73 protein-coding genes (2 of these 73 running past the window's edge) are annotated in these 51,610 nt (G+C 52.6%); 9 read left to right on the top strand and 64 right to left on the bottom strand.

The annotated features are described in order from the left end of the window. The 44 genes from PSE6802_RS0114715 to PSE6802_RS35845 form a co-directional block, all read right to left on the bottom strand. Positions 1-302: the 5' portion of a hypothetical protein gene (locus PSE6802_RS0114715; RefSeq protein WP_019500823.1), read on the bottom strand. It extends 127 nt beyond the left edge of the window; only the first 302 of its 429 coding nucleotides appear in the window; it begins with the start codon at positions 300-302; its stop codon lies off the left edge, out of view. Beyond that, positions 302-2,326 (bottom strand): hypothetical protein, encoded by a 2,025-nt coding sequence (locus PSE6802_RS0114720; RefSeq protein WP_019500824.1) that lies wholly within the window; start codon positions 2,324-2,326, stop codon positions 302-304. Before PSE6802_RS0114720 ends, PSE6802_RS0114715 begins: the two co-directional genes overlap by 1 nt. Continuing rightward, positions 2,323-7,938, bottom strand: a complete 5,616-nt coding sequence (locus PSE6802_RS31130) for a phage tail tape measure protein (RefSeq protein WP_019500825.1) — start codon at positions 7,936-7,938, stop codon at positions 2,323-2,325. Before PSE6802_RS31130 ends, PSE6802_RS0114720 begins: the two co-directional genes overlap by 4 nt. 1 nt (position 7,939) lies before the next feature. After that, entirely contained in the window at positions 7,940-8,314 is a 375-nt protein-coding gene (locus tag PSE6802_RS0114730) for a hypothetical protein (protein WP_019500826.1), read from the bottom strand. Between the two features lie 13 nt (positions 8,315-8,327). Continuing rightward, a complete protein-coding gene (locus tag PSE6802_RS0114735; protein WP_019500827.1) occupies positions 8,328-8,579 on the bottom strand; it encodes a hypothetical protein in 252 nt (83 codons plus the stop codon). Positions 8,580-8,617: 38 nt separating this feature from the next. Then, positions 8,618-9,043, bottom strand: a complete 426-nt coding sequence (locus PSE6802_RS0114740) for a hypothetical protein (protein WP_156815526.1) — start codon at positions 9,041-9,043, stop codon at positions 8,618-8,620. Next, a complete protein-coding gene (locus tag PSE6802_RS0114745) occupies positions 9,030-9,236 on the bottom strand; it encodes a hypothetical protein (protein ID WP_019500829.1) in 207 nt (68 codons plus the stop codon). The genes PSE6802_RS0114740 and PSE6802_RS0114745 overlap by 14 nt, the downstream gene beginning before the upstream one ends. After that, positions 9,236-10,249 (bottom strand): hypothetical protein, encoded by a 1,014-nt coding sequence (locus tag PSE6802_RS0114750; RefSeq protein WP_019500830.1) that lies wholly within the window; start codon positions 10,247-10,249, stop codon positions 9,236-9,238. Before PSE6802_RS0114750 ends, PSE6802_RS0114745 begins: the two co-directional genes overlap by 1 nt. Beyond that, on the bottom strand, positions 10,236-10,655 hold the full coding sequence (locus PSE6802_RS0114755; protein ID WP_019500831.1) for a Gp37 family protein: 420 nt from the start codon (positions 10,653-10,655) through the stop codon (positions 10,236-10,238). Before PSE6802_RS0114755 ends, PSE6802_RS0114750 begins: the two co-directional genes overlap by 14 nt. Beyond that, positions 10,645-11,097, bottom strand: a complete 453-nt coding sequence (locus tag PSE6802_RS0114760; RefSeq protein WP_019500832.1) for a DUF1320 domain-containing protein — start codon at positions 11,095-11,097, stop codon at positions 10,645-10,647. Before PSE6802_RS0114760 ends, PSE6802_RS0114755 begins: the two co-directional genes overlap by 11 nt. Positions 11,098-11,145: 48 nt before the next feature. Beyond that, positions 11,146-11,331 (bottom strand): hypothetical protein, encoded by a 186-nt coding sequence (locus tag PSE6802_RS0114765; RefSeq protein WP_019500833.1) that lies wholly within the window; start codon positions 11,329-11,331, stop codon positions 11,146-11,148. Positions 11,332-11,341: 10 nt separating this feature from the next. Beyond that, positions 11,342-11,533 carry a hypothetical protein gene (locus PSE6802_RS0114770; RefSeq protein ID WP_019500834.1) on the bottom strand — a complete coding sequence of 64 codons (192 nt, stop codon included), beginning with the start codon at positions 11,531-11,533 and terminating at the stop codon, positions 11,342-11,344. 9 nt (positions 11,534-11,542) lie between these two features. Further along, entirely contained in the window at positions 11,543-12,478 is a 936-nt protein-coding gene (locus PSE6802_RS0114775; protein WP_019500835.1) for a phage capsid protein, read from the bottom strand. Between the two features lie 15 nt (positions 12,479-12,493). Next, on the bottom strand, positions 12,494-12,874 hold the full coding sequence (locus tag PSE6802_RS0114780) for a DUF2190 family protein (protein WP_019500836.1): 381 nt from the start codon (positions 12,872-12,874) through the stop codon (positions 12,494-12,496). An 11-nt stretch (positions 12,875-12,885) separates the two neighbouring features. Then, on the bottom strand, positions 12,886-13,956 hold the full coding sequence (locus tag PSE6802_RS0114785) for a hypothetical protein (RefSeq protein ID WP_019500837.1): 1,071 nt from the start codon (positions 13,954-13,956) through the stop codon (positions 12,886-12,888). Positions 13,957-13,995: 39 nt separating this feature from the next. After that, entirely contained in the window at positions 13,996-14,316 is a 321-nt protein-coding gene (locus tag PSE6802_RS0114790) for a hypothetical protein (protein ID WP_156815528.1), read from the bottom strand. Beyond that, complete coding sequence (locus PSE6802_RS0114795; RefSeq protein ID WP_019500839.1) at positions 14,309-15,544, bottom strand: hypothetical protein; 1,236 nt, start codon at positions 15,542-15,544, stop codon at positions 14,309-14,311. Before PSE6802_RS0114795 ends, PSE6802_RS0114790 begins: the two co-directional genes overlap by 8 nt. Then, positions 15,544-16,350 carry a hypothetical protein gene (locus PSE6802_RS0114800; RefSeq protein WP_019500840.1) on the bottom strand — a complete coding sequence of 269 codons (807 nt, stop codon included), beginning with the start codon at positions 16,348-16,350 and terminating at the stop codon, positions 15,544-15,546. The genes PSE6802_RS0114795 and PSE6802_RS0114800 overlap by 1 nt, the downstream gene beginning before the upstream one ends. Next, positions 16,350-16,676, bottom strand: coding sequence for a hypothetical protein (locus PSE6802_RS33460; protein WP_156815529.1), 327 nt, complete (start codon positions 16,674-16,676; stop codon positions 16,350-16,352). The genes PSE6802_RS0114800 and PSE6802_RS33460 overlap by 1 nt, the downstream gene beginning before the upstream one ends. A 242-nt stretch (positions 16,677-16,918) precedes the next feature. Next, on the bottom strand, positions 16,919-17,371 hold the full coding sequence (locus PSE6802_RS0114810; protein ID WP_019500842.1) for a phage virion morphogenesis protein: 453 nt from the start codon (positions 17,369-17,371) through the stop codon (positions 16,919-16,921). Positions 17,372-17,374: 3 nt separating this feature from the next. Then, complete coding sequence (locus tag PSE6802_RS31140; RefSeq protein WP_019500843.1) at positions 17,375-20,305, bottom strand: phage head morphogenesis protein; 2,931 nt, start codon at positions 20,303-20,305, stop codon at positions 17,375-17,377. Continuing rightward, on the bottom strand, positions 20,292-21,734 hold the full coding sequence (locus PSE6802_RS29060; RefSeq protein WP_019500844.1) for a phage portal protein family protein: 1,443 nt from the start codon (positions 21,732-21,734) through the stop codon (positions 20,292-20,294). The genes PSE6802_RS31140 and PSE6802_RS29060 overlap by 14 nt, the downstream gene beginning before the upstream one ends. Next, positions 21,735-23,045 (bottom strand): terminase large subunit domain-containing protein, encoded by a 1,311-nt coding sequence (locus PSE6802_RS0114825; protein WP_019500845.1) that lies wholly within the window; start codon positions 23,043-23,045, stop codon positions 21,735-21,737. After that, positions 23,032-23,529 (bottom strand): DUF3486 family protein, encoded by a 498-nt coding sequence (locus tag PSE6802_RS29065; RefSeq protein ID WP_019500846.1) that lies wholly within the window; start codon positions 23,527-23,529, stop codon positions 23,032-23,034. The genes PSE6802_RS0114825 and PSE6802_RS29065 overlap by 14 nt, the downstream gene beginning before the upstream one ends. Beyond that, positions 23,529-23,846, bottom strand: coding sequence for a hypothetical protein (locus tag PSE6802_RS0114835; protein ID WP_019500847.1), 318 nt, complete (start codon positions 23,844-23,846; stop codon positions 23,529-23,531). Before PSE6802_RS0114835 ends, PSE6802_RS29065 begins: the two co-directional genes overlap by 1 nt. Next, a complete protein-coding gene (locus tag PSE6802_RS0114840) occupies positions 23,839-24,258 on the bottom strand; it encodes a hypothetical protein (RefSeq protein ID WP_019500848.1) in 420 nt (139 codons plus the stop codon). The genes PSE6802_RS0114835 and PSE6802_RS0114840 overlap by 8 nt, the downstream gene beginning before the upstream one ends. Continuing rightward, on the bottom strand, positions 24,200-24,472 hold the full coding sequence (locus PSE6802_RS33465) for a hypothetical protein (protein WP_156815531.1): 273 nt from the start codon (positions 24,470-24,472) through the stop codon (positions 24,200-24,202). Before PSE6802_RS33465 ends, PSE6802_RS0114840 begins: the two co-directional genes overlap by 59 nt. 63 nt (positions 24,473-24,535) lie before the next feature. Beyond that, complete coding sequence (locus PSE6802_RS0114845) at positions 24,536-24,865, bottom strand: hypothetical protein (RefSeq protein WP_019500849.1); 330 nt, start codon at positions 24,863-24,865, stop codon at positions 24,536-24,538. Between the two features lie 28 nt (positions 24,866-24,893). Then, positions 24,894-25,091: a hypothetical protein gene (locus tag PSE6802_RS0114850; protein ID WP_019500850.1), complete on the bottom strand. Its 198-nt coding sequence runs from the start codon at positions 25,089-25,091 to the stop codon at positions 24,894-24,896. Continuing rightward, positions 25,084-25,530: a regulatory protein GemA gene (locus PSE6802_RS0114855; RefSeq protein WP_019500851.1), complete on the bottom strand. Its 447-nt coding sequence runs from the start codon at positions 25,528-25,530 to the stop codon at positions 25,084-25,086. Before PSE6802_RS0114855 ends, PSE6802_RS0114850 begins: the two co-directional genes overlap by 8 nt. Continuing rightward, positions 25,523-25,756, bottom strand: a complete 234-nt coding sequence (locus PSE6802_RS0114860) for a hypothetical protein (RefSeq protein WP_019500852.1) — start codon at positions 25,754-25,756, stop codon at positions 25,523-25,525. Before PSE6802_RS0114860 ends, PSE6802_RS0114855 begins: the two co-directional genes overlap by 8 nt. Continuing rightward, the gene (locus tag PSE6802_RS0114865; RefSeq protein WP_156815532.1) at positions 25,740-25,889 is read right to left on the bottom strand and encodes a hypothetical protein; all 150 of its coding nucleotides are present in this window, start codon (positions 25,887-25,889) and stop codon (positions 25,740-25,742) included. Before PSE6802_RS0114865 ends, PSE6802_RS0114860 begins: the two co-directional genes overlap by 17 nt. Before the next feature lie 28 nt (positions 25,890-25,917). Further along, a complete protein-coding gene (locus PSE6802_RS0114870; RefSeq protein ID WP_019500854.1) occupies positions 25,918-26,118 on the bottom strand; it encodes a hypothetical protein in 201 nt (66 codons plus the stop codon). After that, on the bottom strand, positions 26,106-27,098 hold the full coding sequence (locus tag PSE6802_RS31145; protein WP_019500855.1) for a DUF3102 domain-containing protein: 993 nt from the start codon (positions 27,096-27,098) through the stop codon (positions 26,106-26,108). The genes PSE6802_RS0114870 and PSE6802_RS31145 overlap by 13 nt, the downstream gene beginning before the upstream one ends. A gap of 3 nt (positions 27,099-27,101) precedes the next feature. After that, positions 27,102-27,518, bottom strand: a complete 417-nt coding sequence (locus tag PSE6802_RS0114880; RefSeq protein ID WP_019500856.1) for a hypothetical protein — start codon at positions 27,516-27,518, stop codon at positions 27,102-27,104. Next, positions 27,515-28,030, bottom strand: coding sequence for a DUF2811 domain-containing protein (locus PSE6802_RS34845; protein ID WP_019500857.1), 516 nt, complete (start codon positions 28,028-28,030; stop codon positions 27,515-27,517). Before PSE6802_RS34845 ends, PSE6802_RS0114880 begins: the two co-directional genes overlap by 4 nt. A 2-nt stretch (positions 28,031-28,032) precedes the next feature. After that, positions 28,033-28,317 (bottom strand): hypothetical protein, encoded by a 285-nt coding sequence (locus PSE6802_RS0114895; protein ID WP_156815533.1) that lies wholly within the window; start codon positions 28,315-28,317, stop codon positions 28,033-28,035. Then, positions 28,293-29,204 (bottom strand): hypothetical protein, encoded by a 912-nt coding sequence (locus tag PSE6802_RS0114900; protein ID WP_019500859.1) that lies wholly within the window; start codon positions 29,202-29,204, stop codon positions 28,293-28,295. Before PSE6802_RS0114900 ends, PSE6802_RS0114895 begins: the two co-directional genes overlap by 25 nt. Further along, the gene (locus PSE6802_RS0114905) at positions 29,197-29,457 is read right to left on the bottom strand and encodes a hypothetical protein (RefSeq protein ID WP_019500860.1); all 261 of its coding nucleotides are present in this window, start codon (positions 29,455-29,457) and stop codon (positions 29,197-29,199) included. Before PSE6802_RS0114905 ends, PSE6802_RS0114900 begins: the two co-directional genes overlap by 8 nt. Continuing rightward, entirely contained in the window at positions 29,454-29,885 is a 432-nt protein-coding gene (locus tag PSE6802_RS0114910) for a hypothetical protein (protein WP_156815536.1), read from the bottom strand. Before PSE6802_RS0114910 ends, PSE6802_RS0114905 begins: the two co-directional genes overlap by 4 nt. Further along, positions 29,854-30,417, bottom strand: coding sequence for a helix-turn-helix domain-containing protein (locus PSE6802_RS0114915; protein ID WP_019500862.1), 564 nt, complete (start codon positions 30,415-30,417; stop codon positions 29,854-29,856). The genes PSE6802_RS0114910 and PSE6802_RS0114915 overlap by 32 nt, the downstream gene beginning before the upstream one ends. Beyond that, positions 30,417-31,121 carry an AAA family ATPase gene (locus PSE6802_RS0114920; protein WP_019500863.1) on the bottom strand — a complete coding sequence of 235 codons (705 nt, stop codon included), beginning with the start codon at positions 31,119-31,121 and terminating at the stop codon, positions 30,417-30,419. The genes PSE6802_RS0114915 and PSE6802_RS0114920 overlap by 1 nt, the downstream gene beginning before the upstream one ends. Positions 31,122-31,181: 60 nt before the next feature. Next, the gene (locus PSE6802_RS31155) at positions 31,182-33,407 is read right to left on the bottom strand and encodes a DDE-type integrase/transposase/recombinase (RefSeq protein WP_019500864.1); all 2,226 of its coding nucleotides are present in this window, start codon (positions 33,405-33,407) and stop codon (positions 31,182-31,184) included. Continuing rightward, entirely contained in the window at positions 33,404-33,568 is a 165-nt protein-coding gene (locus PSE6802_RS35845; protein WP_019500865.1) for a type II toxin -antitoxin system TacA 1-like antitoxin, read from the bottom strand. The genes PSE6802_RS31155 and PSE6802_RS35845 overlap by 4 nt, the downstream gene beginning before the upstream one ends. A 129-nt stretch (positions 33,569-33,697) precedes the next feature. Between PSE6802_RS35845 and PSE6802_RS0114935 the strand changes: the two genes are divergently transcribed. The 4 genes from PSE6802_RS0114935 to PSE6802_RS31165 all read left to right on the top strand — a co-directional run bounded on the left by PSE6802_RS0114935 (position 33,698) and on the right by PSE6802_RS31165 (position 35,732). Then, positions 33,698-34,024, top strand: a complete 327-nt coding sequence (locus PSE6802_RS0114935; protein WP_019500866.1) for a helix-turn-helix domain-containing protein — start codon at positions 33,698-33,700, stop codon at positions 34,022-34,024. Between the two features lie 230 nt (positions 34,025-34,254). Further along, entirely contained in the window at positions 34,255-34,647 is a 393-nt protein-coding gene (locus PSE6802_RS31160; RefSeq protein ID WP_019500867.1) for a hypothetical protein, read from the top strand. Beyond that, positions 34,647-34,985: an HNH endonuclease gene (locus PSE6802_RS32665; RefSeq protein WP_083901707.1), complete on the top strand. Its 339-nt coding sequence runs from the start codon at positions 34,647-34,649 to the stop codon at positions 34,983-34,985. The genes PSE6802_RS31160 and PSE6802_RS32665 overlap by 1 nt, the downstream gene beginning before the upstream one ends. A 213-nt stretch (positions 34,986-35,198) precedes the next feature. Next, the gene (locus PSE6802_RS31165) at positions 35,199-35,732 is read left to right on the top strand and encodes a KilA-N domain-containing protein (protein ID WP_019500869.1); all 534 of its coding nucleotides are present in this window, start codon (positions 35,199-35,201) and stop codon (positions 35,730-35,732) included. Positions 35,733-35,798: 66 nt separating this feature from the next. Here PSE6802_RS31165 and PSE6802_RS34850 read toward each other — a convergent pair whose 3' ends face one another. The 5 genes from PSE6802_RS34850 to PSE6802_RS33485 are packed head-to-tail and all read right to left on the bottom strand — an operon-like array spanning position 35,799 to position 38,586. Next, positions 35,799-36,566 carry a DNA cytosine methyltransferase gene (locus PSE6802_RS34850; protein ID WP_019500870.1) on the bottom strand — a complete coding sequence of 256 codons (768 nt, stop codon included), beginning with the start codon at positions 36,564-36,566 and terminating at the stop codon, positions 35,799-35,801. Further along, positions 36,563-37,027: a hypothetical protein gene (locus PSE6802_RS0114960; RefSeq protein WP_019500871.1), complete on the bottom strand. Its 465-nt coding sequence runs from the start codon at positions 37,025-37,027 to the stop codon at positions 36,563-36,565. Before PSE6802_RS0114960 ends, PSE6802_RS34850 begins: the two co-directional genes overlap by 4 nt. A 2-nt stretch (positions 37,028-37,029) precedes the next feature. After that, positions 37,030-37,935 carry a hypothetical protein gene (locus tag PSE6802_RS31170; protein ID WP_019500872.1) on the bottom strand — a complete coding sequence of 302 codons (906 nt, stop codon included), beginning with the start codon at positions 37,933-37,935 and terminating at the stop codon, positions 37,030-37,032. A 43-nt stretch (positions 37,936-37,978) separates the two neighbouring features. After that, the gene (locus tag PSE6802_RS0114970; RefSeq protein ID WP_019500873.1) at positions 37,979-38,431 is read right to left on the bottom strand and encodes a hypothetical protein; all 453 of its coding nucleotides are present in this window, start codon (positions 38,429-38,431) and stop codon (positions 37,979-37,981) included. Then, positions 38,428-38,586, bottom strand: coding sequence for a hypothetical protein (locus tag PSE6802_RS33485; RefSeq protein WP_019500874.1), 159 nt, complete (start codon positions 38,584-38,586; stop codon positions 38,428-38,430). Before PSE6802_RS33485 ends, PSE6802_RS0114970 begins: the two co-directional genes overlap by 4 nt. Positions 38,587-38,679: 93 nt before the next feature. Here PSE6802_RS33485 and PSE6802_RS0114980 point away from each other — a divergent pair, with 93 nt between their 5' ends. Next, complete coding sequence (locus PSE6802_RS0114980; RefSeq protein WP_019500875.1) at positions 38,680-39,090, top strand: sigma-70 family RNA polymerase sigma factor; 411 nt, start codon at positions 38,680-38,682, stop codon at positions 39,088-39,090. 12 nt (positions 39,091-39,102) lie between these two features. On the opposite strand, the gene PSE6802_RS33490 is transcribed toward PSE6802_RS0114980, so the two are convergent. From PSE6802_RS33490 to PSE6802_RS0115015, 7 genes are all read right to left on the bottom strand, one after another. Then, positions 39,103-39,255 (bottom strand): hypothetical protein, encoded by a 153-nt coding sequence (locus tag PSE6802_RS33490; protein WP_156815538.1) that lies wholly within the window; start codon positions 39,253-39,255, stop codon positions 39,103-39,105. A 1-nt stretch (position 39,256) separates the two neighbouring features. Then, a protein-coding gene (locus PSE6802_RS0114985) for an ISKra4 family transposase (protein WP_156815358.1) occupies positions 39,257-40,332 on the bottom strand; the annotation gives its coding sequence in 2 pieces (ribosomal slippage) (positions 39,257-40,174 and positions 40,177-40,332; 1,074 coding nt in all). A 74-nt stretch (positions 40,333-40,406) separates the two neighbouring features. Then, the gene (locus PSE6802_RS0114995; protein WP_019500876.1) at positions 40,407-40,616 is read right to left on the bottom strand and encodes a hypothetical protein; all 210 of its coding nucleotides are present in this window, start codon (positions 40,614-40,616) and stop codon (positions 40,407-40,409) included. Between the two features lie 52 nt (positions 40,617-40,668). Then, positions 40,669-41,313 (bottom strand): hypothetical protein, encoded by a 645-nt coding sequence (locus PSE6802_RS0115000; protein ID WP_019500877.1) that lies wholly within the window; start codon positions 41,311-41,313, stop codon positions 40,669-40,671. A 103-nt stretch (positions 41,314-41,416) separates the two neighbouring features. After that, positions 41,417-42,346, bottom strand: a complete 930-nt coding sequence (locus PSE6802_RS0115005) for a DUF932 domain-containing protein (RefSeq protein ID WP_019500878.1) — start codon at positions 42,344-42,346, stop codon at positions 41,417-41,419. An 83-nt stretch (positions 42,347-42,429) separates the two neighbouring features. After that, entirely contained in the window at positions 42,430-42,729 is a 300-nt protein-coding gene (locus PSE6802_RS0115010) for a hypothetical protein (RefSeq protein ID WP_019500879.1), read from the bottom strand. Positions 42,730-42,804: 75 nt separating this feature from the next. Then, on the bottom strand, positions 42,805-43,227 hold the full coding sequence (locus PSE6802_RS0115015; RefSeq protein ID WP_019500880.1) for a hypothetical protein: 423 nt from the start codon (positions 43,225-43,227) through the stop codon (positions 42,805-42,807). Between the two features lie 178 nt (positions 43,228-43,405). Here PSE6802_RS0115015 and PSE6802_RS0115020 point away from each other — a divergent pair, with 178 nt between their 5' ends. Then, a complete protein-coding gene (locus PSE6802_RS0115020; protein WP_019500881.1) occupies positions 43,406-43,846 on the top strand; it encodes a hypothetical protein in 441 nt (146 codons plus the stop codon). 765 nt (positions 43,847-44,611) lie between these two features. On the opposite strand, the gene PSE6802_RS0115025 is transcribed toward PSE6802_RS0115020, so the two are convergent. From PSE6802_RS0115025 to PSE6802_RS29105, 4 genes are read right to left on the bottom strand one after another with little or no spacing between them, the layout of a single operon-like run. After that, entirely contained in the window at positions 44,612-45,679 is a 1,068-nt protein-coding gene (locus tag PSE6802_RS0115025) for a PDDEXK nuclease domain-containing protein (RefSeq protein WP_019500882.1), read from the bottom strand. A gap of 3 nt (positions 45,680-45,682) precedes the next feature. Further along, positions 45,683-45,814: a hypothetical protein gene (locus PSE6802_RS35375; protein WP_019500883.1), complete on the bottom strand. Its 132-nt coding sequence runs from the start codon at positions 45,812-45,814 to the stop codon at positions 45,683-45,685. Next, the gene (locus PSE6802_RS0115035; protein ID WP_019500884.1) at positions 45,807-46,277 is read right to left on the bottom strand and encodes a hypothetical protein; all 471 of its coding nucleotides are present in this window, start codon (positions 46,275-46,277) and stop codon (positions 45,807-45,809) included. Before PSE6802_RS0115035 ends, PSE6802_RS35375 begins: the two co-directional genes overlap by 8 nt. Before the next feature lie 22 nt (positions 46,278-46,299). Then, entirely contained in the window at positions 46,300-46,932 is a 633-nt protein-coding gene (locus PSE6802_RS29105) for a C39 family peptidase (protein WP_019500885.1), read from the bottom strand. A 58-nt stretch (positions 46,933-46,990) separates the two neighbouring features. On the opposite strand from PSE6802_RS29105, the gene PSE6802_RS0115045 reads away from it, so the two are divergent. Further along, a complete protein-coding gene (locus PSE6802_RS0115045; RefSeq protein WP_019498766.1) occupies positions 46,991-48,292 on the top strand; it encodes an NF041680 family putative transposase in 1,302 nt (433 codons plus the stop codon). Between the two features lie 67 nt (positions 48,293-48,359). On the opposite strand, the gene PSE6802_RS33495 is transcribed toward PSE6802_RS0115045, so the two are convergent. The 4 genes from PSE6802_RS33495 to PSE6802_RS31175 all read right to left on the bottom strand — a co-directional run bounded on the left by PSE6802_RS33495 (position 48,360) and on the right by PSE6802_RS31175 (position 49,942). Then, positions 48,360-48,503 (bottom strand): hypothetical protein, encoded by a 144-nt coding sequence (locus PSE6802_RS33495; protein WP_019500886.1) that lies wholly within the window; start codon positions 48,501-48,503, stop codon positions 48,360-48,362. Between the two features lie 185 nt (positions 48,504-48,688). After that, positions 48,689-48,877, bottom strand: coding sequence for a hypothetical protein (locus tag PSE6802_RS0115060; protein WP_019500888.1), 189 nt, complete (start codon positions 48,875-48,877; stop codon positions 48,689-48,691). Positions 48,878-48,887: 10 nt separating this feature from the next. Beyond that, positions 48,888-49,253, bottom strand: a complete 366-nt coding sequence (locus PSE6802_RS0115065) for a hypothetical protein (RefSeq protein WP_019500889.1) — start codon at positions 49,251-49,253, stop codon at positions 48,888-48,890. Continuing rightward, on the bottom strand, positions 49,253-49,942 hold the full coding sequence (locus tag PSE6802_RS31175) for an HU family DNA-binding protein (protein WP_019500890.1): 690 nt from the start codon (positions 49,940-49,942) through the stop codon (positions 49,253-49,255). Before PSE6802_RS31175 ends, PSE6802_RS0115065 begins: the two co-directional genes overlap by 1 nt. A 217-nt stretch (positions 49,943-50,159) precedes the next feature. Between PSE6802_RS31175 and PSE6802_RS0115075 the strand changes: the two genes are divergently transcribed. Next, positions 50,160-51,356: a DNA cytosine methyltransferase gene (locus PSE6802_RS0115075; RefSeq protein ID WP_156815539.1), complete on the top strand. Its 1,197-nt coding sequence runs from the start codon at positions 50,160-50,162 to the stop codon at positions 51,354-51,356. Then, a protein-coding gene (locus PSE6802_RS0115080) for an HNH endonuclease (RefSeq protein WP_026103320.1) crosses the window boundary here: on the top strand, positions 51,349-51,610 show its 5' end (the start). Its footprint extends 545 nt past the window's final position; the window shows 262 of its 807 coding nt (coding positions 1-262); it begins with the start codon at positions 51,349-51,351; the stop codon falls past the right edge of the window. The genes PSE6802_RS0115075 and PSE6802_RS0115080 overlap by 8 nt, the downstream gene beginning before the upstream one ends.

Genomic DNA, 51,610 nt, shown 5'->3' on the forward strand with positions numbered 1-51,610 from the left:
GTTACGTTTATGTCAGCGCCGATCTTCGCCCAATTTGCGCCATCGGGGCTAATCTCGACATTCAAATCGACCGAGGTATTAATCGAATCGACCTTGTAGTAAATCCCGATTTTGTTGTGCCCATAGCACGGGAAGTCGGCTGTGAAGCCCGGATCGACAAGCTGATAGGTATTTACGACCTGTCGAATTCCGATCAAACTCGTCAAGCTATTCGGCGCGTAAGGATCGACGTTACTGCCAGCTCCTTCCGCTTTGAGATAAACCTCTGCGCCGTCTGCGTTTCTCGCCTTAATATTTGCCACTACAGTACTCCTAAAGTAAGCGAATTTTCGCGCAAGTCGATCCTGAAATCTATTGCGCCAGGGTCGGTATAAGCGTATGCGGTCGCCGCCAGTTCGCAGATGCCGCAAGTCGCCAACAGGACGTTGCCGGACACCTCGCCTTCTGCCGCCACAGAGCAGGCACCTACATTTGCCGCCAGTTGTGCGCGTAACAGAGGATTTACCAACTGCACGCCGTTGGCCTCGATCAGGATGCCATTGGCGACGATGTAGGACTCGGTTTGGGTGTGGCTGTAGGTAAGGCCGTCCAATAGCAGTTTATAGGTGGCACCCTTATAGACTGCATCCACGCGCATGAGGGGCTTTACAGAGCTAGACAGCCAGGCATCCGACACGCGGAAGCCTATTCTGCGCCCGAATCGCCTGCCTACGATCAGGCGATTAAAAATCAGTCCATACTGGTATAGCTGCTCGTTTGAGGTGCAGCCTTCGACTGAGATAGGCCGCTTGCGCTGCACAAAGCCACCTCCCGCCAAAGGCTGGGTAAGCACCGCCGCTTTGATTTGGCGTTCCTTTTGCGAGCGATCTGGATTGCGGTATTCGACGGCGGGCGGTTGTAGATCCGGGGTATTGCCGCGCTGTACGATGTCATCCCTACTCGGATCGCTGGCGGGAGCGTAGGGCTGCACCACATCGGGGTTTACCCTCACCCAGGCCACGCGATAGCGCTCCGTAGCGACCCAAATCCCGGATTTAGGCGGATCTTCCCGCCAATTTTTCTGGTAGCTTTCGCTAAAGCGCATCGACTTAAAGACCCCATCATTGGGGCTGACGCGGATGCCCACTTCCCTCGTTTCGGAGTCGATCGATTCGACCAGATTATCGGACGAGTATTTCCAGGTAATAATCTCTTCCTTAGTCTGGATAGGTGCGGTACTTGGATTCTCTGTGTAAACCAGCGTAATTGGCTCGGAGACCCGGATCTCCCGCCTGAAAATTCGCCCGAGATTATCGAACCACGATAGGTCGTCGGTCGTGGTGACGGTTATTAGCCGCAGAGGATCGGCAATAATTCCGCCCCCAAGATTACTTACGTTGCCGCCAGATTCGGAGGGCTTGGGAGGCTTTGCAGCAACGAAAGGCTTCTCGATAGTCGTGACTACTCTTTGCCGCCGAGTGACCGGATCGTAGCCGTAATCAATTATGGTCTTGCGCTCTTTGATTACCGATCGGTAGGGCTGGTTATTGCCCGGCAGAAACTCGCCCACCGTCCCGTACTCCACCAAAGTGGTAGTGCTACCAAGATTCGGATTAATCAAATCGTAAGCCACGCCGCTGACGATCAGTTCCTCAACGGGGATTTCGTTGCCTTTGCTCGGCTCCCAGATCGTTTCGTCTTTGCCTACTTCAAGGCTGAGATAAGCTGCCTGCGCAAAGTCGATCGCCGTATTCCGCGCCGTGCCAGAGCTATCGCAGTAGAGAAATTGATTCACTGCGCGAGCCAGGGTGCCTGCTTGCTCGGCGTACCCACCGCCGCGTTTGGGCAGCGGGTAGTCAAAGGAGCCGCTAATCGAGGTCAGCGAGTGGGGGATTTGGGCAGCGTCAAGGATTCTGCCGATTACAGTGTGGCGCGGGGTGCTCACGCCGATCTGTACGCCAGACACGTCGCTGTCTGGCTCGCGGAAATTGTTGAGCGAAATAGCACAGCCAAGCTGGATAGCGAAGTCGCTGTTAATCTCCGCGTCGGTTGGCTCGTCAAGGATATAAAGCTTGCCGCATGGGTGGTTCGCGAACGTGCCGGAATCGTTGCGTACCTGCACCTGTACGCTCTGTCCCCGCGCCCACTGAGTGGGGTTGAGTTCGTAGCGCGGATCGCTAGGCAGTGCGTTGAAATTGGCTGGCAGCGATAGCGTGAGTTTAGCCTCAATTTCGATCAAGCCATCGTCAAGCTCGGTGTACCCCGTCGTAAACTCGGTCACCCAGTCACTCCAGTCCTGGGTGCCGATAATTACGGATAAAGCCTTGGCGGCGATGATGGTCGTCATAGGCGGGCGAGCCTCATCTGCTGGCGACTATTCTCGTGGAGGAACCTGACGGCCTCGCCTGTGGGGTCGGGGGCGCTGATATTGAGACTTTGGATCGTGGTACTGGAGGAACTATTCGTCGAGGTCGGTGATTGTACGCGGAAGTTGGGGGCGCTGCGGCCAAGGTTGCCGAGATCGCTCTGGTAGATTTGCGAGCTAAACAGTCCTGCCAGCAGCGTTTTGGCATCCACCACCAGATTGCGGTAGATGCCCTGATCGCCTTTTTCTGCGGATTTCTGGGCTTTGTTCGCCAGGGCGCGAGCTGTCTCCAAATTGCCCTGCGATAGTTCTTGGGCGATTTCACCGACTGCATTGCGGATGAGTTCTACGCCCAGTTTGGCGTTAGAGATTTGATTAGCGGCGTTGAAGCTAAGCCCAGAACCTTTGCCGAATTCCTTGGACAGGATTTCATTGAGGCCACTCATTGTGTTAATCAGCGAGGCTTGCACGAAATCTTTGAGGCCGCCTGTACCCTGCGCGAAAGCGCCAACAAATTTGGCGGATTCGGGATTAGAAAGGACGTGAGTACCCCGATCCGTAACGTTGATAAGCTCGGGGCCGCGCTCGCCTACTAGGGCGATGCCGGATTTGATCGGCTTACCGCGAGTGCCGGAGGCAAAGCCCCCTACCAATTTCTGGCGCTTCAGTTCCTCGGTATTCTTGAGGATCTCTTCTAGCGTACTGCCTGCAACTGTTTGTCCGGTCTGGGCTACCGCAATCCGCTGGCCAAGCACTGATTTGGCAAATTCCGCGACCTGTCCGTTGAGGGCGGTAGAAGCCGCTTCGCCGAAGAGTTGGGCGGCTTCTTTATAGTCAAACTCTGCGCCCCCAATATTGATTTTTTCGGTACTGGATAGCCCTGCCTTGGAAAGCTCTTCGGCACGAGCTTTAAAGATAAAGGCTGCTTTCTCGAATTCGTTGGTGAGTCCTTGCGAGGCGGCAACTGCCTGCTGTTGAGCGACTGTTTGTCCAGGCGAGCTACCGATAATGCCATCTGCAGCTTTAGCCTCTGTCTGAATATTGCCGCCAAGTCCAGTGGCAGAACCCTGAAAACGGGTTGCGCCGTTGGCAAACGCCGCTTTGACCGCCAACGCTTGGGAGAGAAGCGCCTTTGTGTTCTCGACCATGCCAGCGATCGCCTGATTTAAGAGGTCGGCAGCGGTTACTGCTTTCTCAAATCCAGTGGCGATATTGTCCCCTGTTGCTTTGCCTAGCATTGCAGCTAGGTCGAGTTCCTTATTGAGTTCCTCGCTAAAATCGGAGCTTTTATCGAGTTGGGCGTTGAGATTGGTAATCGTGCCGTCACTGAGCTTGATTACTTCGGAAGTTGCGCCAAACTTCTTATTGAGATCGTCAACCGTCCTAATCGAATCACCTAGCTTTTGATTGACGGAAACGATACTGCCATCAGTTAACCTTACGACTTCGGGCGTGGACTTAAGGCTATCGTTCAGCGTCGAAGCACTGACAGAAGCGTTGGTTAATCCGGTGTTGAGGATTGGGATTTGGGCGTTGACATTACCAAAGGATTGGGCGATCGCCCCGATATTAGTCGTGGTTTGATTTGCGTTTGCATTGATGCCGCCAAACACTTCTTTTAGCACGTCCGCTGCCGTAGCAGTCTGGCGTGTCTCGCGGGTTTGCTGCTGCTGGGTCAATACCGTCTGTTTTTGCAGCTCGTTAAGCTGATTGGTACGGGCGATGCTCTCGTCATCGAGCCTGAGCTTCTCTTCAGCCGCCGATACCACCTGCTTTTGCAAGTCCAGCTCGCCAGCCGTCACGCCTGGCTTTTGTTGGAGTTTGAGCAGGTTCAGGCGCTCCTGTTTCAGCGCGATATCATCCTGAATCTTTTGCCTTTCCAACTCTGCTACTTTGAGTTGCTGAGTAATATCCAGCTCTTTGAGCTTGGCAGCAAAAACTCGTTCTTCGTTGATGGCCTCCTGCTGCTGGATTTGCAGTTTGAGCTGCTGGGACTCGCGTTGAAGTCCCAGTGCTTCGGTAATTTTGAGTTGATTTTCCAGGCGGGATTTGGCGAGGTTGCCCTGCGCTTCTTCCAGTCCCGATTGAGCGCTCAGAAGTTCGGCGCTACTCCTCAAACTCGTGAGAATTTTGTCCTGCGCGGCGATACGAGCATCGCCTTGCAGCTTGGCAACGCGCCCTTGTTCCTCTAATCCCGCGACTACCTGCGCTCTCAGCGCGTCTTCAGCAGCTCGCACTTTTTCAATGCGTTGGAGGTTAGCGGTGGCCAGTTCGTCGTTTAGCGAGATTAGCTTTTTCTGCCCTTCCTCAGGCGATAGCTTGCCTGCCGCTTGGGCTGCCTGGACTGCGGCAATCTCGTCTTTGATTGCCTGAACGCGAGCGATCGAGGCATTTTTTTCGATCTCTGTAATGCGCTTCGCCTCGACTTCACGCGCTAGGCCCTGCTCTTTAATCGCGGCAATCTGATTCGCGGCTGTAATTTTTACTATCGCCTCAGCCCTATTATTAGCCTCCTCAACTGCGGCTAAAGCTTTCTTTTCACCTTCTTCCCTTTGCTTGATTTGAGACTCAGCCAGGGATTTGCGGGCATCAAAACCCGCCTTTTCAACCGCCAAAATTTCGTCGTTGACCTTTTTGATTTTCTCCTTATCGGTTTCACCTACCAGCTTGGCACGCAGTACTGGTATTTGAAGTTCCGCTAGCTTGATGCGATCGCGGAATCCCTCTTCCTCAATCCTGAGTAACTCTGCCTGTGCTTCCTTGGCTGAGGTCGCGCCTTTAGCTTGCGATTCCTTAATCAGTACGGATTGCTCGGTAATGCGCCGCGTAATCCCATCCGTATTTTTTTTGTAGGCTTCGGTAAGCTCTTCGAGAGTTTTAGTCGCCTGCTTTTGCGCAGTTGCGGCCTGTGCGGTCTTTTTCGCGTCTTCCTCCAGGAAAACAATGCGGCCTTGGAAAGTCGCCTTTTGCCCTTCCAGTAAGCGAATCGTTGCATCTATCTGCGCCTGTAGTTCGGCATCGGCGGTTTTGACTTTGCGAAGGGATTCTATTTGAGCGTTGAGGCTGGCTATCTGGGTTTCGGCCTCCTTGCGGAACGCGGCGATGCCATTAGCTCCCAGCTTGGCGGCCTCTCCTGCCTCCAGGGTCACCAGTCCATATTTGCCCAGGATTGCCTGTCCGCGATTAAGGGAGATACTGAGCGCATCGAATGTTTCCGAGAATTTAATTTGCTGCGCTTGTGCTTCCGCTTGCGCTTTAGTAATCTGCGCGGTCTTACCAGTATTTTTGGCAATCTGATCGCCGAAGCGATCGCTAGCATCGGCAGCACCCTCGGCAAGATTTTTCCAGTTAATAAATGCTGTAGCAATTTGATCTATCGGGTTCTTGGCACGATTCATGCCCTTAGCCAGGGCATCAACCGAATCATTAAATAAATCTACGGCGCTGCCATTTTCGTAAATCGTAATACCAAAAAGCTTGAACGATTCTCTTCCCTTTTCGACACTTACCCCCGTCGCCGCGATCGCCGCATCTAAGCTTTTACTGAATTCGTCGAAGATCTTGATACCTACAAGTTGGTCTAGCCCTTGCAGGAACGTGTCGATGATGCTGCGACCTGCTTCAAAGGAGCCGTAGAAGATCGCGACCGTGGCCGCAGATTGAAGCAAAGCTGGAACAAATGTCTTGAGATGCTTAACCACCGCAGCCAAAACATTAGAAAGGACGGGCAGCACTTCCTTTGCCAGAAATGCGGCAGTTGCGGTAAATGCCTTGGCAATCAGGCCAGCAATTCCCAAGCCTTCACCAAATAGCTTGACAGACCCTACCGCGGTCAGCATTTTTTGAGCAATAACCGCAACAATCGAAGCTGTTTCAGCTATTCCCGTTACAAAGATTCCAATGCTTTTGATTTGATAAACGAGAATTGTATTTAGGAAAGTCATTGCCGCGCCCAGAGCCGCCTGCGCACCCGCCAGAACGCCAGCCTTTATAGCAGCCAGATCCAGACTCAAGCTGTATGCCGTAGTCGTGCCCGTCAATAGACCCATGACCGCACTTAACGCTTGCACTGCAACCGCCTGCGCTGTTTGCAATCCGGTAAGAATTGCTGTCCTGGCGCTGGTTAGATCGAGCGTAACGTTTAGCACCTTAAACGTCGCGTCATAGCCAGCGATCAGTTTTTCGGCTATAAATACTCCAGCTACCCCCGCCGCCAGCCTGACCACTGTGGCAATCAATTCCTTAATGGTATTAATTACGCCGCCAATCGCGCCATCAAGGCCCTGGAAAGCAGCAACTTGTTGAACGGGATTCAAAATCTCGAAAACGCCTAAAACCTGCTTGCCCGCAAAAAGCAGCGTCTTCACCCATTCTGAGGCATCTCGGCCAATTCCAATAAAAGTCTCCCTAAAGCGATTTTGAAAAGACTGGAGCTGGTTGTCGACACTCCCGGTAACCGAATTAAAAGCCTTATCCAGCGCTCCTGTTTCCGTTTTGAGCGACACGATCGCCTTTTGGAAATCCGCCATATTGTTGGCGGTGGCTGGCAGGATAGCGGAAACCGCCTCGACCGAACCAAATAATTTATTGAGGACTTCCGGGGTTGCACCACCCTTATCGGCGATATCCCTTAACACGCCAGCCAGCCCCTTGGATTTGAGAGCGGCGGAGTCGAATTGGATACCTAAAGCTTTCGCTTGCTCTACCGCCTGCGACGAAGGGGTAAGGATTGCCGAGATTGCCTGACGAAGACCCGTGATCGTTTCGCTAGCGCCAAGCCCCTTGGTTGTGGCAACCGAAATTACGGCATTGAGTTCGGTGAGTCCCACGCCCGCCTGCGCGGCAATCGTGGCAACCTGCCCGATCGAGCGCCCGTACTGATCGACCGTAATCTTCCCTAAATTTTGGGTTTGGATCAGTTCGTTGGCGATCGCCGCCGCTTCGCTGGCATCTTTGCCGTAGGCGTTCAGGATTGTGGTTACAGCATCGGACGCAACTCCCAGGTCGGTAAACCCAGCTTTGGCTAGCTTTACGGAGCTAGCGAGGATCGCCGAAACATCTGCAGTTTTACTGAAACCCGCAGAAAGTACGTCATAAGAACTATTTAGTAAGATGGTCGAGGAATACTGATTTTTTGTCTCGCCTGCCAGTCGCTGCATCTGACTGGCTAACGCATCTGCTTCGTTGGTCAGCGTCCCCACCTTGGCGCGAGCGTTGTCAAATTCCTTGAAAGCGCCAAACGCCTCTTTTCTGATCGTCTCAAAGGTCGGGATAGTAATCCCGCCAAATTCTTCTAATCCTTGTTTTACTGTATTGACGCTATCGTTTAGGTTGGTAAATACAGTAGCTGCCGTAGTGACGACTTCGTAGATATCCAAGAATATGCCGGGCAATTTGGCGTAACCAACTGTTAAAGCAGCGGTTTCTACCAGAACCGCATTGAAACTCTTTAACTGCTCGTCTGCAAATCCAACGCTTTCCTGGAAAGCCTTGCTATTGGCAACCAATTCAAACAAAGCGCCGCTAGTCTGCCGAAAAGTCTTTAGCGCTTGATCGGCTTTAGCGGTTATGAGGATTTGCAGATCCTGAGCCATGTTATGCCGCCTCTACAATTTCCACGGCAGCTTTAGGCGATTCAACGCCAAGCTCTTTTGCTAATGCCTCAGCTTCAGGAACCTTCTGCATTTCCGCAGCGCAAAAGGCAAATGCCCTCACGAGAATATTGAGCGGCAATCTACGAACGTTTTCGACTGTCCATTCGGGATCGACGCGGGAACGCATAAATATACCGACAATCTCCGTCACGATGTCCGCATTAGCTAAAGGGTTTGCCTTCAGCTCCTCTTCCGATAAATACCGTACTTCTTTGAGCTGCAGCATCTCGTCAACGGTAACGGTTTCGTAACTAGGGATTTTGACTGATGGCGACAATTCGCATCCTCCAGTCCCAAACTCAGAAAAATTAATCACGCTTTGCGCTCCTTTAATCTGTCGCTAACCTAATCAGTTCAAGATCCAATTCATTTAAAGCCAACTGCGGAATCTTGCCTTCCGCCTCCAACTCCAACACGATCCGCGCCGATCGCCTATCCACCAATTCCCTTGCCTCCTGCCGAGCTTGCAGCCGCGCAACTGGATTAAACCACTCGTGTTTGGGATTTTTCTCCCCAGCAATCTGACAAATCGCAGTACCCAGATTGGCGATCGCCGCGACTACCAGATTCGATCGCCCCATCTCGATTTCATCAATTGCTCTGAGGGCTTGATTGATAATTACGATTGGGGTGTGCTGGAATCTTCCTGCGGCGAAGCGCCGCTCGTTGGGGTAGTAGTACTGGAGCCGGAAGAAGACTGCTCCCCAATCGGTTTTTTTTCGTCGCCTCCAGCCTCCTCCAGCTCTTCTACGGGCTCCCATTGCCGCATTTCGCCGATCATGAAGTTCTTGGCAGCTTCGATCAGGTGCATGGGCAGGCGATCTAAATCCAGAGCGTCGATCAGCTCTGGCCTGAAGTGATTCTCGGGACGCTTCAACCCCATGCGAATTAGATCGAAATATGTCACCCCTTCTTTGCTGATGGACTCCTGTTCGGCAACAGTCAGACTGCCGTATTTCGGTATGCGCAAATCGAGCGTTTCACTGTCCATGCGGACGGCACAAACATTGCACCACTCCTTAATCTCCAACTCAAACGCTTGCAAGAGACACCTCTAAATCGTAAATAATCCCTGGCTCTATGCCAGTCAAATCCACTTCCAATCGCTCCTCACTATCCACGTCTTTGAGGGATACCCGCCCCTGAGGCTCACTCAGCACGAGAATCCCGATCGCTACGCAACCATCGCGAACGCGCAGATTAATCGCGTAAACGCCCTTAGCCTGCGCCGCTCGCATTAGGTGGGCTGAGCGTCGATTGTGGTCACCTTGCCAAGGAAAGCGAATTCGCGATCGCGGGTGATGAAGCCTTCGTTTTCGGCGGTATCGTTATCGCCAGTCACCACGCCCGCTCCCCAGATGATTTCGCCAGACTTGTAAGCGGCACTGGGAGGATCGAAGCGGCGCTCCAGGATAACCTCGTTACCCGCTTCGCCTGCCCAAGCAAGCGTGAGGCCGCCAGCATTTTTGTATGCGAAGTTGCCCGGCAAGGCGATGCTTTTTTCGCCGCCAGTGATCACCCCATCTCTGTCCGAGCCACTGTTGTAGTCGGTTGCCGCCGCCAGGTTGTAGCTCCGACTGATGCCCGAGTTGGTCAGGTCAAAGACGTAGACTGGGAACTCGGCAGTGGAGCCAGCGGGGATCTTCTCTGGCAAAGACTCGACAGCCAGGGAGGTGGAGCCAACCGGGGCATTAGCGCTCAGCTTCGCAATAAACTCGAAATCGTCCGAGTCGTTGAACATCAGGTACTGATTTGCCTGCATCTCGGTCGTGGTCGGACGGAGAAGGCTGATCGAGACTGCACCTTTCGCCCCTGTGGCAGCGCCGGATACGGCGGTATTAGCCAGGGTGCCAGGAGCGGGTGCCACGGTCGTACCGATAGCGAAAGTGGTGTCGCTAACTAGGTAGAAAGTGCGATCGCCCCCACTACCGACACCTGGCGCGGTCGCCTTGACCGCGACACCAGCCTTCATAATCACCGCAATCAAGCCGTCGCGAATCGTTTCGTTCGTGTCCGCGCCCGTGGCGACGTAGGTGTAGTTGATGGAGGCAATCGGAATCGTATAGCTACCTGCGGTGGCAGTACCGCCAATAGTAATTAGCGAGTTAAACCCGCTCGTATATAAAATTTGATCGGCCAGTCGTGCTCGGGAATTCACGGGCGGAATCCCAACGTACACCTTCGCCTCGCGCCCCCGAATCTTCTTGCGATTCAGGTCGATAGTTCCTCGTTTCCCTTTAGTAAGCGGCATCTACAATCACCTCAAAAATCAATGAATAAACCCAAATCCCAGACTCATTGAGAGCCTGGGTGACAAACTTTTGCCCGCGCCACTGCATTTCGTTGCAGTATTCGAGCGGTGCCCATCTCGCCAGCTTCGCTCGAATCGCTTCGAGCAACGGATAGGCTTTCGAGTGCTGTCGCAGATCTTCGTACTTCACCAGCACCTCAAAGATCACCGATTCCATTTCCGAGTTGTAGTCAGGGCGCAGGCTTTGAGAGGATTGGTAGTTCACGAATACCGCGCCCTTGCTGATCGGTCTGGCCAGCTCGCTAGCGTCTAACGCACCGATCCGCACGTTATGCGCGGAGGCTAGCGGGGCAAGGCGCTCCAGGATAGCCCGTTCGATTTCTGCTAGGCGTGATTCAGAAGCCACGCAAAAAATCCTCCGCAAATATTCCCCTGCCCTCGGAAACCTGGATATCGCCCTTGGCGGTCTCGATCGCCACAGGTGGTGTCGCGCCACTCAAGCCGAGCGACATTTTGCAAGCGCCGATTAGCTTTAGCTGAGCGATCGCTTCGTCAGCCCTGCGAATCACGTCTTCGCGAGCGGAGATCGAATCCATGCGCCGTCTAGCGAGATCCAAAACATAGCCCTTTAACAAAGGTGGCTTGGGGTCGGCAAACGGCATTTGCTCTGCGACGGCGGGACAAGTGGCGATCATGCCATCGACGATTGCTTCCGCGTCGGCAATATTGCGATTGAGGTTGGCGCTATTGATCTCGGTTGCCGAAGCATCCCAAAGATTGGATAGCTGCACGACCTCCTCGTAACCGAAGGCATCGACAAAATCCTGTTGAGTGGCGTATCTACCCATACTTTTGTTCCTTAGATCAAATCCGACAACGTTGTCGGATTTGATTTTTTATTTACTCTCGACAGGTGCTGGTTCCTTGGACTTGACAGAAGGCTTAGTGTCAGGCTTTTCAGGCGGCACATCGAGCGTTCCAGACATGGTCATCGCTAATTCCTCAGGCATCTCGACTTTGTCGCCTGGTTGGTAGGTGCGTCCGTCGTAGCTCAGCCATCCCAATACCTTAAATTCTTTCAAGCTTCACCTCCTATTTCGCTACAGGCTTATCTTCACTCGACGGCTTTTCGGCGGGCTTCGCCGGAGCCTTTTCGGGGATCTGGTCGCCCAGTACGTCCCGTGGCAATCCTTCAGCCAGGTCGGCGACCATCTCAACTATCCCACCCGGCTCGTACCGCTTCCCATCGTGATACAGGGGTGAATTTACTTTGTATTTCGGCATTTCGGCCTCCTAAGCAACAGCATTTTGGATAAAGTAACCAGCCAGATTAGCAACAACCACCTCTTTAACGGACTCGCCCACGCGGACGCGAATGCCGCCGTAGAGGCCGATATCTGGATCTTCGCGGGTACCAGCCACTTTTTTGCCGAACTGAGCCGTCATCATAAATGACAGTCCCTTGCGGAAATTTGCCAAAGGATCGACTCGAAGCAGCCAAACATGCTTGCCCCAAATATAGCTGCGTGCAGCGGCTTGACCTTCTTTCGATGAGTCGTACCAGCCTTTACCAATCACGCAGCCCTTCAAGCCAAAGAAATCGGCTACCGCCTGCTGAGAAGCCATGCCATTTGTTACACCAGCATTGCCGAATAAGGCGTTGATGATTTTGGGATGGGTGCGCAGCTTTGTCCAGGCTAGCTGTCCGGCTACCAAATGCGTAAAGGTTACTGGCGCAGAATCAAGCGCCGTGGTGATCGTGCCAACCGGGTCGCTATTGGTAAAATCCGAAAACTGTGAAGTGCCCGAAAGCGTGACGCGGTTGGTAGTCGGGAAAGTGGCAAGCGTTGACATGGTTGTGGCAACGCGCAACTCTCGATCGCGCATCACATCGTCGGTCAAGGCTTCTACTGCGTCGCTCGCCAAATCCACGCCCGGAACCTGATTCATCACATCCTTGTAAGGAATTGGATCTTCAAGCCCGTAATCTTCTGTAGAAACGGTTTTCAGAGTACTGGTGTACTCGACCTCGTTTGGCCTGGATGTGCGGCCCACCTTCGTATCTGGAATCCTGAATGCCTGGTCGATACTGTACTCGCGATAATCAAACTGGCTCTGTGGCACGATGATGCGCGGCGAAATTATATCGGCGATATAGTCGTCGTTGCGATACGCGATCGCAATGCCGGACTCCCTTGGCTTAAACTCAAATGGCGCTTGTGGTGCCATACTTCCTCCCTATAATTAACCCTGAACAGATCCTTTGGCCACATCGACAAATCCAATGTCGCCCAACACGCCGGAAACAAAAGCCGTGCCGATGATGCGATTGTTTGCGCCCGCAGCGGGCGCGGCGGCAACTGCTCGCCCCTGAGCGTCCGAGGTCAGCAGAGCGCCCCTGGTTATCGTGCCGCCATACTCAACCTTTTGCAGCCCGTTGAGATAGCCATCCACCCGATCGCCGACCGCATCCGCGCCCAGGATTCCGGTAACGCCGATCAGGGCATCGGTAGCTGCCGTGGCCAAAACTACGGAGCCGTCAGCCGAGCCAAATTTAAAGATCCGATATCTGGGAATCGCGCCCTCGGCGGTGAAATTCTTGGCCAAACCCATTGATTGCGACATAGTTCCTCGCCCTAAATTTTCAATTCTCTAGCGGCTTCGGCAAACGAGATTTCGATGCCTTCGGCTTTGCGCTTGTTTCTGTGCTCGGTGATTTTGCGGGCGATCGCTTCGGCATCGCTCGCATCCACCTGCTCCTGACCCGCACTGGATTCTTTGAACTCCACAATCGCCGCGCGGTTTTCCAAGGATTTCTTGAACAGATCCAGTGGCGACTCGGATTTACGATCGCCGCCTTCGCCGAATTCCACGGGCTGCGAATCCGCCAGCGCCTGCATCGTCGCTAGCAGCGCTGGCTTTTCGCCAGGCGTAACCTTGCCTGCATTGCTTAGCTTGTCAAAGAATTCCGAGAATTCTATGGTTTTCAAGTCTTTCTCGCGTTTGGCGAGCGCCGCCGCCCACGCTTCAAGTTCTTGTTTTCTCGCGTCAAGCTCTTGTTTTCTTGCTTCTTCTTCGGCGGTCATTGTCACCTCGCTATAACTTTGCTCCATCACTCCTGTCATTGCCGCCTTCTCCTGTATGGGAGCGGCAATCATCGCCTCGATTAGATGTCGAGGCAAAAACTTCTCGGCGACTTCAACGCCCTTTTCTTCGATCATGAAGTCGCGCACGCCCGACATCGCCTGGGCGATCGCGCTATCCATCCAGCCACTAAAACTTATTTCCCCAAACTCAATGCAAACTTCCTCTTCCTCGCCCTCAGTAAAACTGGGCGACTCCATACCCTTGACTCCAGGAATCTGGACGGCAGCAAGGTGCCTGATTCCCCACTTACCTGGAACTGGGTTTGCTTTATCACTGGGGGCGTACAACCTGGCACTCAGCTTGGGATACCTACCTGCGTTTACAGCTTCGGCAAACTCGGTCACTACCCTGTGAGGCAGCGCGTAGAGCTTCTCACCGACCGCGAACACGGCTTTAACCAAACCCTGGTTGGGCTTGCTTTCGTCGTGCCCGATCAGGATAGGCGCTTCGTGGCGATTGCGATCGTAGGTCGCCGCCATTTCCTGGATATCGGCGGCGGTGAACGTGCGTTCAACGCCCCGAGAATCTACGTGTTTTCCCGCCCTGATAATCTCCAGCATTTCTAGTCAGCAAAATCGGCGTAAATTATATATCGCTAACTACCTTTCGGCTTTGACAGTGAAGTAGGCCTCCAGCAGACTTCCATTGCACTCGAACTTTAGCTCCACGCGATAGACCGCGCGATCCTGTAAATCCCTCAACAGCGGTAGCCTAGCCTTGGTTCCACTGAATTCAACCGTACCGCTCGGCATCACCGATGCGGTCATGTCGGCGTAAGCACCGCCATCTTCGCCGACCAGAAAAACCTTTACCTGCGGGTTTTGCGGAGCGCTGCACCAATTCGCGCAATCCACCTCGTAGGCGATCGCCTCGTCAACCCCCTGCCTCTGCTGCCCCTCTCGCACTGTTCTGCTAGCCACCGCGTTCCTCCAGATTTAAGTTAAAATCTCGCTTCTCTAGCGATAGATCGAACAGGCGCTCGTCCAGCGTCAAGCCCTGCGACCTTGCATACAAGCTCAAAGCCACCACGGCGGCTATCTGCGTCCCGATCGAGCTATCGCTGACCAGCGCCAGGGCTTTGGCGAGCGATACTGCCGTCTCGTAACTGATGCCGCCCATAACACCAAACGCCAGCGCTTTCGCGACCTCGGTTACCGCACTTAAATCTGCTTGGGCTTCAGCGCCAAAGCCCGCCGCCATCGCCAGGTTTAGCGCTTCTTCCTGCGCGATCGTCACGCCCACCGACAACGCCAGTGTCACAGCTAGTGCCGTCCCCGCCTCCAGAGAGGTACTGGCGACAGAAGTAAGTGCCAAGCTGCGTGCCAGGGCGGCAGCGCAAACCAGTGTGGCGGTATTGTCGAGGGTTATCCCCTCGGTACGCGCCAGGGCAAGCGTGGCATTTATGATGCCTGCAACCGAGAAATCGGTTGCAAACCCTTCGGTGCGCGAAAAGGCTTGCAATGCCCCCAGGTCGGCATTTGCGCTAGGCGCGACTGCGTTTGACTGCGCCAAATCCAATGCCGCCACAAAATCGATCGCCGCCGCCTCCGACATCCCCGCCGATCGCGCCAAACTCACCGCGCTATCAAGAACGCTTGCCGCACTAGCCGTTAAACCTTCGGTACGGGCTAGAGCGAGCAGCGTTACTAACGAGGCGATCGCCACAGTCCCGAAACCCTCGGTACGCGCCAGAGCCGCATCTACGCTTAAGTCGCTATTCACGATCCAGGTCGCTGCCAGCACCCTAGCCAGCGGCAGCGCACCATCAATCGTCATCCCCGCCGCGAAGCTTAAGCCAAGGGATTTGGCGATCGTCACGGAGCTATCGATCGCGCCACCAGCAACAGTGGCGAGCTGCAGCGTTCTAGCAAAAATCTGAGAGGCCGCATTCAGATCGGCAATATTGCCGCCGTCAAATCCCGCAGTTTTGCCAAACGCCATGCCTGCGTCCAGGACGGCATTGTTGAGAGTAGCAAAATTTTCGATCCTCTCAAACGCGGCAGCAACCTCGTAAATATTGGAATTGGAATCGTAGTACTGATCGGCCAGGATCGCCCCGATTCCAGGAAAAGGTGTACCTCGAAGCGGTGGTGCAAACAAATTGTTTGCACCCGGTTTTCGGAATCTCAACTGCTTGTATACACCCATCAGCCTTGCACCAAATTCCAGGAACCCGTAAACGTGCCAGACGTGGCGTTACTCAGCAGCGCCGCAAACCAGAGGCAGGCATCGTCGTAGATACGCGGCAAGCCCGTTCCCGCGAAATCCAGGTTCGCGCCAATGTTGACCTGGCCCATTGCAGCAGTCAAGATGCGCCTGGCGCAGGTCACGCCGAAGTTGCCCGCCGTGCCAGTACTCCCGGAAAGTGTGACATTTGTCACGGTCTTGATTGGTTGTCCTGCGTTCGGAATAATCCTGAAAAGCCTACTCGGTTGGTTGGCGGGTGAAGCCCCTCCCATAACAATTGCAGGAGCATTTCTAGCAACGTCATTTTGATCGGTGTAAGCGACAGTAGCGTTGGCAGCGGTAGTGCCGATCGCCGTATAAATCTCAAAAAACCACTCGACATCGCTGCCGTCAACAGCCGCGCCTCTATTGGCGGGAATCACGCCATTAATAGCTTGCGCCGATCCCGCCACCGTACCGCTCAATCCGCCCATATGACCCAGGCGATCGTACAGCGTCAGGTAGTGCGAAGCGCTGCCCGCACAATTAAAATTACTCAAATACGAAAGCGCGGGCGCAGTCGGATTGGCAAACGGCCACCCGCCTGCCGTAGCGTCTGTGCAAGTAGCCCATACCCCGGGCGCACTGCCTGCAGCAGGGAAGCCAGCACTCAGCCACAGCGACGATAGCGCTCCGGCCAGTTGCGTGCTGGGGCCAGTCTTGGACAGTAGGCCCAGTTGGGCGGTGGGCAGCGCCGCGACCAACTGGTCGTAGTTGGAGATAGTCATTAGCTTGCGGTGAGGGTAATTGTGACGTTTAAGGTATCGCCATTAACAACGGAGCGATTGCCGCCCGTGAAGTTACCTTCGCCGTACAGTATCCCCGATGTGCCCGTGGCAGCGGTGCAGATAAAAGCGCCCGCCACGGTATTGTTAGCGAGGATCGGGAATACCGCTTTACTGGCGGAGTTATCCACGGAGCCAGCAGCTACGGTACCTAGAGTCAGTGCCTGACGGTTGCCAGTGTAGGCCGTGCCCGGCGCTAGCTCAGTCCAGCCCGCGTGGCTTGCGAGTGTATCGCCTGCGGCGTAGGTGGGAGCGGAGGCACCGTTCACCAGGCCTACAAACCACGAAGCGGTATAAGCAGAAGCTTTAAAGTGCTTGTTGAGCGAATCGTTCAGGCCTTCTGTAGTGACGAGGTTGTCAAACTCCTCAGCCCACTTGAGGTTGCCGTCTTTGTCGAAGCATTCGACAACGTAATGGTTTTCGAGCGTGCGCGTACCCAGTTCTACTACCTGCATGTGTTTTCCGTGTAAAGCGGGTAGATTTTATACGCTGCCCGGCGATGCGGCTCTCGCTACTCGCCAATAAAGTCTTCAATAATCGCTACTATCTCTTCTACGTCAGCATCGCTTACCCCCAAGAAAGGTCGAGCGGGAATATTTCGCCTCGGAGCGCCTAGCTGATGGATAGCACCCAGACTGTACGCGCCGATGGCGACGTTCGTGCCGATCGCTACGCCATCTTTGCCCTGGAGCTGATAGGCGATCGACGCTCGCAAATCGCCTTTGAATTGCAGGATCTTGTCAATGCCCCGCCGCTTCTGCTTTTGCGCTGCGTATTTGGGGCTTAACGCTCTCCACGCCGATCCGTCAGGACTGGATTCGTTGGCGAAGTTTTCTTCCGCGCGCATGCGCATGTATTCGCCGATGTTTCGCATGGCAGGCGAAAGGTCGCTCGTCTTTTCTGCCAGCCTTTGCAGGGCTTCGTTAATCTCGCGATCGTCTACCGTGATTTCCAAGAATGCCATAGGTCAATCGATCTCCCGTACAACAAACTTGCCGTCCTCCTCAACCACCTGGTACCGATCGCCCAACTTCTTCTGCAAAGTTTCGGCCTGCTTGCGATTGGCATAGGGCTTGCCTACTTTGGACAGCCAGCGATCGGCTTGCTTGGCGGTAAGCCCTGGAGGCAATTCCTTAGGCGGCGCAGGCAGCAAAGTCGGATCTTCCCCGTCTAGCTCCAAGCGAAATCCGCCTCTTGCCGGTTTAAGCTTAAAACCAGGCAACTGATTGACAGCTTTTTCCGCTTCTTCTCTTTCCAAAAAAAGATAGCTTTGAATAGTTCTGATCGTGCGTCGAATATCCTCCCCACCTTTTCTCAGGATATTGCGCAGTGCAAACGGTGAAGCGCTTGACAGTTTACGCTTATCCAAGTATTCGTCCGCCGCGTCAACAGGCATTGCCTGAGATTTGTTGGGTTTTGGTTTACCAAGCTTGGAGGCAAATTTCTGGAATGCCGCGATCGCATCCTTGAGGTTGTTCTGCCCTTCTGGGGGTAGCACCTCTGGCGTAATCGCTTTAGGCTCCAGCTCAATCGCACTATAGCGATCGGTTCCACTCTTGGTTGGAGAGACAGGCACGATCTCTGCCCAGTCCTGACGTTTTAGCGCCCCTGGCGGAGTGATGGGGCCAATGAGCCGATCGGTTATTACCGCATTTTTATCCAGCTTGAGGTAATTAAAACCTTCCCGCCAGGCAACATTATCGGGATCGAAGCTGTCGGGGAATACTACCCCCTGCTTTTCTAGAAGCTCTTTCACCGCCTTGCACTGTTCTGGAGTCCAGAGATACCCATCCGCCCTGGTAGGCTGGACGTTGAAAGTCCCAGCCGTCGCCCCTGTATTTTTGTTGATCCGAACGCGGTAATCGCCCAACCCTCGGCGAACGTTTATCCCAAGCTGCGTGTACTCTTCTGGAGTAATCAGCCGCGTTTCTATCGGCTTTTTGACTGGCTTAGAGGGCTTTGTCCGTTTAGGCGCAGGAGCCTCAGGCTCCGACTTGCGAACCTCTTTAAGCAATTCTTCAGCATTTTCCACCTTAGGTTCTGACGGAACCCGCATAACGTTTGGCACTGGCTCAAGTTTTCCAGCCGCCTGAGTAGCGGGAACGCCATTAAAATCTTCTACTATCGCTCGGAAGACCTCCTTATTCGCCAGCCAGCTTTTGAGCAGGCCGCGATTGCCAAGCGCCGCTATCGAATCGTAGCGTCCGTGATAGATGCCCTTAAACAGCCGATCTTTATTGGCGCGCCTGGCAACTTTATGCAGGAGTTGATATTGGTCAATATCCGAAATATACCTACGATATTGCGTCTGTCCTAAATCGACTGGCGCAGAAATCCCGCCCAGCGTAATCACATTGTCAACTTCAATCTCCAGCGCTCGCAGTATGCCTGCGATATCTTCTACCACCACCGCGCCTGCCGAGTGCCCCAAAAGGTTAACCTTGTTCGCGCCACGATCCAGGATCAGCCCGATTAGAGCCTTTGTCGATTCCGAGCTGAGTCCTAACGATTTTACGTGGACCTCAAGAATCCTTGACAGAAAGTTAGGCCCATCTTCAGTGACAATACTGTTAGCAGCCGCAACAATCTCACCCTCTAGCCCTTGCTTCCGCAATCCCTCTGCCATTGAGGCAGAAGCCACAGCCCCTTCATCGCCAGCCCCACTCAAAACAACCGTTAAGGGCTTGTCTTTGACTTCAGTCGCCAGCAAGTCTCTGACCCTCTGCAATTTCTCCTCAGAAATTTCCGCGCGTATTTCGTCGGCAATTTTTTTATGTATCCCAGCCCGCCATGCCGCAGAAACCCTGGTAACCTCAGTTCCTATAATTTCTGGTGCTAGTGTCGCCGCTTTTATCCCAACCAAAACCGCGATCGCGCCAAACCCCACCTTGCCCGCCAAATCGATAATGCCTTCCCTTTGCAGGTCGGACTGCATCCTGGACAGGATTTTCCGCCTTTTAAGGGCGCGATCGTCTTCTCTTTCTGTATCGGTTTGGGGGACACAGCTATTCTCAAAATTATTGTCCGGCGCGATCCTGAATCTCTTGCCATCCACCTCAATCGTATCGCCCGGCCTGTAGCCCGTTTCCACCCGCAAGCCCCGTCGCTGCAAATCGCGATCGCTCAAACTAACCACGCCACAGTTGCACCCAAAGCCACAGGGCGGAAACATGCTATTCCACAAAGGATGGTCGGCGGGGAAGACCTTGCCGTCGAGCGCCAGGTGGACGGGACGGGGACTGCGGCTATTGCCGTGCCTCCACATCCATTTGTCGCGCTTCTCCAGTACCGCAGGGTCGGTCATTTGCTGGCAGCGGCCATCGGAGTAAGCACCCCTCAGGTTGGCTTGAAAGATAATGCCAGCCCGCCAATCGCGATCGCCTTTATAGTTCCAGCCATACCTCGTGGCGATCGCGTCGAAATTTTTAGTAAATTCGGCGCGGCTCGTCCCTTCGGTCAGCGCCCGATCCACCTCTGCCCTGATGTCCCCCAAAACCGCAGCCTTGGCTCCAGCGACCGTAAAGTAGGCATCGTGTTCCGTTGCGGTCAAACTATCCCAGCGCCTGGTGGGGCGATTCTGCTTTTCGGAGAAATAATCGATCGCCTCCTGAAATGGCAGTAGCGCGTACTCCGCTTCGGCAAATTCGACTGTTTCACCATTAAGTACTAGCTGCTCGGATTCGTACCAGCCAGCTAAAGCGCTAGCCGCCAGCGCGCTGGCAACCGAGCGATCCAGATCTTCAGAGTCCAGCTCGGGATAAATCTCAGCCAGGCGATCGTAGTATTCCTCCAGGTCGGCGCTTTCCCCCAGTAACTCCTTGCACTGCTCGAACCACCGCGCAAAGTAGGGTGCGGCAATTTCCCGCAGGCGATCGCTATAGCTATCAACTATATCCATTCAGTTTGCCCACCCGACTGGCGGCGATCGCGGCCTTGTCCATCAAGCCCTTAAACCGCTCCGTTGGCAGATCTGGGAACAGGCAATCCACCTTCTCCGCAAATTCCACTAAATCCTTAGACCCCGCCAATAGCTTCAGCGCATCGTTTTCCGCAAACTGAGGCGCGGTCGGAATTGCGCGATTGTCTGCGTTCGGCGGCAAATCCGACAACGTTGTCGGATTTGGAGCGGGCGGCTCGGGCTTAGGAATCTCCTCAAAATCCTCACCATAAATCTCGCGCACCGATTCCAAGCTGCGGCGAAAGCCCATGTCGAACAGGAGTTTGTCCGTAGCAGCGATAGAGGCCACGTCTTCCTCTTCCTCCGTTTTCCGCCACACCTGCGGCGGTTTCGCGTTAGGGAAATTCCAGAAGCACAGCCTTTTTGCCAGCACCTCGGTGTTGAAAGAGCCGCAGATCAGATCGGCATCGCCCTTCACCACCCGATCGCCCACATCCTGGTGTACCTGCGCCTGCGATAGTGAGGAGCCAGAGTCCGTGGTCATGGTTTGCGACAAGATAATCTTGCTAATCGCTTCGTTGCACTTGTCGTAGAGCGCGGCGTAGTCGGCGGTACCAGAACGACTCGCCTCGACCAACTCGATCAGGTAGCCCTGAGTCTTGGTGAAAGCAGCGCCAGCTCGGATTGACTGCGCCAACTTCATGCCTTTCGCTTTCTCCTCCGGCCCCGCACCCACGGGCAGCTCCACCCCCGGTGTGGGTTGAGCGAATCTTTCTAGATAGGTGAGCCAATGCTGCAAATCTCCACGCTTAATCGCTACTGGCAGAGCCAGCCAATGCGCTAGCCCCAGGCCGTGCGGTTCGTCCGAGTTGTCCGCGCCCGTACAAAAGTGCCAACGGCGCGACCAGTGCAGTTCTTCGCCGTCGAACGCGTTCTCAAAAGTAATCAGGCGTGGCTCGAAATCTTGATTAAAGCCAAATCGACTGCGGTTGCGCACCCGAATACCACCTTTGAGCGGATCGAGAGTCCAGTAGCTGCCATCTGCCCGCAACATCAACTCGCCAAACGAGAATCCGTAAAAAGTGCCCCACAGCATTTCTTCCGTGATGCGATCGAAATCGATCGACGGCAACAGTTCGTCGCGCACCCAATCCGCCGCCTTGAGATCCTCGCTACTTTCGCCGCCAGCCACCACCTCGATCTCGCAGGACTTTACCGCCGAGATGCGCGACTGCATGCAGGCGTAGACCTGATCGTCGCGCTTGATCTCTTCGTAGTACTTCAGATCGCCGCCGCCCTTGATATTCAGGATCTCATCCTGACTTGGCAGCAATCCTGGATTCAAATAACCGCGCGTGATGTCCTTCGCGATCGGCGCAATCTCGACATCGGCAAGCGGCTTCTTTTCAGCTTCGGTTAGATCCGCCATCTAGAAAAACCCCGCTAGCAATGGTTCGGTTTGTCGCTCCCAAGCAATCTCGAAGTCCAGTGGCCCCGGATTACCGCTGGCAGCGTAGATAGCCAAAAAACAAGCCCATGCGCGATCGGCGTGACCCGCGCTATCGGAGTCGGCTTCAAAGCGAATACTGCCCATCGCGGTCGTCACTTTCCGCAGCTTGTGCAGGTCATTGCGGATCTCGGGGTCGCCCATAGGATTGCGAATCTTGCGATCCTCAAAAGCCTGTTTGCCGAGCGTGGCAAGATTCTGCTTGTTCGTCGCCGTAAAGAGTACGCCTTCTACGCGGCTTTCACCGTGGCGGCGTTGCGCGTCCTCGGTTGGCTTCTCGCCCATGCCCGTTTGATCCATCGCCCACCGCACGATTTTGTAGTGCTTGAATAGCTCGTCCATCACCGCATCCTGCTCGGCAAACGTAGCGCGTTTCAGTGCCACAATCTCCCGCGTCCACAGCACGTCGCCCACTTGCTCCAGCACCCACGCTACCCACAGGTCGTTGCGGCGGGCGATGTCGTTGCCCACAAAGCAAGGACCGCCCTGATAGAGATCGCTAAAACCTGCGCCCTCGTGTTCGCACGCGCTAATCAAGTCGTAACTGAGCCAGGCACTGGCTTCGTCCAGCCACTGAAGTTCAAATTCCTGCGCCCAACCGTCAGGGTCGTTGAGGGCACGGCGCAAGCCTTCCACATCGCGCGGCAAGCCCTGGCGCACCGCTTCGTAAATATCGACGACATGCTTGCTCCAGGCATCGTCGCTGGCGGTCATCAGATCGTAAAACTTATTGCCCTTGCCGTTGGGTGTGGAAACGACGCGCAGCCGATGTCCGGCGCTAATCACCGGGAACAGGGCTTGCCAAATCTTCCTGGAGTCCTGATGGAAAGCAAATTCATCCAGGAACACACTGGCACTAAAACCGCGTGCCGTATCGGGATTAGCGGGCAATGCCGTAATCCTGCTACCGCCTGGCATCGTTACTTCCAGCGCCTTAAAACTGCCCTCATATTCATATTCCAGCGCCTCGAATCCCATCTGAAACGCCTTCAGGTGGCGCTTCACGCCCTCGTCCATCGCTTCCTTCGCCTGGCGCTCGCCGCGACTGAGGATTACCCAGCGCTCCTTTCTGCCGATCGCTTCCGCTTCCATACACCGCATCACGATTTCCAGCGTACTGGTGAAAGTCTTTCCGGTTTGGCGAGCGAACATGCCAATCTTAAAGCGACTCTCATCTTGCAGCCACTTTTGCTGGTAAGGGTAAAGGGTAATCGCCGGGCTAGAAGAGGCCATAGATTTCCTCCTTCACCCGCTTCAGCGTCGCCGCGTCAATGCTTTTGGCACTGGATTCAAGCTGGGTAAATTTTGCTTCGATCTTCGCCTTCACCTCAGCTTTATATCTCAGCACCGAGATGTCGGCGCGGTTGATGTCCGCTACAGCTCGCGCCAGCTTCACCGGATCGGCCTCAGATTCCGCATCCATCAGCAGGTCGTAAAGTTTGTTTTGCACCAGGGCAGATAAAGCCCTGCCCATTACAGGCGTGTCTCCTGCCGCCTCTGCGATCGCGACCGCCTGGTCAGTCGCCACCGAAATTGCGTCCAGGTGCTTCTGCAACTTCTGTCCGTGTCGGTGTACCGCGCTGCGGCTGATCTGAAAGCCTTGCGCTTGCAGCCAGTCGGTTAGCTCGGTGTAGTTAGAGAAGCGGCTTTCGCGCAGTCGCTTCTCAAGCTCCGACTTAACTTCTTCCGGCAGCATCGCCACGCTGGATCGATCCACTACACCAGCCCCCAGTTCTTCGCAGGTCGAGCGATTGAGGGCGGCGCTTCGCAGTTGTATTCCACTAGATCGGTGAGCTTATTGGTGCGTACTGCCAGCACGCTTTCGTCAATTAAAGTCTCCAGGGTGCAATATCCCGCACTAGCGAGATATTGCACCATCTCGCGTACTTCGTTGTCACTCAAGCCGCTCTTCATGTCGCGGGCGATCGCCCTAAACACCTTTTCGGATACGCCGATGTCGCGCCCGTTCCTAAGCGCCAAGCAAAAAGTCCATCGCAGTTCTCTCTTCCGGATATCGTCCAGAGCGCTACTCATGTTGTTTTGTTCTCGTCAGTATAAAAAAAACTTCATCCATCCTGCGATGCACTGCGTCAACTTTCCCCTCCAGTACCGCTGCGTTGCGGACGTAGTCCTCTTGCGGCACGTAGCGGTTGGCTTCCGCCCGCAGCTCCACCACTTGCTCCTTGACTTCCTCAATGCGATCGTCAAAATCGCGGCTCATATACTTCAGGCTTCCTTCCAGGGCTTTCCGGTGCTCTTCCGCTTTATCGAACTGGGAATCGATCTGCCCGATCGCTCGACCGAGAAACCACCTGATCAGCCCATAGGAAATCCCGGTAATCCCAGTCACTGCGCCGATCAAAATCCAGTCCCAGGTCAGGCCGCTGCTAGTCGGCGACGCTGGGGGCGCTGTCGGAATCTGCACTATCGTCGCGGAAGTTTTCACAAAGCCACTCTGCTCCTATTTCTACTGCCAGCGATCGCGCCAGCATCCGCCAGTACCTGCACGGAATATAGTGCGTAGATTGTATACTGCGCCCCTCCCTTCGGCTCACGGCGGCAAGCCAAGCTTGCACCCGTTCGCCGCGCCAGGTAAGGCCGAGTTGCTCCAGCGCTACTTCCACGAAAGCGCGAGCGTCCGATATATCTTCTGCTAACAAAAAAATAAGGGGGCGAATCGCCCCCAGTCCGTGTCACAAACCAACCAACTGCAAACCGCAAATCTATGCTACGGGTTCCGGCGCGGGGGCGGGTTCGTAAATCCCAACAACATTATCAATCGCCGTCTGAACCCCCGCCATCTCGCCAGCAAAATCCTGGGTCAGCTCTAGCTCGGCAATCCGAGTATTTAAAGCATCAATCGCGGCAGATAGACCCGCCAGGGCTTCGGTCACCTGGACTCTTTCTGCGGAAATAGTCGTATTTAGCTCTTCCAGCTTAGCGTTTAGTTCTTCGCGTGTAGCCATTGTTTTTTCGATTACCTCTAGTTTTACTTTGACGTCTCGCAGTGCGCCGAGAGCAGCGACTAGCTCGACCAACAATTGGAGCAACATTCTCGTCTCCGCAAAATCGCAGCGTAGATTATATACCGCGTTCGCCAAGTGATTTTTCGATCGCACCAAAATCCCGCTTCGCCAATTGCGCGAACAGCGCCTGCTGCCCGAGGTATAGCAGGTGCAGATCCTTGAGCAGTTTCCTGGCGCTTTCGAGGTCAACACCTTCTACTTGCTGGCAAAATAGCGCGTGCGCGAATTCTTTCTCCGGCGACAAATCACTCATAAACTTCCGCTCCTACTCGTTTGCACCAAGCCTTCAGTCCCTCGATCGCGGGTCTTGCCGCTTCGTAGGTGACTATCCAGTCGATCGACTCAACGCCCGTTTGCTTTTTCAGCCAGGCGTTCAACCCCTTGCGCGTCCCGTCGCACGCGCCAGCGTCGCGTAGCAGGTACCAGAGTTTCCAGATCTTCTTCTGCTCGCGCGAGTTTTCGATCTGGCGCGACAATTTACTCCGCTTCACCTTCGGCATCCAGCCCTTCGCCCGAAACGAGTTCAGCACTGCATTTAGCTCGGAAAGGCCCATGCCTGCCGTGGATTCCTTGCGAGTCAGCGAAGCCAGAATCGTGCGATACGCTTCGTCGCTCAGGCCGAGATCGGCTTTGGCGATATGCACCAGAGCCTTCAGTCGGTTTGTTACGCTTTTCGGGGGCAAACTACTCATCGTTTTCTCCCTCCTGTTCATAGCCAAAAGCGCGATCGAAAGCATCTATTGAAGCTTCGCCGACAAATTTTAAAAAATCAAAGAGCGCTTCGTCGATAGCGCGTAACGCCGTCACAGCAATCCCAAGTGGTGTCAGAAGGAGGGTCAGCATCGCCAAAACCAGCCAGAGGAAGAAGCTGCAGACCACCTCCAGGGTTCGCAATAGCCAATCAGGAATTCGATTCATCTTGAGCGACCTCCTCGGCATTAAGTGCTGCCAGCCTCCTGAGCGCGAATCGGCGCGAAACTTCCCTGAGAGCCGGATTGTAGGCTTGTCGCCTGTAGTGCTCCGCCAGCTCGTGCTTCAGGCTATTGTTCATGCTATCTCCCCTCGGGTACGTCGTGTTTTCAATCAGTCTCTTCGCCATCATTTTCCTCCCTATCTTCTTCAAACTCTTGCAGCGCAGCCAGTGCCTCGATCATTGCCCCGAACTGTTCGCCTTCGCACAGGTAGTAGCCCGTGTCGAGATCCACCGAGTGCTCGACTGCGGCGATCGCACTGGCGGCGACATCGCACAGGTAATCGCGCCAGGTCTTCACGGCTTCCATATAAACTCCTCAGCACTCTGCATGCCCGGAGCGCTAAGCCTGATATCAAAAATCGCATCGTAAATCTGGCGACGCGATTCTTCCTCGCCGTCGCGCAAGTAGGCGACGCGCCCGACAAGACGGTAAACCTTGTGAACGTAGGCTCCCATGAGGCCAAAGGCTTCCGCTCTTTGCTTGCTGGAAAAGAAGTCGAGCGGCAAAATAAACAGGCAGCGCCCGCTATGCTTTATCAAAGCCAGGCAGTGTGCCAAAATTGGCAGGGCTTTCGAGAAAGGCAAATTGCCGATCGCCACATCGTAAGTACAAAAATCCGTACAGGTCAAAATGTCGGCGTTACGCCACAAGTTCACTTTGTCCAGTAGTCCCTCCTCATAGCGGGCTTTATCAATTTCGTAGCAGACAGATCCTTCAGGTAGCCAGGCTGCAATCTGCCCCGTACCTGCGGTTGGCTCCAGTATCTTTTCCTCCTCCGGCTCTAGTAGAAGCGAAATTTCTTTAGCCAGCCAGCCTGGAGTCTCCCAATTGTCGGGATTCCAGTCATCTTTCTGTTCTGATTTTTTGGGCTTCAGCAGCGCTTTTGCCAGTTTCAGCGTCACCTCTCGATCTTGGGCTACCTCAATCGCGCTCTCCAGTACTTCATCGGGAGTACTGGGCGCGGTCAACAGGTAAAGTGCAGATGGCTGGATTTGCAAACCCGACAACGTTGTCGGATTTAGCCTTCTCGCCACCTGCATAAATCGCTGTGCCATGCGCTCGTCCCAGTCGAGTTCGCGTTTCATCCAGGCCAGAAACTCGCCGTGTTCGACCCGCTCCTTTACCTCCAGTAACATCGCGCCCACCGAGGCGATCGCGTAGGGAATGCGCTTCACCGTATTGCGGATTTCTTGGGCGCGATCGCGCAGGAAATCGCTGCTGTCGTCAACGACTTCAGACTCGACTACCTCCACTTCTCGCGCTTCTAGGGTCAAAATTTCCTCCATTCGCTAACCTCCAATCTTATTTTTCTCAACCATCTCGCGCAGGCGCTTCAGGTTTGCCTGCCTCTGTTCCGGCGTTATCGCAGCAGTAGACACATCTCGATCGCCCACAACTCCAGCACCATCACTACACCCAGCAACAAGATCGCCAGCCATAGCGATGCCCGTGCCGAGCTTATCTTTGCGTTTTGCCTCATATGCCTCCCACTGCAAAGTCACCAGTTCAAATCTTTCCAGGGCGAAGAAACCCTTATTAATCCAGGCTTTCGCGTCGGTTACGCCGTGCGGCTGCTTGCGCACCTCCAGGTAGCGGCAAATCCAGCGCACGAAGTCCGGATCGAAATCGAAGAGCCTGGCGCTTACCTGCCACGGTTGCAGGCTGGCACCACTGCGAAACCTGGCAGCCATAGGATCGAATGTCATCGACAACCTCCTTGTTGCGTCAAAAACAACGAAATCGCCGCCGTCACCGCTCGCTCGGTATCCCATTCGGGGCGGGAATCGACGAAGCGGCGCAGCCGATCCCTCAGATCTTTAGGAATCTCCAAAATAATCGGCACCACTTCCGCAGGCGGCATGGGCGCGGAGCTGCCAACTGGTAGCCGTAGCTGCCCGACCAGATCTGGCATCGCTCGCTGCGCGATCGCCTTATCCACCTTTAGCCCGTGAAACGAGCGCCCGCGCAACAGCTTGCGCGTCGCCGCCAGCTCCTCTGGCGTTACCGCCCAGTAGTAACCCCAACTCGAATGTGACGCAATCGGGTAGCCCTCCAGGCGCAACTGCACCACGATTTCGCGGATATTGCGATCGTCCGTGCCGTAGCGACAGCGGCGGTTGGAGATTAACTCGCAAATTTCAGCAGCTTTCAGCGCGTTGCTCGCGCCCTGGTGAGCAAAAAGCAAATCGCGAACGGAATCTAGATCCACAGGAGGCATGGTTAACCTCCCCTGGGCGGATGACAGTACTCAAGCAGCCACTCAAAGACCTCCAGCAATTCTGGCGGCAAAACCTCGCTATCCAAATCCACCGCAATCAGGAGTCCGCCACGCAAAGGCTTCTCTCCTCTGCGAGGAGAGAAGCCTTGAACCTCCGCGAGCTGCATACAGATACCGGGCTTCTTCCCAGACGCGACCACGAGGTGCTCGTAAGCAGTTTTAGAATACTCGGTAAGAAAATTTGTCCGCTCTTTTTTCACGATTACACCTCCCCAACCAGGTGCCACATAAACTGTCCCGATTCGGCGAAGGCTTGCACGGTCGCCATCTGCTCGCGGCTCGCAAACTGCACTTCCGCGACTTCGGCGGCATAGTAGATCTCGATTACACCGAAGTCCTCTTCCGGCTCTGCCAGGGTACGCACGGGCACCTCCGAGCCGCAGATCGTGAGGCGTAGCGCCTCCAACCGCACTGCCTCGTTTTTAGCGCCCACCAGAAAATCAAAGATATTTACCGCGCTGTCGTTCTTGAAACTAGCGACGCATACCGCGTTGCGCCAATCTACAAAAGCTAGATCCAGCCACGATTGCTTGCGCCGCCCCCACCGTTCGCCCTCGTCCCAGCGGTAGGCAAATGGTTGGGCGATCAGCTTCTCAGCGGTAGCGTAGCTGCCCACATAAAACTGGCCGTCGCTACCGTCGAAGCGATAGCGGATCGACCCCTGCGCTTCGTAAATCACACCGTCCGGCTTGGCGGTACGGGCATACTCCGGCACGTTTAAAGTCGATAGATTCATTCTTTTTAACCTCCAATAAGTTTCTCTAAATCCTTTGCGGCGCTCCTTCTCTACCAGGCCGCGCCTGTGCATCAAGCCCAACGTCTGGCCGATGCGTCGGCGCGCCCTGTCCTTATCCGCGAATGGCAGCGCGTCCACAATTGCAGTCGTTGACTGCCATTCGCCCGTCAGCAGCCCTTTCAGGCAATCGCGCCCGTAGCATTCCCTCTCCACCTTGCCAACCACCCCATCCACCAGGGGCAGGGGATTGGCAAGGCCCCAATCGCGCAGATTTCGCTCCACTACCAGGCGGTTGTGCGCCGCCAGTAGCTCGGGATTTCGCAGCTCGAAACTCTTGCCGCGCCCCTGGCCAAAATCTACGGATTTAGGTTTATGCATATGCCAGGAACTCCTCCTCCGGCTTGAGGTCGAGGGCTTTTAGCGAATCCGCGAACGCCTTGGCATGTTCGGCGCTCGTAAAACAAAAACGGTGTAGGCTGCTATCCATAGACACTCCACCCAGGTACAGGGCAAAAAATTCCAACTCCTGGCGGGTTGTCAGAGGGCTTTGCCCCAGGTCGTGCACCGAAATTACGTGCGTCGCGCCTTCCAGGGCGGTCTGTCGTTTTCTCCACTCGTCGAGCCAGCTCATGCCGCACCTCCTACTAAAAAAGCTAGTTCTTGGATCTCAAACCTCGTTGCGCCAGCCGCGTCACGCACTTCCCTTGGCTGCCACCCCTGCCGTGCGGCAAAGGCATGAATCTCGCTCAGCAGCATCAAAATCGCGCGATCGGTACAGCGAATTACCACCTTCTGGTTGTAGGTTTGCCAATCCGGCGCGCCTGAAGCGATTAGCTGTGCTAGAGTTTCAACTTCAGCGTTCTGCTGTTGGCGCAAGCAGTTGATCCTGTCTTCCAAACATTGCAACTGCTTGCGTGTCAAGCGCTCTTTCAATTCGTTGAGGATCATGGTTTGCACCTGCGCAAACGCTCGCGCCTGAGCGCAGTCAACGTGCGCGGCGTTTGCGTCCACCTCCAACTGCATCTCCTCAATCGTTGTCATCATTGTGATTTCGTCCATCTTTTCCTCCAAAAAATTGGTTTAAGTTGCAATCGAATGCGCGGCCATCGCCCAGGACTACGGGGCTACGAGGCCCCGTATCCCGCACCAGACGGTAGGTGTGATAAGCACCCGCCTTACCGCCGCCTTTGTTAGAAACGTGCACCCGCACGTAATCCACCTGTTTGAGCTTGTTCACATATCGCCCCACCGTGTCCTCGTGCAAGCCGCACACCATGGCGATATCGCCGACGGTGAAGGTTTTAAAAATTCGCATGGATCGCCAGATCTTTTCTTGAGCGCCCTCCTCAGCAGTCGCCAGCAGCTCCAGATCTGGCGCATCCACACGCGTGATGCGATATCTATCGCAGCTAGAATTGCCGTTTTTTCTGGCACCCGCCAGTTTCACAAACCCGGCAGCACACAGTTTTTTGAGGTACTTGCCCACCGTCGATTTGTCGCAGCCAGATTCCTTCGCAACTTCAGCAATCGTGAAACCGCGCTTCTTGTCGCACATTACGCCCCAGATCAGGTTCAGTGCTCGGTGTCGCATTACTTATCTCCTTTTGCTAAAAACGGACGATCGCCCCACTGCTTCAGTTCGATCCGATCGATGCCCTTGCCCTTGGCGTATTTTTCGATCCGCGATAGCGCGATCTTGCACTGGGCAATGCTGCCCTTTGCTTCCGCCAGGAATGCCGCCACCAGATCCTCGGCAACTTCCACCTCGCACACCGCATCCGCCAGCAACTGCGCGTCCTCCAGGTCAATCGCCTGGAAGCAAATCCGCTGCGTCACGCGGCGGTCTAGTTGCTGGCGTTGCTCCAGGCGACGATCGCACCCCTGCATCCCAATCAGCACCACGGGCAAATCCGCCAGGTCGTGGATATCCCGCAGAGTCTCCACCAGCTTCAGGTTGCCGAATAGGTAGTCCGCTTCGTCAACGAAGAGACTCTTGCCTGTCGAAGCCATGCGCGCCACCACCGCATCCAGGTTTTTAGCAACCGAATGGCGCGGCTCGCCGCCTAGCTCGATCAGGATCTTCGATAGCATTGCCGAGGGAGTCCAGACCGCATTGGCGCGGACATAGATGCCGCGATGCTGATTCAGCAGCCACGACACCGCCGTACTTTTGCCCGCGCCCGTGAACCCGTGCACCAGCCCCATGCGCGGGATCGTGGGATCGGCATCGCGCAGCGCCTGATAAAGCGCCTGAAAGTTAGAAAGGTTTTTGACTTTTGCTAGAATTGGCCGCATACTTACTCCTACTAATGACGTGTTGACCTCAAAGCCTCGGGAGCCTCACTCCCGAGGCTTTTAAACTGCTTTTTGCTGAATAATTTCGGTGGCACCCAGCCACTCAATAAACGCGGCATACTCCTCTTCTTGCCTGTCGTCGTCGCAATGAAATCGAGCCAAAGCGCGTCCCTCCGCCCACCGCAGACACAGCCGCGCCATCCCCCGATCCGCCTCGTCGCACGGCAAGCCCTTTTTCCAGGCGCGAAATACCTTTCGCAGTTCCGGCTTGCCCTCGACAATGTCTTGCGATGGCTTGCGTTCCGGTTCTTGCAAAAAGGCAACGTGTCGCGCCCTGGCTCCCTCGTCGTAGTGCGGCTCCGGCACCGGAGCCAGCGCCTCCAGAGTCCTGGCCGCCTCGTGCAGCGCCTCGGCTGCGTACTCTTCACTGCTTTTGGGTAGCGAGGTCAGCTTGCCGTTGCGCCGCTCGGCAGCGGACAACATCTCATCAACCACGTCCCCAACGTTAGCTTTCTTGGCAAGGGCCTTGAGGGCTTTCTTGCCCGCCTGGATGCGCTCTTTCTGCTTCCGCTTGGCGACAACCGCAGTCTTGGCGCGATCCATGCCCGTGCGTTCCGGGTTCTCGGCGACGCAGATAAATTTGCCGTCGCCGTCATATATATAGATGCGGCCCAGGTCGGCGGGGTCGAGACGCGCCTGCACTGGCTGCCCGATATAAGCCTCCAGCTCCACCGCAATAAACCAGCCGCCCTCGATCTGCACGCCGCGCTTCTGTACGGTGCGCGTACCGCCTTCCGCCATCAGCACGTCCAGCAGCCGCTCGTCACTGACCGTGCGAATCGCGCCTTGCGATCCGGTGTAGATCTCGAATGGGGTCTTGCCGCCATGCGCGGTTTTGGCTTCGTGGTGGTACTTATCGCACCAGCGATCCGCAAAGCTTTGCAGTTGCTCGCTGGTCATACCCACTTCCACCACGCCGTCCTTTTGGTAAAGCCTCTCGCTAAAGGATTTTTGGGCGCGGAGTTCCTGGCGATCTGCCACGTTGTGCCCGGTATACCCAGGTAGCAACTCCAGCAAACCGCTCGAAAAAGTCCTAAAAAATCGCTCGACATAGGGCTTTTGCCAGGGACTGAACGGCGCGCACAGATCCCGTTCGATCCGCAAGTCATCCAGCACCCGCGTTATATGGCGGCTGGTATAGTCTTTACCGTTATCGGTCTTTATCGCTTCCGGTACGCCCCACGCCAGGATGGCGCGGCGCAAAAGCGCCAGGATCGCCACGGAGCGCGAGGTCTTCGTCACCAGCAGCATGGCGCGGCGACTAAACACGTCCACTACCGCCACCAGGTGGTAGCGACCGTCTGCGCACATCACGTCGGCAGGCGTGGAGTCGAGCTGCCAGAGTTGATTCAGGCGATCGATCCCTTCGGAATAGCTGCCAAACGCGGCCATATGCTTGCTCTTAAACTTGTCGGGGTTACTCACCGCCGCGAATAGCTGGGCGTTCGTTCGCTTCCAGTCGCGCACCCACCGCGCTACGGTCGATACACTGGGCAGCGCCGAATCAGCAAACCGCGCGTGCATCGCCTCATGGATCTGGACGGCACGGCAGTGCGGGTATTTCGCCACCATGCCCAGCGTGAAATTTCTCAGCTCTTCCTCGGTGTCTATTACTTTGCCAGCCCGTCCCCTATTCTTAGGCTTTAGTCCCTCAAATCCTTCGGTTTCGAGGCGCTTTTGCCAGTTTTTCAGGGTAGAGCGACTCAGTTTAGGCTCCTGCGTCCGTATCCACTGCGGTAGTTCGACTTCGCCGTTATTGTATTTGACGGCGAAATTTTCCTCGCATCTAAGCCTGCTCAAGCCTTCTAGCTTGCAAAAGCCCGTTTGTTCGGCGCGATCGTAAGCCTTCAGGATCTCGTACCGCGCTTCGGCGGTACGGTCTTTTTTGCTGGCTTTGGGATCTGGTGGTTCGATTTCAAATCCGACAACGTTGTCGGATTTGGGAAACTCCGGCGCTACGGCAGGCGGCGTAGCGATCGGAGCTTGCAAACTAACTTCCAACAAGGAGTCATCGCCTGCAAACTTGTCGGGGAAGCGCGCGCGGGCTGCTTCCTCAAATTCTGGTGTCCAGTAGCGATCGGGCAACTGGTACTCTTTGCCGCCGCCGCGTCCAATGCGATCGCGCGATCGCCAGGATTCGCGTATAGCCCTTTCCCGAACCCTGCGATCCGTGGAAGGCAGACCGATCAAACCCGCAAGTTCCAAGGAAGAAAAATATCCCTTCATGCGGCCTCTTCGTTAATCTTGTTCGCCTTTTCCTTTGCGGCGTTTCTCAGGAACTCTGATCGATTTTCGCCAAGAGCCCTCGCAGCCGCGTCAATTAAGTCAAACTCGGCATCCGACAAGCGGACAGGCAGGGTGCGCGTCTTAAGTTTGCTCCGAGTCATGTGCGGTGTATCGTACAGTATACATTCTTTGTACAGTACACCGCACAAACTCGTCAAGTAGGCGGCTATTGAAATTTACTTCAGGTGTACTCTATGCTATACATTAGAAATGTAAGGTGGAATATTGCTATGAACGCTCCAGTTATCACAACCGAAGGGAAGCGGCTCCTGGGCAAACTCCTCAAGGAGTCCAGGGAGGGGCTGGGACTATCCTTGGACAATCTTGTCTTACTGATCGAAAAACAAACGGGAAGAACCTTAAGCAAATCAACAATTAGCGGGCTAGAACGCGGCAACGCTAAGCCAGAGTGGGACACCCTATCTATACTCGCATCAGCCAGGTATATAAAAAAAGAAACGGGATCGCCCTATGCAACCGCCGAACTATTTGAGATAGCCTGCCAATCTCAAGAAGATCGGGCAGCAAACTTTCGCCACGCGATCGGAGCAGCCTAACGTCCGAGATCGTCCGAGTTAACGTCCGAGATCGTCCGAGTTAACGTCCGAGATCGTCCGAGTTAACGTCCGAGATCGTCCGAGATCGTCCGAGTTAACGTCCGAGATCGATCCAGTTAGCGTCCGAGTTAGCGTCCGAGTTAGCGTCCGAGTTAGCGTCCGAGTTAGCGCTACAGAAAGCCAGAACATGGGTAAGCTCAATAGCACAATAGGGAATAGGAAATAAGCACATGGACTTTTTCAACGATCTCGCCAAAAATATTGAATCAGCCGCCAATCAAGCAGGTGAAGCGCTAAACCAGGCAGGCAAACTAATACAAGAAAACGCTAGCGGATTAGGCGAACAAGCAGGCAAGGCGTTGGAAGAAGCCAATAAAGTTGTCTCAGAAAAAGTAGACCCTGCCGCATTGGGTGCAGTTGCAGCAGGTGGCACGGCAGGCGCTGGAATATCTGCCCTTGTTGGCGGCATGGGCTTAGCCATAGGCGGCACAGCCGTTGCAATTGGCATGGCTCCCGTAGCGATTGCGGGTGCAGTAGTTGGTTTAGGCGCATACGGGGTTAGCAAAGCTCTCGCCCCCCAAAATACAGGCGATGCAGACAACACGGACGCACAAGATAGCTAATGCCTAAATCCAAGCCCAATGCCCTACAAAAGCTTGTACGCGGAGCTATTCGCAGCTATCTTGCCCCAAAAAGAAAGAAGAAAAGAGTGGTAGTCGATCGACTCAAGCCTGCACAACCTTCACAGCCCCAGAAAACTACTCGCTCTATCTCCCTAACAACCAGATACCTGATCCTTAAGCGAGACAACCGTCAATGCGTCATTTGCGGCAGGCAGCCTCCAGCCGTGAAGCTAGAAATAGACCACATAATTCCATACTCAAAAGGAGGCAGCAACCATCCCAGCAACCTCCAAACCCTTTGCTTCGACTGCAATCGAGGCAAAGGAGCCAATCCCTAGCAACTCATAGGCCAGTAGCTCGTAGTAGCTCGTAGCTCGTAGGGTGGGCGATCGCCTCACAGTATCTAATCACCTTGCAGATCCCGTACAGATCCCGCAATCAGCTCCATCTCACGCAACTATCACGGCGATCTTTGCCGCACAAAAGCAATCCCCAGCCTTTTTTAGGCCGAGGATATACAATATGTCCTACCAATAAGACAAGGACATATTATGACAGCATTTCCGGCTCACACACCCAACGGCTTTGCCATTAGACCTCGTCCAGGCGACGGGTATTTCGACGGCACCCTGATGTGCAAAGCCAACGGCAAACTAATAGCTGACTACCTGCGCCTAGATTCCACCAAAGCTTACCTAGCAGCGCTTTCCTGTAATATGGGAATTCCCATATCACTTTTGATCGAAACCAGGAAAGGCAACACCAAGAAATACGAGCAGGGTACTTGGGTGCACCCGCAGGTCGCGATCCACCTCGGTCAGTGGTGTAACCCCGAATTTGCGGTTTGGGTAACAAATCTAGTCTTTGACTGGCTCCAAGGTCAGCAGCCACTTTCACGAAAAGCGCTAGCCGACGACCTTGCGGAAGACATTTGCCAGCTTGGAGGGCATCTAGAAAGAGCCCAAGGCACTATCCACGCCCTGAATGAAGCGGTCGACTTTGGCATGTTTAGTGACGTGGCAGACATACTTCAAGCGCGGATCGACAAAGCATACAAGATCGCAAAAGCTATCCTCTCAGCCTAATCCAGTAGCTCGTATGGCGGGTGTCAAATAACCGTCAAATAAAGCATCTCCCGCCCACCAGCACTTTCACCCCATTTCGCGAAGCGTGGGCGTAGGCTCAGTCACATAAAACCGATAACGTTGTCGGTTTATGCAACAATCAAACGACCTCCCAGAGCCACTCAAAAAACCAAACCCGCCCCCAGAGCCAGTTTGATTTTTACATTTAACCCCCCAAAAAAATTCCAAAAATCCGCTTATTGAGAATAGCTTTTTTGCTCGCGATTTACACCGATCCAACAATGGCTGCTTTTTTTTCATTTTTACCGTCGAAGTGGGATCTGCCTCAAAGCCTCTCATCCCAATCAATCCCAGCAAATCCCGGTTGGTACCGCCGATCCAATAATGGTTGCGTGCATACACTCCGACTGCCGCTGCCGATAAGATTTCCACATCGAAGCGATAGCCCAATTGGCAGAGTCCGTGCAAAACTTTGGTAAGTCCTCCTGTGTAGAAAGCGCCTTTGACGTTCTCCCAAATGACAAATCTGGGCTTTGCTTCCTCGATAACTCGGAGCATCTCGAACCAGAGTCCTGAGCGATCGCCTGTAATTCCTGCACGTTTGCCAGCGAGGCTGAGGTCTTGGCAGGGAGATCCACCCGTGATGAGGTCAAATTGGTTTGGCTTGGCATGGAAAGTCCTGATATCTCTGTGGATGGGGATGGTGGGGAAGTTTTTTCGTAAAACATGGCAGCAATAGGGGTTGATTTCGACAAATTGTGCGGTCTCAATGCCGAGCGATTGGGCGGCAAGGCTAACGCCACCGATGCCAGAGAATAAGTCGAGGTATTTCATCTACGCTCCTTCTTAATTGGCATGGATAGTTGCTGGGTGAGGTGAGAAATTGACTGCCCGTAGTTGAGCCGTTTTGCTCTCTGGGCTGCCCATGTATCCCAATATTGTTTGTGCCACAGGTGCATCTGTTCGCAGTGAGCGGCTGTGAGGCGAATATCCCACTGAGCCTGATACTCTTGCTGGGTCATGACCTCACCACCGTGTTTTTGGGTATAGTCCTGCCGTTGGGCATCAGTGGCAAAGTAGGCATTCCTGTACTTTTCCCCGGCTTTGCAGTCGAGGCGCTGGCAGATGAAGGGTTTACCGTTCTTACCACTCACGAGTTGACTCAGATAAGGGTTATCGACTAGTCCTCCGTCACAGCAGCAAAAAAATTTCCACTGAGGGCGGACATCGCGATCGCATCGCGAAGGAGCAGGAATAGCTATCAGTTTTTCACCTTCGTCGAATTCGCCGCTCATAATTACCTCCTTCTCTGATAAGCGACGGCAAACTGGTATCGCTCCTCGTATTCGGGCGAAGTTTGGTCTATGCCGACTGTGAGCAGATGGGTCATGCCCTTAAACGGATCGCTGAGGATCGCTTCCCACTCGGCATATCTGCTGTCTGGCGAGGCAGTTTGCGGATAGAGCCTCTGATACTCAGCTTCCAGGTGTTCAAGGCGCGAGAGTATCCAGGCGATCGGAGCTGCGGGTTGGTTGGGTAGCTTGTCCACCTGCTGCCAGCAGAAGTTTTTAAAGGTGTCATCCAGGGTTGACCAAATGCTGTCGGCGCGGCGAGATTTTTCTTTATTTCTCGGTTCTACAGAGGTTTTATCTGGAGTTTCTGCGTTATTTGAAAAATTTTCAAAATTCTCTCTCTCCACATTTTTTGTTGGCGCAGACAGAGAGAGATCCTTTTTAATTCCTTCTTCGTGGAATTCATTATTTATATGTGTGCGATCGCCCATAAATGGTTCGCCCATTTGTGGTAAACCTGAAAGTGGCTGAAGTGCTTTTTGGGCAAGCGGTAGAGTGAGTTGTTCGACTGGCTCGTGCTGCTGAATTTTTCGACCTTCAGGTAGTGGGTCAATGGGCAAGGGACGTTCGTATACTTCGTAGTCCCAAGATTGAAATTGTCCCGACGGCGATCGCTTAATGACGCGGCGCACGTAACCAAAATTGATTAGCTCGTCGATCGCAGAACGGATAGCGGAGATCCCATCTTTGACACGATCGGCGATCCAGTTCAAGTCAAAATGCCAATCTGGGGGAAAGGTGAGCAAGTAGCTATGCAAGCCGTGGGCGCGGAAGGACAAGCGCTCGTCACGCAAAATGTCATTGTCGATTTGGGTAAAGCGGTTGCTGTGAATGGCATGAACGACGGTCATAAATTACACTCCAGTTCAAAAATTAGTTATTTGGGGTTAGGGATTAGTCAGCGTAGGGATCTCCTTCTGGCAAATCTAAGGGGCGGGTGCCAGCGGCATTGCGATGCTTGAAATTTCGACGGCTGTGCGATCGCTTGCGCTGTTCGCGAGTGATAATTTTGCTGCCAATCGCCATGCGAATCGTCTTGACCAAGCTCTCCAACTGAGGCAGAACCGCCTCGATGTCCTCGTCGGTGACCGTGCGGAAATTGACCTGAGCGCGCCACTGCTCAAGTTTTTTGACAGCGACTGTTACAGGCGCTTCTTTGGGTAACAGGGGAATGCGGAAGATTTTGCAGACTTCCTGAGCGTATTTGGCAACGGGGACGCGATACTTTCCGCCTTTTGTAAACTCTGTCATCAGGCGAGTTGCAACACTAATTGCTCGTTGTCTGAGCGTTGGGTCGAGGGGCAGCAGGGGCTTTGTGCGAAAATCATGCTGTGGCGATAAGCTCATTTCGATGCCTCCAGCTTTCTTTCTAGGGCTTCTGCTTCTTTGCGGAGTTTTTCGACGATATAAAGCTCGGTTAGTCTTTCGACTTCTGGCTTAATCGCGATCGGGATACGAACAACCGTACATTCCGCACTGGTCAATCTTTGCGGTCGTCTCATAAATATACTTACCAGTCATTTGCTAGTAAGTTACATCTTACTTGGCGGTAACTGCCATGTCAATATTGTGTTTGTTATCCTTTACGTACGTGTATGGACTTACCTAGTTGGACTTTGCAGGAGGTATCTAAAGCTGGTAGCCTCAATAAGCTGGCTAAGGCGATTGGCCTTTCCAGGCAAACTTTGATGGACTGGCGCGATGCTAAGGCTAGTTTTCTCACGGATAAGGGTGCCAATGCGATCGCTAGATATTTGGGCTTGAATAAGCCGCCAGAGCAAATCAGAGAAATGTTTGGTATGCCTGCCCATCCATACCTCTCAATTGGGGAAACTACAGTAGATAAGGGTAATGATGATTCAGTTGCGGCTTTACAGGGGCGCGTTGCTAAACTGGAGGAGGACAATCAACTTTTTCGGGAAGAGATTGACGATCTTAGGGAATTAATTGATACTCTGGCGAATGAACTTCATGAAAGAATTAAATCGCGCAAAGTCAAAATTTAAGACGGTTGGGACTTACCTCCGTCTTTGCGATCTGTCGTTGGTGGGGCGATCGCTCGTCATCTCCTGTTCCGATCTTGTAGCAGATAGGCTTAAGTCCAGGTTAGATACTCTTGTCTTGTGCTTCGAGCATGTGGAGAAAATTGCAATTAATGGCTCAGGGAGCATCTCAGTTTTGCAAGGCAAGGTTAAGAGAGCCATTAAGGTAAGCAGAACGGTGTTTGAGGACTTGTGGCACATTATCACGGTTCCATTGAGCGCCAGAGATTTTGATGCGTCTAGCGATTTGCTTAACAGCAGATTCCACTGCGCCAGAACCAATAGAGCAAATCTGCTCGGTTTGGAAATACCAATAATCAGGAATACGATGGCGATGCTTGTGCAGATAAGCAATAAAATTGATGCTCTGAGGACTAGCTAAGTGATTGAGCTCAGCAATAGCTGCAGTCACATTACCCCGCCACAAAAAAGCTTCGACCCCAGTCAAAAGTTGAGCTGTAGCCTCAATTTTATGCAGGTTTTCCACCAAATGGAACCAGTCCAAGATTTCATAGCGACTATCAGGTATAGAGATCTGGGCAATAATATTCCAAATCCCATCATGTCCATCCCCAATACAGGTAACCATATCTGCTAAAGGCTGTCGATTTACCCAGTCTGTTAAGGCAATGTTATCTTGAAATGTGGCAAATATGGCTTGTCCATGCAAGTTCACAGCTTTATAGTCCTTCCACTCACTTGGCTGTCCAAGTGGCGTGCGCAGTCTGATTCTGCCTCCATCGACACTTAATTCCTCGACCGACTCTTCTACCTCTAGGGGGCTAAATTCATGGCGATGCACCAGGCGCTGTTGTGTACTGCGCGATATTTGCACTCCCATCAACATGGCTAAGTCTTTGGCGGCTTGTTCGTAGGATACATTCGCACTCAAGATCAGGCTACATCTTTCCACATACGGGCTCACCTGGCTATAGGGGGCTACTTTGAGCTTCTGCGCTTGCTTTTGCGTGAGGTGGAGCTGTCCGATGCTGCTTTGCACTCGCCTGCGGCGTCCTGCTTCTGTGCCCGTAACTGTGCGGATAAAAAACTCCCTATTTCTGGGCTGACATGTTCGAGGATTTGCTGCCGCACAGCGATTTCGATCCCTTCCAAGCTGGTTAGTTGTTCCGATGGTGTATTCTGATAAAGGATGGCGGCAATAGCTTGAACGTGCGCTTGCATTTCTTTTTCCTGCTCTGGAGTCATGGTTGCTCTCCTTGGGGTTGGTTTCTCGTATTCCTATCTTCTGATTTCTTCCCCCTTTTGGCTACCCATCTATATTAAGCATTATTACTCAGTGCAAAGTTGAGATGCTCCCATGGCTCAGTTGTGTTCGATGTGCCTTTACCAAAGATTCCCAAACTACCTGCCGCGCCAAAATCCTCTGGTGGTCTAAAAGTAGTAGCGATTTTGAAACCAACTAAGGAATTATTGGCGATGAAATTCCCGATAATTAATGTGAAGATATAACACTCGGTGGAAACGATCATGTAGAGAACCTTGCAAGGTAGTTTTTGTCAGAGAACTACCAAACTCAGAAAATTAGCTTTCGCTTGATTCGGGAAGTTCTGCGATCGCAGGCAGAGATGCAGACTGCAAAGCCTGTAGCTTCAAGTCATCCTTGAGCACCAACACGCAGTCATCGAGTAGCTTTGCCTCTAATTCGTGCAGAGGAAAGCGATAGTCGAAATCGAGAACAGCACATTTGTAGGTAGTGCCATCGGGCAGAGAGCCAGACTTCTGCACAAACTTTGCTTCCCAGACAACTTCACGCGGATCGTAACCAGATACGACGATCTCAGCTACGCGATTGCCAAAATTCGATAGAGAGCCTTTTCGACCCGATGCTTGATTCTTGATCTTCGTAGCATAGACAAGGTTGGGTTTCAGCACCGATTCATCCAGCGGTACAAAGTAAATCGTTCCGATCTGAATATTGGCATTCTGAATTTCGGCATTTCTATAGGGATCGTGCTCCATCCCGAACTGGAAAGCCAAAATGTAGAACTCGATGGGATCGTTGCCAAGGGATTTTTCGCCCAACACCCAGGAACCATTTTGAGCGCAGTTCGCTTGGACAAATACGGGTACTTCAGGGATAAAGACCCCTTCAGGCGTAGGAGTTTTTGCAAAGAAAGGATGCCGCTCTAGCTCGGTTTGAGGTTGGACTTTATTCTTGGTTGCCATAGGTTTGTTTCCTTTTCGATGAGTTAAGTTGAGTTAAGTTGAGTTGATTTGTTTTGTGCCTACAGCTTTTAACGTCATCAGTAGGCATTGGACGAGAGAGGAGTTATAGATGCACAGACACAAGCTGTTGCATAAAGGCATCTTGCTTTTGCTTGCGACTGCCATAGCAGAGACTAGAGAATGCAGTCTCAAGACTTCCTCTGACAGGTGAATGCCAGTTGATGTATTCCTTTACGGATTCCAATAGTCCATATGCGGTGCCGTAGGCAGATAGCAGATCGCTGCCCTTGCCATCTCCCAGAAATAGCTTTAGGCAAGTCTGCACAATTCGGGGTTGTGCTTCTAGTGGTTTATTGGGATCGCCAAAGGCTTTGATTAGATGTAGTTCTGCTTCCTGCTTGGTGAGAGCAACATCGGCAAGGCGATTCGATACTTTCTCGTAATCTCTGACAGTTGCAAGAGCATGGGTCAAGATTCCTGCAATGCGAGACGCTACGCTAGCGCGCCCGCGCGTTTCGCTGTTATATTCAGAAACATGGTTGATGACTTGTTGTGATCGCCTCACGGATCTGGTCATACCGTTCGTGCAAACAAGGCGATTGAAATACAGATCGATCTGCAATCCTCTCCCGCACTCGTGCGATTCTGCAATCATCAGGTGTGCCTCCGTAATATCGCCAACTTTCCTTACATCGATTTCGATGGGTAGTTTGCAGAAAGCGAACAGTTCTTTCCCTCCCTTCAGACAGCCGATGCGATCGATCTGCAAGTCATTTTGTGTGCAAAAAGTATGAAAAGTTTCGAGAATCTGGTGATTCTGGAAAGGCTTGCGCCATTTACCATAGACGCTTAGCATTTGTTGCGTGTCGCTGCGATAGGCAGCAAGGTATTCTTCGGTCGAGCAGTCATCAGCGTAGCGAATGGGAGAGAGTTCGACTGTCCAATCAAGTCCAGCCGCTTTGAGCTGGTCGTCAATGGTCATACCCGATGCGATCGGCGTTCCTAGGTCGCGATACCATGTTCTCACTGTCATAATCTTGTTTCCTGAAATATTGAGGTTGAAATGTTCGGATTTGCCAGTCCTTTAACGTTGTTCACTGGCACAGAACGGAAGAATTACCAGTTGCCCTGCGTAATCTCGGAAGCTAGTCTGTGGCGTTCTTCTTGCTCATCAAGCCATAACTCGTATTCTTGCCAGTCTTCTTCAGTAGATTGAGGCTCTGGTAGTGGCAAAGCCTTCGCAAAGTAGCCAGTGTTTCTACCGTCAGACCAATAAGTATCGAAATCAACGATGAGGTAATGGGTTTCGGTGCCATCAAAATCATCCTCATAGCAATACTCGTGATAGGGCAGAATAGGAACGCGATCTCGATTACGGGCTGAGGGAAACTGAGTGCATGGAGAAATGGTTTTCATCGTGATATCCTATTGAGTGAAATGTTTTGAGCCGTCTTGAGTGAGCCTTTTATCGTCTTACTCAGGACGGTTTTGTTATGCCTGGGCAGCGATGTAAGAGCAAAGATCGCTAAAGCCAAGCTGAGCAAGCACAGCGTAGCCATGCTTGCAACATCCCTTACCGAAAAACTGCACTTGATTCTTGTAGTCATTGCACGCGCACTCGATACCTGTAGGTGTGGGAGTAGCGATGTATTGGGAATCTTTTTTGGGATTGCGTACCACATACCCGCCAACCATAGGAGCGCGAATTACTTGCAAGTCCTGAGCCTCAGACCTGCGGCGATCTACGAAGTGCTGTTTGAAAGCCTTGAAAGAAACCAATCTGGGTCGCATACCTTTGACATAAACCCATACGCCAGTCGCCCAAATCTCGAACTTGACAACTGCACTTGCCGCTACGTTAAAAATCCGAGCGATCGCAGAAGCAGAGTAAAGAATGTTTTGAGAAGTAACCATTTGTGAAGTCCTCCGTGTATTTGTTTCTATACATGTAATTATATGCAACTTACTATCAAATTACCAGTAACTAACTATTGTTAATGCTTATAGAAATGGCTTTTAGGATAAGTTGCTTATATGTAACTTACTGGTAACTCGTGGTATACTAGATTGATGAATTAGGAAGAAAAAGCCGATGACTGTAGTTGGAGTAACTGGAACTCGCAAACTAAATGAGAGCGAAACAGCAAAAGCAATGAGAGAAATGCGATCGCTACTCGATAAAGCTACTAAACTGCACGTAGGAGATGCCACAGGAATAGACGCTCTCGCCCACAGATGTGCAAATGCAGCGATGGAAGTAGAACTGCACAAGACCGAGGGTAGAAAGCCCTACCAACTCCAGCAACGTAGCAAGCGCATGGTGGATGCTCTAGCAAAAGAGAATGGAATGCTCCATGCTTTCGTCAATAAGCCCTACCCTGGTGGTGTAACTGTGAACTCGTGGGCGGGGTCTGGAACTTGGGGGACTGTTCGCTATGCGATCGCCAAAGGCGTACCCGTAGAACTGCACTGGTTGATAGAACCTTGCAAGCTGCCAGACTGGATGATAGAAAAGCAGCTAACTCTCATTTAACAGGCAAGATCGGGCTTGACAGCCCTGCTACACTCGCACTCCACATGCTCCACACCACATCACAAAAATCAATCGCGTAGCGTCAGCTTGGTTCGCGGAATGAAGCACACGACAGCCGATGGAGCGCGGCACAAAAGCAGCGCATTTGATATGAATTGGAACAACAATTTTCTGATTTGCTGTCGGAGCGCAGCGGATGTCAGCAAAAATAAACAAATGTGAGCGCACGTAGCAACAACAGGGTAATGACAAAATTGCGAAGTGCGCGAACTCCAAACAGTGCGGAGCGATAGTGAAGCTCAACAAATAAAGGTGACTTCTATGACGCGCTGCTGACTGCTGTGCTAGGCTGACGTATCCTGCGGAATGGAGCGCAGAATAATCGCGGTGAAACCGCGTCCGCTTTTCCCCGTGGGGGACGTAAGGGGACAAGCCCAGCGGCTTTGGAGCGATCTGCTCGGTGCGAATACTTGCAGCACTGAGCTAATAAATAGGTTGAGACGGTGCGATCGCTTTTATTGAGAGGCGATCGCTTGTTACAGAAGCAACAAGCACGGTCGAATCCGATTCTTATTTGGGTGGTAAGCGGGTAGGCGCGGCTTCCGTGACCGATCGCGGTGGGGGGAGTAGATGCGGCGCGGTGGTGGGTGGGTAAGCCGCAAAAGTAATGGGGACTTTGCCCTCCAAGTGTCAGTCTTCGGGGATGGATGTGGATAAGGTTACAAAAAGTTGTTCGACAGGTGTAGTAACCCGTAAACTAATGCCTCAACGCTCGTTCTCAGTTTCCGAAATCGCTTCTATCTCTGAAGCTTTTGCTTCTAGTTCCATCTGTAACTGCTCTACCGTTGGCAAACTACCTTTTAAAGTTTCAGGTAGAACATCTTTGAGTTCGTAGGTTGAAACACCGATGGGCTTATTGATTTCCCGCAGAGCATATTCCACAATGGTTTTCTTTTTCCCTCTGCATAAAATGATCCCAATAGTCGGATTATCATTCTGATGGCGTAGCAGATCGTCAACTACAGAGGTATAAAAGTTCATCTTGCCTGAAAATTCGGGTTTGAAGGACTCCATTTTTAGATCGATGACCACATAGCAACGTAGTTTGACGTGGTAAAACAGCAGATCGATATAGAAGTCGTCGCCTTCAACTTCCAGGTGATACTGATTGCCCATAAACGCGAAACCTACGCCTAGTTCTAACAGGAACTCACGGATATGTTCGGTGAGAGCACGTTCTAGATCCCGTTCCACGGCCTCTCGTCCTAAACTGAGGAAATCGAAGTTGTACGGGTCTTTAAGTAGCTGCTGGGCAAGATCTGATTGAGGTTTGGGCAGCGATCGCGCAAAGTTAGTCGTTGCTTGTCCCTGCCGTTGGTACAGGTTGGTTTCGATGTGATGAATCAGGACATTGCGACTCCAGCCATACTCGATAGTTTGTTGGGTATACCACAAGCGCTCTTGCGGGTCTTTAATATAATCTAGAATACGGACATTATGTCCCCAAGGAATTTGTCCAACAAGCTGTTGGACAATTTGCTCGTCAGGATAAGCTTCAGCAAAAGCCCTCATGTAGAGCAGGTTAGTGCGAGAAAAGCCTTTCATCTCTGGAAACTCGGCTTTCAGGTCTTTTGCCAATTTGTCGATCACCTTTGCGCCCCAGCCCTGCTGTTGCTGACGGCTGAGAATGTCACGTCCGATTTGCCAGTAAAGCAGTACCAATTCTCGATTTACGGCCAGTGCTGCCCGTACTTGTGCCGTGCGGATGCGATTTTTTAGATCGCGCAGAAAGTCTTCATAGTCACCATTAAGCTTCAATAGGTCGGCTGCCATTACTTAAGCAAAATCAATATCCTTAGCTTTATACCAGAAGTTAGGCATAGAATGTTCGGATGCAAAGGTTCTTGCAGCGTCAATCTTTAGAGGATAAGAGCGATCGCCTTGGCGATTGAGATTGCCGTTAATCATGCTTCAAGGCTGTTAAGATTGCTTCGAGTACCTCGATCGTTCTGGCTTGATTTTGGGTGGACTGCTCAAATCCACGCGAGATCGCCTCGAATTGTTGTTGCTGAATTCCCTGTGTTTCGGCGATTCGCTGTTGCGTTTCAGCTAGATTTTCCAGGAGTTCCTCAGAGCGCTGTAACTCTTTGGCTAGCAAAGTATTTGTAAAGTCAGCCAGTAGCTTCTGGTCGCGTTCGTCGCGCAGGAGTTCTGCCTTCATGGATTGTTCTTTGCCTGCGATCGCTAGTTCGATCTCCTTCTGCCGCAATGCCCAGCGTTTATCGAGATAGGAAGGCAACCATTTCCCCAGCGCGATCGCAAAAGATACAACCACGAACCCAATTATTCCAATATCCTGCCAGGCATACGGTGATAGGACTGGGAACTGTGGCTGTTGTGGTTGTGGCTGTGTTTGGATCTGAGCGATCATAACTATTTCTCTTTTTGTAGATCTATCTGGCTGGCTGAATAAAAAGCCTTCCCCAACCGCTTTTGTCGCCTTCTACTAGCCACCTGGCATTGAGCAAGGTTCTGCTGTAGATTGCACCTTTACCGTTGTAGACATCGCTGGTATAGCCATCATTACAGTCCCCATATGGATCGTTGACGACGTAGTCACCGTTCTCAATCCTGCCAACTACGCAGATGATATGTCCACCTGTCGGAGCTTCTAAGGAACCTCTATGTAGGATAGCAATTACAACGGGTAAATTTGCGGCTAAGGATTCATCGAGGTCATCGAAATCAAGATCTGTGTACCATGCAGAATCAATGCCATAGTCTGCCAGGGCTTCAGTCTGAGCAGAGTGGTCAGTGGTATCGCCATGAGTCAGCACAATTTGCAAATACTCATCATCACTTGAGAGATTAGCCCCAAGAAACTTAGCCGCCATCGCACAACTAGAAGAGTTGCAGGTTCGATCTGGCATGGTGTAGTTATCGGTTTGCGGATAGAAAGGCACATCTAACTTGATGGCAGCTTTATCGACTGGGAAAATGCCTTCATAGGCTTTGCGCCCAACAGGTCTTTGGGGTTGCTTATTACTGGAGTTTAGACTAAAAAGTGGTAAAAAGCAGCCAGCCATTGCAGACTGACCGCTTGATGATGGAAGCTGAAAAGACTATAAAATCAACAGCTTCATCATGATTAGTTTGGATAAACTTGAGCAATTTCGCAAGTACACGTACGAAATTATAGGGAACGGGAGAGATGCGCTGTTCGACTTGATGGATGCGGTACTGACGAGTCGGAGTGTTTCATCGTTTGTGGAACTTTCGTTAAGCCCATTATTTCGGAGGGAGTGGTCGAGTATCTATGAAGCACTGCAAGATAGTCATCCTCCACGTGAAGACTTGATGAAGCAATACATACAGCAAATGCCGGCAGCAGAGGTGACGATATTGGCGGGCGACCATACAGCCTGGTCGCGTCCCTATGCGGTGACATTACAAGAACGCACCTACGAACATCAACCTCAACCGGGAGTAGGAAGCAAACCTGTTACGGTGGGGCAAGGATACAGCACAATTGCCTGGATTCCAGAGTCAGAAGGGAGTTTTGCCTTACCGTTGCGGCATGAGCGGATCACCAGTTTCGAGAACCCGATTCAGAAAGCCGCTAGTCAGTTACGCTTGGTTTGTGCGGAAATTCCTGGGACTGTGCTTTTCCTGGGGGATGGCGAGTATGGGTGCGCACCATTTTTGCAGCAAACAGCAGACATCCCGTGTATCAAGCTGCTCAGGCTACGCCCCAACCGGGTTCTGTATCATGCCCCAAAGGATTACGAGGGGCATGGGCGACCCCATAAGCATGGAGAGAAATTTAGCCTCAAAGACTCTGACACTTGGTCTATTCCCCAAGCAGACATCACAATTGCAGAGCCTAAACTGGGACGATTGCAAATTCGTCGATGGCCAAACCTGCACTTAAAGCAAGCCGCAGACCATCCCTTTACACTCATTCTGGTCGAACGTCTTGATATGCCTGAATCGAAACCCCTGTGGTTGATTTGGGTCGCTAAAGACGAGCCAATCTTGAGTGAGGTATGGCAAAAATATCTGCGCAGATTTGCCATTGAGCATTGGTATCGCTTGGTGCGTCAACGTCTCCATTGGACAATCCCTCAGCTTTCTACCCCTGCTCAGATGGAGACTTGGTCGGACTTGATGCCTTTACTTACTTGGCAATTGTGGCTCGCTCGTGAACTTGTCCAAGACTCTCCTCTGCCTTGGCAGAAACCGATGACTAAATTGTCTCCTGGTCGAGTTGCAAATGCTTTTGCTTTAGTTTTGGTCAGGATTGGCTCTCCTTCCCCTGACCCTAAACCTCGCGGTAAGTCTCCAGGTTGGCCTCTTGGGAAAAAACGAACCCAACGGATTCGTTATCCTACTGTCAAAAAACGCTATGCCAAGCCCCTCAAAAAAGCTTCCGCTGCAACTGCTTAGCTCAACTTCTTCCCTTTTATCCTCTCTCTCGCTAGTTTCTATCTAGCGAGATGCTTCTTGTTGCCTTTTAGTCTAAACTCCAGTTATTAAGCAGTCTGACCAGATCGTCAACTGCTAGGTCGGAATTGTTGAGATCGCCTTCGATTTTAGGGATGCGATTAGCAAGATTCTGAGCTGCTTGCCGCCGCCATTTTTGGATTTGGGTTGTCATAAATATTTCCTCAAAACAATCGCAATCAAAAGAAATAGAATCCCAATCGTGCCAATGTCATGCCAGTTATCTGGCGAGAGCGTGGGAAATTGGATTAGAGTCATCGTAATTACCTCCATAATTAATGTGGAAGGCGGAAGAATGAAGAGGGAAGTCCGTATTTCTTCACTCTTCATTCTTCGTTTTTAGTAATCCTCGTCTTCCGCAATCTCGTAATCCTCGTCATCTTCGTCAGTCTCAGGAGCGGTCGAATTACCGATCAAATTAGATGCAACAGAGTCGAGTAGGCTGCGAGCTAACAGGATTCGGTCAGCGATCACCATAGATAGGATCGCCTCTTCGTTTTCAGACAGAAAGTCATCAAGTGTTGTCACGGGCTATCTCCTATGTTTCAACGAGTCTGATGCGGAGGCCAACCACACCTTGAGCGTGCAGCAAAATGACTACCTGCTCGTGGGTGTAGTTTTTGCGATTGACTTTGTAATGCCACGCAGTTGTGGCGATGGTATTGCTGGCGATGTGGTCGTAAATCGACTGCCATCTCTGGGCAAACTCTTGCTCGTCTTCACTCATCAAGTCCTCGACATGCCGCATCTGGAAGACGCGATCTAAGTCGCGCACTTCACCGCTACTGGGCATTCTGTAGGAAAGCCCGCGCGGAGAGATTTCTACGGGGAAGTCGGATTCGGAGGGGTAGAGTAATCCTGAAAAAAGCGATCGCAGCTTTGCCAGGAAATCAGCGTAGGTCATTAGATACCTCCACTACCACCAGGGATTGCCACGTTAAAGTTGCCGACCGTAGTGGATGATAGGAAATTGCCCATCAAGTCCGAAACTTGCGCTTCCAGCAAGTCGATCTGGTATTGACCGTTCGCGGTAAAGTCCCACACGCCACCAGGAGCGCCGACGGCATAGGTGACGATCCGTCCTTTCTTGTCGGCAGTAGCTTTAGTTCTGGTGGCTCTGGCAAGCTGGTTGAAACCGTTGGGGCCAGTCACGCGCACATCGAGTTCGCCAAGTTCGCTATTCTTGCCGCCAATCGTGGAGGCTTTGATGCCCACATCGTCGCTGAACTGGACGGTGAAGTAGTAGGGCTTGTCGCCAGGAGCGATGATATCGGAAATACTACCAGGGGAGACAGTAGGACTGGACTGGTCTAAAGGCACGGCTTCGACGCGCTCTTTAAAGGCTTTATCGATTTTGAAGGAGGCAGACCAGCGAGCGGGAACGTTGAACGGTTCGCCAGTGGCAGGACTTGTACCTGTGCGCGGGGCATTAGGACGCATGGCAAACGTACCGAAGCCTTGCAGCTCCACAGGTTGATTTGAGGTCACCACCGAGATGATTTTTTCGAGCGTGACTTTGAGGAAGCGATCGGCATCGTAGCCACCGATCTGGAGTTCTTGCGCGATCGCATTGGCTAGTTCGAGTTGGTTCATAGATTACCTCGATAAAATATGTCAAACTTAATATGTCAATTATATGTTACTTACATGTGACTTGACATATTTTGAGTCTTTTAATGATTGCAGACCCGATATGGATGGGTAAAGTAATTGCTCTTTATGTATGCGTTATTTCCCAGAAAAAAATTCTGTATAAGTGCAAATCGTCCTCAAAAGACCGCTAAAATCTCAGGCAGTGTCGGGAGAATTCATGCAAAGATCGCCGTTGCAAACCAGAAGTAAAACTTACAAGCCCACTGTCCTCGATCTGTTTTGTGGAGCGGGGGGGATGAGTTTGGGCTTTCAAAATGCTGGTTGTCAAATACTGGGGGGAATTGACATCAATCCTCATGCTATAAGAACTCACCACCGTAATTTTCCTGATAGCATCGTAAAACTTCCTGCATCGGATATTACCAGAATTAAACCCTCAATGCTCCTGCCTGAGGGAAGTATAGATATCTTGATTGGGGCACCACCCTGCCAGGTATTCTCTGTAGTTGGAATTGGTAAAATGAAACACCTTGGCAGAAATCCTGAGGACGATCCTAGAAATTTTCTCTACAAGCGCTTTGTTGATTTCCTACACTATTACAGACCACGTTTCTTTGTCATGGAGAATGTAAATACTCTTGCAAACAAAGCGATCTTTGAGCAAATACGGGAGGATCTTGAGCGGGGACAACGGGGGCAAAGGCGTAGTTATCCTGGCTATGACATCGACTATAGGGTTCTTTTGTCGGCTGATTATGGTGTACCCCAATTAAGGAAGCGATTATTTGTGGTTGGCAGGCGCAAAGATCTGGATCTTGAGTTTGTTTTTCCAACTAGAAAAGTCAAGCAATACGTTTCAGTTGGGCAGGCGATTGGGGATTTGCCAGAGCTAGAACCAGCAGTTATCCCGCTCAAAAAGAAAAACAGTGGTCCTAGACAATGGGACACTGAAAACGAGCAGCCTTATCTCTGCGAACCGCAGAGTCGTTACCAACGCAATATGAGGCAAGGCATTAATGATGGGCAAGGAGTTCTGAATCATATCTGTCGCGCTCACAATGAAGTCGATTTAGAAATCTTCGGTTGGATGGATCAAGGCGAACAATACAGAGATTTGCCTGAAGAAATGAGGCGCTATCGCAACGATATCTTTGAAGACAAATACAAACGACTGCACTGGGATGAACCATCCTGGACGCTGACTGCCCACATGAGAAAGGATGGGCTGGCATACATCCACCCAACCCAGGCCAGGAGTATTTCTGTGCGAGAGGCGGCAAGATTGCACAGCTTCCCCGATCGCTTTGTATTCGATGCCCCCATGACGTTTATGTTTGAGTTAATCGGTAACTCCACTTCATTCTACATACAAAGAAAATCACTCTTAGATTTTAAAAGGTTGAGAGATGGCTAAAGGAAGGCGATGGTCGAAGAATGAGCTAATTATTGCGATGAATTTATATTGCAAGCTTCCTTTTGGTCAGCTTGACCATAGAACACCTATCATTATCGAAATTGCCAAAAAGTTAGGAAGGACTCCCAGTAGTTTAGCAATGAAGCTCTCCAACTTTGCCTCTCTCGATCCTACTCTTCAGGAACGTGGCATCAAGGGACTTCAGGGGGCAAGTCAAGCGGACAGAGAAATTTGGCAAGAGTTTAACGAAAACT

It is taken from the genome of Pseudanabaena sp. PCC 6802 (assembly GCF_000332175.1).
Classification (GTDB): Bacteria; Cyanobacteriota; Cyanobacteriia; order Pseudanabaenales; family Pseudanabaenaceae; genus PCC-6802.

What these genes read in the sequence shown, in the direction of transcription:
- PSE6802_RS0114770 (WP_019500834.1), bottom strand. Translation starts at nt 11,533, where the DNA reads ATGCCGAAATACAAAGTAAATTCACCCCTGTATCACGATGGGAAGCGG.
- PSE6802_RS0115010 (WP_019500879.1), bottom strand. Translation starts at nt 42,729, where the DNA reads ATGAAAACCATTTCTCCATGCACTCAGTTTCCCTCAGCCCGTAATCGA.
- PSE6802_RS35845 (WP_019500865.1), bottom strand. Translation starts at nt 33,568, where the DNA reads ATGACTCGGAGCAAACTTAAGACGCGCACCCTGCCTGTCCGCTTGTCG.
- PSE6802_RS0114860 (WP_019500852.1), bottom strand. Translation starts at nt 25,756, where the DNA reads ATGAATCGAATTCCTGATTGGCTATTGCGAACCCTGGAGGTGGTCTGC.
- PSE6802_RS0115065 (WP_019500889.1), bottom strand. Translation starts at nt 49,253, where the DNA reads ATGACCTACGCTGATTTCCTGGCAAAGCTGCGATCGCTTTTTTCAGGA.
- PSE6802_RS31170 (WP_019500872.1), bottom strand. Translation starts at nt 37,935, where the DNA reads ATGACCGTCGTTCATGCCATTCACAGCAACCGCTTTACCCAAATCGAC.
- PSE6802_RS0115000 (WP_019500877.1), bottom strand. Translation starts at nt 41,313, where the DNA reads ATGGCAACCAAGAATAAAGTCCAACCTCAAACCGAGCTAGAGCGGCAT.
- PSE6802_RS0115005 (WP_019500878.1), bottom strand. Translation starts at nt 42,346, where the DNA reads ATGACAGTGAGAACATGGTATCGCGACCTAGGAACGCCGATCGCATCG.
- PSE6802_RS0114825 (WP_019500845.1), bottom strand. Translation starts at nt 23,045, where the DNA reads ATGGCCTCTTCTAGCCCGGCGATTACCCTTTACCCTTACCAGCAAAAG.
- PSE6802_RS0114795 (WP_019500839.1), bottom strand. Translation starts at nt 15,544, where the DNA reads ATGGGTGTATACAAGCAGTTGAGATTCCGAAAACCGGGTGCAAACAAT.
- PSE6802_RS33490 (WP_156815538.1), bottom strand. Translation starts at nt 39,255, where the DNA reads ATGCTCCCTGAGCCATTAATTGCAATTTTCTCCACATGCTCGAAGCAC.
- PSE6802_RS31165 (WP_019500869.1), top strand. Translation starts at nt 35,199, where the DNA reads ATGACAGCATTTCCGGCTCACACACCCAACGGCTTTGCCATTAGACCT.
- PSE6802_RS0114850 (WP_019500850.1), bottom strand. Translation starts at nt 25,091, where the DNA reads ATGAGTGATTTGTCGCCGGAGAAAGAATTCGCGCACGCGCTATTTTGC.
- PSE6802_RS31160 (WP_019500867.1), top strand. Translation starts at nt 34,255, where the DNA reads ATGGACTTTTTCAACGATCTCGCCAAAAATATTGAATCAGCCGCCAAT.
- PSE6802_RS0114835 (WP_019500847.1), bottom strand. Translation starts at nt 23,846, where the DNA reads ATGAGTAGCGCTCTGGACGATATCCGGAAGAGAGAACTGCGATGGACT.
- PSE6802_RS0114785 (WP_019500837.1), bottom strand. Translation starts at nt 13,956, where the DNA reads ATGCTGGAGATTATCAGGGCGGGAAAACACGTAGATTCTCGGGGCGTT.
- PSE6802_RS0114750 (WP_019500830.1), bottom strand. Translation starts at nt 10,249, where the DNA reads ATGCCGCTTACTAAAGGGAAACGAGGAACTATCGACCTGAATCGCAAG.
- PSE6802_RS33485 (WP_019500874.1), bottom strand. Translation starts at nt 38,586, where the DNA reads ATGAGACGACCGCAAAGATTGACCAGTGCGGAATGTACGGTTGTTCGT.
- PSE6802_RS0114720 (WP_019500824.1), bottom strand. Translation starts at nt 2,326, where the DNA reads ATGACGACCATCATCGCCGCCAAGGCTTTATCCGTAATTATCGGCACC.
- PSE6802_RS0114915 (WP_019500862.1), bottom strand. Translation starts at nt 30,417, where the DNA reads ATGCGACACCGAGCACTGAACCTGATCTGGGGCGTAATGTGCGACAAG.
- PSE6802_RS0114910 (WP_156815536.1), bottom strand. Translation starts at nt 29,885, where the DNA reads ATGGACGAAATCACAATGATGACAACGATTGAGGAGATGCAGTTGGAG.
- PSE6802_RS34850 (WP_019500870.1), bottom strand. Translation starts at nt 36,566, where the DNA reads ATGAAATACCTCGACTTATTCTCTGGCATCGGTGGCGTTAGCCTTGCC.
- PSE6802_RS0114995 (WP_019500876.1), bottom strand. Translation starts at nt 40,616, where the DNA reads ATGATCGTTTCCACCGAGTGTTATATCTTCACATTAATTATCGGGAAT.
- PSE6802_RS0114935 (WP_019500866.1), top strand. Translation starts at nt 33,698, where the DNA reads ATGAACGCTCCAGTTATCACAACCGAAGGGAAGCGGCTCCTGGGCAAA.
- PSE6802_RS0115025 (WP_019500882.1), bottom strand. Translation starts at nt 45,679, where the DNA reads ATGGCAGCCGACCTATTGAAGCTTAATGGTGACTATGAAGACTTTCTG.
- PSE6802_RS0114905 (WP_019500860.1), bottom strand. Translation starts at nt 29,457, where the DNA reads ATGAGCTGGCTCGACGAGTGGAGAAAACGACAGACCGCCCTGGAAGGC.
- PSE6802_RS35375 (WP_019500883.1), bottom strand. Translation starts at nt 45,814, where the DNA reads ATGATTAACGGCAATCTCAATCGCCAAGGCGATCGCTCTTATCCTCTA.
- PSE6802_RS0114845 (WP_019500849.1), bottom strand. Translation starts at nt 24,865, where the DNA reads ATGTTGCTCCAATTGTTGGTCGAGCTAGTCGCTGCTCTCGGCGCACTG.
- PSE6802_RS31145 (WP_019500855.1), bottom strand. Translation starts at nt 27,098, where the DNA reads ATGGAGGAAATTTTGACCCTAGAAGCGCGAGAAGTGGAGGTAGTCGAG.
- PSE6802_RS0114960 (WP_019500871.1), bottom strand. Translation starts at nt 37,027, where the DNA reads ATGAGCGGCGAATTCGACGAAGGTGAAAAACTGATAGCTATTCCTGCT.
- PSE6802_RS0114900 (WP_019500859.1), bottom strand. Translation starts at nt 29,204, where the DNA reads ATGCATAAACCTAAATCCGTAGATTTTGGCCAGGGGCGCGGCAAGAGT.
- PSE6802_RS0115045 (WP_019498766.1), top strand. Translation starts at nt 46,991, where the DNA reads ATGATTAGTTTGGATAAACTTGAGCAATTTCGCAAGTACACGTACGAA.
- PSE6802_RS31130 (WP_019500825.1), bottom strand. Translation starts at nt 7,938, where the DNA reads ATGGCTCAGGATCTGCAAATCCTCATAACCGCTAAAGCCGATCAAGCG.
- PSE6802_RS0114800 (WP_019500840.1), bottom strand. Translation starts at nt 16,350, where the DNA reads ATGACTATCTCCAACTACGACCAGTTGGTCGCGGCGCTGCCCACCGCC.
- PSE6802_RS31140 (WP_019500843.1), bottom strand. Translation starts at nt 20,305, where the DNA reads ATGGATATAGTTGATAGCTATAGCGATCGCCTGCGGGAAATTGCCGCA.
- PSE6802_RS0114775 (WP_019500835.1), bottom strand. Translation starts at nt 12,478, where the DNA reads ATGGCACCACAAGCGCCATTTGAGTTTAAGCCAAGGGAGTCCGGCATT.
- PSE6802_RS0114870 (WP_019500854.1), bottom strand. Translation starts at nt 26,118, where the DNA reads ATGGAAGCCGTGAAGACCTGGCGCGATTACCTGTGCGATGTCGCCGCC.
- PSE6802_RS34845 (WP_019500857.1), bottom strand. Translation starts at nt 28,030, where the DNA reads ATGCCTCCTGTGGATCTAGATTCCGTTCGCGATTTGCTTTTTGCTCAC.
- PSE6802_RS31175 (WP_019500890.1), bottom strand. Translation starts at nt 49,942, where the DNA reads ATGAACCAACTCGAACTAGCCAATGCGATCGCGCAAGAACTCCAGATC.
- PSE6802_RS0115015 (WP_019500880.1), bottom strand. Translation starts at nt 43,227, where the DNA reads ATGGTTACTTCTCAAAACATTCTTTACTCTGCTTCTGCGATCGCTCGG.
- PSE6802_RS0114760 (WP_019500832.1), bottom strand. Translation starts at nt 11,097, where the DNA reads ATGGGTAGATACGCCACTCAACAGGATTTTGTCGATGCCTTCGGTTAC.
- PSE6802_RS0114735 (WP_019500827.1), bottom strand. Translation starts at nt 8,579, where the DNA reads ATGGGGCGATCGAATCTGGTAGTCGCGGCGATCGCCAATCTGGGTACT.
- PSE6802_RS33495 (WP_019500886.1), bottom strand. Translation starts at nt 48,503, where the DNA reads ATGACAACCCAAATCCAAAAATGGCGGCGGCAAGCAGCTCAGAATCTT.
- PSE6802_RS31155 (WP_019500864.1), bottom strand. Translation starts at nt 33,407, where the DNA reads ATGAAGGGATATTTTTCTTCCTTGGAACTTGCGGGTTTGATCGGTCTG.
- PSE6802_RS0115075 (WP_156815539.1), top strand. Translation starts at nt 50,160, where the DNA reads ATGCAAAGATCGCCGTTGCAAACCAGAAGTAAAACTTACAAGCCCACT.
- PSE6802_RS29060 (WP_019500844.1), bottom strand. Translation starts at nt 21,734, where the DNA reads ATGGCGGATCTAACCGAAGCTGAAAAGAAGCCGCTTGCCGATGTCGAG.
- PSE6802_RS0114865 (WP_156815532.1), bottom strand. Translation starts at nt 25,889, where the DNA reads ATGAACAATAGCCTGAAGCACGAGCTGGCGGAGCACTACAGGCGACAA.
- PSE6802_RS0115035 (WP_019500884.1), bottom strand. Translation starts at nt 46,277, where the DNA reads ATGATCGCTCAGATCCAAACACAGCCACAACCACAACAGCCACAGTTC.
- PSE6802_RS0114980 (WP_019500875.1), top strand. Translation starts at nt 38,680, where the DNA reads ATGGACTTACCTAGTTGGACTTTGCAGGAGGTATCTAAAGCTGGTAGC.
- PSE6802_RS0114810 (WP_019500842.1), bottom strand. Translation starts at nt 17,371, where the DNA reads ATGGCATTCTTGGAAATCACGGTAGACGATCGCGAGATTAACGAAGCC.
- PSE6802_RS0114780 (WP_019500836.1), bottom strand. Translation starts at nt 12,874, where the DNA reads ATGTCGCAATCAATGGGTTTGGCCAAGAATTTCACCGCCGAGGGCGCG.
- PSE6802_RS32665 (WP_083901707.1), top strand. Translation starts at nt 34,647, where the DNA reads ATGCCTAAATCCAAGCCCAATGCCCTACAAAAGCTTGTACGCGGAGCT.
- PSE6802_RS0114855 (WP_019500851.1), bottom strand. Translation starts at nt 25,530, where the DNA reads ATGAGTAGTTTGCCCCCGAAAAGCGTAACAAACCGACTGAAGGCTCTG.
- PSE6802_RS0115020 (WP_019500881.1), top strand. Translation starts at nt 43,406, where the DNA reads ATGACTGTAGTTGGAGTAACTGGAACTCGCAAACTAAATGAGAGCGAA.
- PSE6802_RS0114920 (WP_019500863.1), bottom strand. Translation starts at nt 31,121, where the DNA reads ATGCGGCCAATTCTAGCAAAAGTCAAAAACCTTTCTAACTTTCAGGCG.
- PSE6802_RS0114970 (WP_019500873.1), bottom strand. Translation starts at nt 38,431, where the DNA reads ATGAGCTTATCGCCACAGCATGATTTTCGCACAAAGCCCCTGCTGCCC.
- PSE6802_RS29105 (WP_019500885.1), bottom strand. Translation starts at nt 46,932, where the DNA reads ATGGCTGGCTGCTTTTTACCACTTTTTAGTCTAAACTCCAGTAATAAG.
- PSE6802_RS0114745 (WP_019500829.1), bottom strand. Translation starts at nt 9,236, where the DNA reads ATGCGAGCGGCGCAGGCTAAGGGCGTTTACGCGATTAATCTGCGCGTT.
- PSE6802_RS0114880 (WP_019500856.1), bottom strand. Translation starts at nt 27,518, where the DNA reads ATGACATTCGATCCTATGGCTGCCAGGTTTCGCAGTGGTGCCAGCCTG.